The sequence below is a fragment of the Gandjariella thermophila genome (assembly GCF_005405885.1).
In the GTDB taxonomy this organism is placed as follows: domain Bacteria; phylum Actinomycetota; class Actinomycetes; order Mycobacteriales; family Pseudonocardiaceae; genus Gandjariella; species Gandjariella thermophila.
Genome location: NZ_BJFL01000004.1, coordinates 1 through 55909 on the forward strand (window position 1 = coordinate 1; position 55909 = coordinate 55909).

Here is a 55909-nt window from a genome sequence, read left to right on the forward strand (position 1 = left end):
CACAAGATGCACGGGATGAACCTGCAGGTGATCGCCTCGCCGGACGGCACGATCCTGTGGGTGTCCGGTGACCTGCCCGGCAGCACCCACGACACCGCCGCGGCCCGAATCTGGAACATCCTCGCCGCCCTGCACGAGACCGGGCTGATCGCCTTGGGAGACAAGGGCTACCACGGCTACGACCCGACCGGACGCCACCTGATCACGCCCTACAAGGGCCGCAACAAGCCCGAATCGCACAAGGACGCCAACCGCGCCCACGCCCGCCTGCGCGGACCCGGCGAACGCGCCAACGCCCAGCTCAAGACCTGGCACATCCTGCGCAAACTCCGCTGCTGCCCCCGCCGCGCCGGCCGACTGGCCAAAGCCATCCACGTCCTACAGAACTACGAGATCACCGCAGGATGAAAAAGGCTCAATGTAACCGCGACGAGCGGCCGACAAGCCGCCAAATGCAGCAAATCCATCACAGCTTTCAGACTAATGCAATCCTAGCCGTTACTGTCAGTTATCAAACGAGAAGGCGGTTTCATCCATTTGGCGAGCACGAACCAATGGTACTTGGCTATAATAAGACAGTACATCGCCTGCCATCAATAGGCGGCAGAATGAAACGATTTTAAGATCCTAGGGAAGAAATGGGTTTGTTGCGACATCGACTCGCGCGTTGGGTGACCGTGGCTGTCGCGGTGGCGACGCTCGTTGGTATCAACGTCACCATCAATAAGCACTCTTCGAAAAACGGATATACGGCCTTAGCCGGTCAGACAGCAGTGCGGCTGACAGCCTTCGGCTGGTGCGACGGAATGGACCCGAATCGATTCTCCGATCCGGAAACCATCGATAGCGAACCTTTGCCCGATGGGGCCACCATCCAGCTCCGGTACAGCCGCAGCGCGCAGTGCGCGTGGGGCAAAATTATTAATGGAAGGGCTCCGGACAAGGTCGGCATACACCGCCTTTCAGACGGAAAAGAGCTGTGGGCAAGCACGGGTGCTTATCCAACGACGAACTACACCTACGCCCTCGATGACGCTGGCGTTCAATCGAAGGTTATCGGCTGCGATTCCTCAGGATGTACAGCCACACCACCATTCTGACGCGTCCCTAGCCCTGTGTTATCCCGTGCACTGAGCGCCGCCGCTCGCGCTAGCACCGGTGCGGCGCTCAGTGCGCGTCAGAGTCGATCATCAGCTGACCGCCCACACGGGTCACTCGCACTTCGCGATGCGTGGTTTGCGACGAACCGGAAGTGGAGATGTAGGTGACGTCCAGCGGCACCTGCAGGGAGCCGTCGGGATTAGTCGTCACGCCTTGTGCGTGCTGAGCGTATGTCTGCTTGTACTGGCCCCAGTAAGCCTGGAACTGCTGCTGACTGCCGAATGCCGCCTGCGCATGCGGGGTCAACATTTGCCACTTGGCCTGGGTGTCCGCACTACTGTAATAGTTGATGACGAAGATACCCGCCGTGGTGTAGTCGATGGGTCCGCCCGGGCTTGGCGGGGTCAACTCACCCTGGTTCGTAGCAGGCGCGGACGTGGCAGGCGGCTGGGCCGGGGCGCTGGTGTGCTGGCTGGCACTCGGCGAGCCGGGGCCCTTGTGGCCGTTGCCGTTGATCAGGTTGGCGGCGAGGATGCCGAGGCCGGCCATGACGACGATGGCGACGGCCGCGATGATCGCGCGGCGCGGGCCGCGGCCATCGGAGGCGCCGCCGAGCCGCGGCTCCCTGGGCGGCCGCCGCGGGGGCGCCTGCTGGGCGGCGGGGGCGGCCACCAGGGTGCCCGGGCGGTCCTCCACGGGTTGCGTGTTCAGCCGCGTCGGGTCCGGCCGCCGCTGGGCCGGAGCCGGGACGACCGGGGTACGCGGGGCGCCGGCCGGCGGCGTGCGCATCGGCGGCAGCGGCGCGCCGGCCGCGATCGCGCGGAGCGCCTCGCTGGCCTCCTTCATGTCCGGGCGCTCTCCCGGCTCCATCCGCATCAGCCGCATGAGCAGGGCGGTCATCGGGCCGGCCTGGCGGGGCGGCTCGAACTCGCCGGCGGCGACCCGGTAGAGCAGCGCCAGCGCGTTCTGCGAGTCACCGAACGGCATCCGTCCCTCGACCACGTGGTAGAGCGTCGCGCCGAGGGAGAACACGTCCGAGGCGGGCGAGGGGTCCTGGCCGCGAGCGACCTCGGGGGCCAGGTAGGCGGGCGTACCGGCGAGCATGCCGCTCTTGGTGACCGTGGAGTCGCCGACGGCCCGGGAGATGCCGAAGTCGGTGATCTTGGCGATACCGCTGTCGTTGACCAAGATGTTCGCCGGTTTGATGTCCCGGTGCACGATTCCGGCGGCGTGCGCGGCGGCCAGCGCGGAGGCCACCTGGCGGCCGATCGCGGCCGCCTCCTGCACGGGCAGCGCGCCGCGCTCGTGCAGCAGCCTGGACAGGCTGCGGGACTCGAGGTACTCCATCACCAGGCACGGGTCACCGTCGTGCTCGGCGACGTCGAAGACGGCGATCGCGTTGGGGTGCTGCAGCCGGGCGGCGATGCGGGCCTCGCGCATCGCGCGCCGCCGGGCGTCCTCGGTCTCGTCGGCGCCCAGGCCGGGCTGCAGCAGGAGCTGCTTGATGGCGACCATGCGTTCGAGGCGTTCGTCCTGCGCCTGCCAGACGACGCCCATCGACCCGCTGCCGATGCGCTCGACTAACCGGTAGTGCCCGGCAATGACGTGACCCTTGTCGATGACCGGTCACTCCCTCTACGCACCCGGCTCCGCCACGGAGCCGACCTGACACGAACCCGCGTACAGGCTATCCGGTGCCGCTGGTCGCGCTGCGCGCACCGCAGGGGTGCGTCCCGGCCGTGCCGCCCTCCTGCGGCGCCACGCAGCGCTGGTACGACGCCGGTGACGCTGTTACGCTCCCCGCGTCACGCCCGGCCTGGGGGGTGGTGCGTACGACGGTGCCGAGCACACGCGGCACTGGCCCGACCGGCTGGTGCCCGGTTGGTGGACGGATCCGGCGGCCATGACGATCGCCGCCCCGCGCACCGTACCCACGGTTCCCACCGCTGGGCGGGACCGCTGGCGTGCGCGGGTCGGGCTGCTGCGCAGCACGCCCGGCCTGCTGGGCCTGGCCGCCGCGGCGCTGGCCGGGTTGATCCTGGCCTTCGGCGTGTCGGCGGCCATGGCGGGACAGGATCAGCGCGCCTCGCTGGACGGGCTGGCCTCCAGCAGCCAGTCACTCGGCGCGGCCGCCCAGCAGATCTACCGTTCGCTTTCCGACGCCGACGCGGCCGCGGCCAGCGCGTTCCTCGCCGGCGGTCTGGAGCCCGCCCCGGTGCGCGACCGCTACCGGGCCGACATCGCCGCCGCCGAGGTGGCGCTCGCCACCGCCAACCAGCGGTCGGCCGGCGAGGCGGCGCTGACCAGCCCGCTGCGCACGCTGTACACCGAACTTCCGGTCTACACCGGGCTGGTGGAGCGGGCCCGCGTGGACAACCGGCAGGGCCTGCCGGTGGGCGCGGCGTACCTGCGGGAGGCGTCCGGGCTGCTGCGCACCCGGCTGCTGCCGGCCGCCCAGGACGTCTACTCCGCCGAGTCGGCGCGGGTCGCCGTGATGGAGCGGCGGGCGGCCGCGTTCCCCATGCCGGCCGCGCTGGTCGGCCTGCTGACGCTGGTCGCCCTGGTCGTCGCCCAGGTGTACCTGGCGCGGCGCACCAACCGGGTGCTCAGCCTCGGCCTGCTGGCCGCGTCCTGCGCGGTGGTCGCCTCGCTGGCCTGGACGGCGTTCGCCGCGACCACGGTGTCCGGGCACGTGGCGGCCAGCCGGGGCGGTGGCTCCGCGCTGGTCGACACGCTCGCGCGGGCCAGGATCGCGGCGCTGGAGGCGCGCGGCGACGAGACCCTGGCCCTGGTCGCGCACGGCGAGGCGCAGAGCTACGAGCAGCACTTCGCCGGGATCGTCGGCACGCTGGTCGGCGCCGAAGGGGCGGGTGGGGTGCTGGACCAGGTGCGTACCCAGGTTGACGACCCACGGGTCCGCGCCCCGGCGGGCGAGGCGTTCGGAGACAGCAAGGTGTGGGTGTCCGCGCATGAGCGGGTGCGCGCGCTGTACGCCGCGGGCCGGTACAACGACGCCGTGCAGGCGGCGATCGGCCCGGACGAGACCAGCAGCGGCACCGCGTTCGGGCGGGTGGACGGCGACCTGGACCGCGCGATCCGGGCCGCCGCCGCCGGCTTCGACCGGGAGGTGACCACGGCGAAGCGGGTGCTGGACCCGGTGCCGGCCGGGTTGGCGCTGCTCACCGTGCTCGCCGTGGGCGGAACGGCGTTCGCCGGATGGCAGCGGATGCGGGAGTACTGGTGAACCGGCGGGCACGGCTTGCGCTGGCCGCGGCGGCGCTGGCCGCGATGGCGGTGTCCGGGTGTGCCGGGCAGCCACCGGCGGACGGTGGTGGCGGCGGCGCCGACGTGCCGGTGTCCGCGGCTGAACCGGCGCCGCTGGGCGTGACCACCGTGCCCGCGGAACCGCCCGAGCCCCCCACCCAGGCGGCGGCCTGCGATCCCACCGCGAGCCTGCGGCCGACCGGTCCACTCCCGCCATCGGGTCAGATGCCGCCCGGGTCCACCATGGAGCGCATCCTGCAGCGCGGCCGGCTGATCGTCGGGGTGGACCAGAGCAGCTACCTCTTCGGCTTCCGCGACCCCTTCACCGGCGCCATCCAGGGCTTCGACATCGACGTGATACGGCAGGTCGCCCAGGCCATCTTCGGGGACCCGAACCGGGTGCAGTACGTGGTGGTCAGCTCCGCCGACCGGGTGCCGGTGCTGCAACGCGGCGACGTGGACCTGGTGGCCAGCACGTTGACCATCACCTGCGACCGGGCGCGCGCGGTCGACTTCTCCACCGTCTACTACGACGCCGGCCAGCGGATCCTGGTGCGCCGCGACTCCGGGTTCCGCGGCCTCGACGACCTGCACGGCCGGCCGGTGTGCGCGGCCAAGGGCTCGACGTCGATCCACCACGTGGCCCAGGCTGCGTCCCATCCGGTCGTGGTGGGGGTGGACGACTGGGGAGACTGCCTGGTCATGCTCCAGCAGGGCCAGGTGGACGCCATCTCCACCGACGACGCCGTGCTGGCCGGCATGGTGGCGCAGGATCCGTATACCGTGGTGGTTGGCCCGCGGTTCACCGACGAGCCGTACGGGGTCGGCGTTCCGAAGGGCGCCGAAGACATGGTCCGCTTCGTCAACGCCGTGCTGGACCGGATGCGCGCCGACGGCGGGTGGCAGGCCAGTTACCAGCACTGGCTCGGCGCCGCCCTGGGCCCCGCGCAACCGCCACCGGCGAGGTACCGGGACTAGCCGTGAAGTCCCCCAGACGTCCGCCCGCGACGCCGCCGCAGACCCAGGCGGCAGCGGCCCGCGTGCCCGCCGAGGACACGGCGGCGGCCGAACACACCGCGGCCGCGCCCGAGCCGACCGCCTCGGCCGAGGATTCCTGGCGAGCCGCGCCGCCGGATTCCGGCCGGCCGCGTTACTCCTCGGGCCGCACGTCCCGGCGCACCCGGATGGGTGCCGGCCTGGTCGAGGTGCCCCGGGTGCCCTACCGCGACCCGGCCACCGCGGTGCTGGCCGATCCGCGGGTGCCGGAATCGAAGCGGGTCTGCGGCCGGTGCCACGAGCCGGTCGGGCGCAGCGCGAGCGGCCGGGAGGGCGAACCCGAGGGTGTCTGCCCGCGCTGCGGGTCGGCGTTCTCGTTCCGGCCCCGGCTGGCCCCCGGCGAACTGGTGGCCGGGCAGTACGAGGTGCTGGGCTGCCTCGCGCACGGCGGCTACGGGTGGATCTACCTGGCCAGGGACCACAACGTCAGCGACCGGTGGGTGGTGCTCAAGGGGTTGCTGGACGCCAACGACCCGGACGCGATGACCGCGGCGCTGGCCGAGCGGCGGTTCCTCGCCGAGGTCGAGCACCCGAACATCGTGCGCATCTACAACTTTGTGCAGCACGCCGACCAGGCCAGCGGCACCACCACCGGCTACATCGTGATGGAGTACGTCGGCGGCGAGTCCATCCGCGACCTGCGCTGCCCGCCCGACGGGCGGGGCGCGCCGCTGCCCCTGGAACAGGCCATCGCCTACGTGCTGGAGGTGCTGCCCGCCCTGGGCTACCTGCACGACCTGGGCCTGCTGTACTGCGACTTCAAGCCGGACAACGTGATCCAGACCGACGAGGCGGTGAAGCTGATCGACATGGGCGCGGTGCGGCGGATGGACGACCACCACAGCCCGGTGTACGGCACGATCGGCTACCAGGCGCCCGAGGTGCCCCGCAAGGGTCCGTCGGTCAGCTCGGACCTCTACACCGTCGGGCGCACCCTCGCCGTGCTGACCTTCGACTTCGACGGCTACACCGGCCGGTTCGCCGACCGGCTGCCGGCCCGGTCCGACGTGCCGGTGCTCACCCGCTTCGAGTCGTTCGACCGGCTGCTGCGCCGCGCCACGCATGCCGACCCGGCGCGGCGGTTCCACTCCGCGGAGGAGATGGCCGACCAGCTCACCGGGGTGCTGCGCGAGGTGCTGGCGATCGAGGACGGCCAGCCCCGGCCGGCTCCGTCCACCGCGTTCAGCCCGGAGCGGCGGGTTTTCGGCGTGGACGCCGAGGCAGCCGCGGACGCCGGTCCCGACCCGGCCGTGGTGGCCGCCGCCCTGCCGGTGCCGCAGGTCGACCCTGCCGACCCGGCGGCCGGCTGGCTGGCCACCGCGGCCACCGCGGACTCCGCCGAGCTGGTCGAGGCGCTGCGCACCGCTCCCCTGGTCACCGTCGAGGTGCGGCTGCGCCTGGTGCGGGCGCTGATCGAACGCGGCGAGGCGCCCACGGCGCTGGTCGAACTGGACGACATGGCGGTCACCGAGCCGGCGGACTGGCGGCTCGCGTGGTACCGCGGAGTGGCCGAGCTTGCCGCCGGCCGGCCCGCCGCGGCGAGGGACTGCTTCGAGAGGGTGTACGACCTGCGGCCGGGCGAGCCCGCGGTGAAACTCGCACTTGCCGCCTCCGCCGAGTGCGCGGGTGACAACACCACCGCGTGCACCTACTTCGACCGGGTCTGGCGGACCGACCACAACTACGTCAGCGCGGCGTTCGGGCTGGCCAGGTCGCTGCGCCGGGTCGAGGACCGGGCGGGCGCCGTGGAGGTGCTGCGCGGCGTGCCGGACACCTCACGGCACCACGTGGCCGCCCAGGTCGCGGCCATCCGGGCGAGGACGGTGGGCCGCGACCCGGCCGAGCTGTCCGCGGACGAACTGGCGGAGACCTGCGGGTGGCTGCAGCAACTCGACCTCGACCACGGGCAGCAGGCGCGGCTGGCCGTGGAGGTGCTCACCGCGGCGCTGAACTGGGTGCACGCCGGCCGCCCCGGCGACGTCGACGGGGAATCCGAAGCGCTGCTCGGCTGCCGGCTCACCGAGCGCGACCTGCGCCTCGGGCTGGAACGCGGCTACCGCGCCCTGGCCCGGCACGCGGAAACCCCCGAGGAGCGAATCGCCCTGGTCGACCGGGCCAACGCGGTCCGCCCGCGTACCTGGTTCTGAACCGCACCGGCCACCGTGTGCCGCCGGGCGGCAACGCCGCGTCCGGCGGGGGAATCGGGCCGGCTGCTGCCGCGCCGGGCCGAACGGCCCAGCCCGGCGAGGCCGTTCGTCGGCACTCCGTGCATGCCTTCGGCCCTGAATCGGCCGCTGCGGGCCGAGGTCTCCTACAGGCGCAGGTCTGCTACGTGCACGCGGCGGGGCAGCCCGTGGCTGACTTCACGGCGCGTGGCTGTCCGCGGGGGGAGGGCGTGGACGATGCCGTTGACAAGTCGGCGAAACGCTCGGCGTATCTGGCCGCGGCTGCTCTGCGCGGCGGGACTGGCCGCGGGCCTCGCGCTGACGCCCGTGACGGCGTCTCCGGCGGCGACCACCAGCCTGCGGCTGCAGCCGGAGTTCGGGCCGCCGACCACGCAGGTGGATCTCTTCGGCCGTGGCTTCTGGGCCCACGAGGACATCGAGGTGACCGTCGGCATGTCCATCCGGGCGAGGGCGTGGACCGACGACCGCGGCGAGTTCTTCACCACGCTCAATGTGCCGGGTGACACCAGCGCCGGCAGGGCCAGGGTCACCGCCACCGGCCAGAGCAGCAGGCTTACCGCCACCGCGACGTTCACCGTCCGAAACCCGTGAGGTCGCCGGGCGGTCCGCGGCGGGCGGTCAACCGTCGCCCGGCGCCTGCCTTTGCTGGGCCGCGAGCCAGGCCGCTCGCCGTGCGCGGGAAGCTCGGGAGAGCCAGGCGTCCTCGATGACTTCAACCAGTTCCTGACAGCTGAGGTCGCCGATCCGGCTGGCCCGCACCAGCACCGAGGGGTGACCGTTGAAGTGCGGGGTGGTGAAGAACGGCGATTCGGGATCCTGAACCAGTGCCTGTTTGTCCGCTTCGGACGGTACCCAGATCACGATGACGTCCCGGTAGCGCTCCCCCGTCTCGGGATCGACCGCGTCCGGGCGCGGGTTCCGAAAGAACACGAACGACCTGCCGCCGACCTGGTAGATCGGGTTGCCACCGGTCCCGCGTTCGACCGTGACGTGGGGCATCCGCAACGCGAGTTCGTGCACGTCCTCGACCCGCGCCCGGCGCGGCGGAGCGGCCATGGCCAGGCAGCCTACGTGCCCTGGCCGCCGGCCGGTAGCGCCCGGCTCAGCCCAGCCGCTCGGTCAGGTGGACGGTGACGCGGTCGCCCGGCTTCTTGCCGATCGCGGCGAGCACGGCCGGAAAGGTTCTCGGGACGTCCCGCGTCGTCACGGTCGGCGACCGGTGACGGTGTGCAGGAAGGCGTGCCAGGACGGGGTGGCGAAGCAAAGGGTGGGGCCGTCCGGGTTCTTGGAGTCCCGCACCAGCACCCCGGCCGCCGCCGGCGCGACCTCCACGCAGGCGCCGTTGCCGACGCTGTAGCTGCTCGTCCGCCAGCCGACTTCCACGCAGTCGCCGTTGCCCATGCTGTAGCTGCTCGTGCGCCAGGCAACCTCCACACAGTTGCCGTTGCCGTAGCTGCGGCTGCTCTTGCGCCAGACGATGCGGTCCGGCTCAGGCATGGCCATCGTTGTCCCCTCGATCCGCATAGAGCTCGGTTGCCAGGGTGGCAATCAGCTCCCGCGATTGTTCCGCGTTCAGCGCGGAATCTGCCAGGGCCGCCAGGATGTTGCGGTAGGCGGCGATCTCCTGCGGCTGCTCCAGGAACAGGCACGACGTCTCGCTCTCCACGTAGACCACCGGCTTGTACTGGGCGAACTCCATCAACCGGAAGGCTCCGGTCATGGCAGGGTGCGCGCCGAGCGCCGCGGGCAGCACGCGCAGGGTGAGCGAGGGCCGGACGGACATCCGGAGCAGGTGGTGCAACTGGTCGGACATCACCGCCGGGCCGCCGACCGGCAGCCGCAGCGCGAACTCGTGCACGAAGAACGCGAACCGTGCTGGCCGCTCCCGGCTGAACAGGCTCTGCCGGGCCAGCCGGGCGGCCACCCGGTCCTCGACCTCGTCCGCCGGCACGTTGACGACGCGACTGAGCACCGCGCGGGCGTAGTCGCCGGTCTGCAGCAGACCGGGTATGCCGGCCAACTCGAAGTCGCTGATCGCGGTGGCCTTGTTCTCGTGGTCGATCAGGGTGCGGAGCTGCTTGGGCAGGCTAGAACCGTGCTGTTGCAACCATCCTGGGGTGTTCTGCTCGTGGCAGAGGGCGAGCAGGCGGTCGCGTTCCCGGCCGGTGACGCGGCAGACGGCGAGGAAGGACGCCGCGTCGACCTCGCTGCCGCCGCGCTTGCCGGATAACAGCCGGGAGACGCGGCTGGTGGACCAGCCGAGCTGCTGGGCGGCCTGGGTACCGTTGAGCCCGGCCTTCCGCATGGCCCGGCGCAACCCCTCCCCCAGTTCCCGGCTGCGAATCGTCGGTTCGCGGTCGCGCATGCGGCGCACATTAGGACAATGGCGAGGGCGTCCACATCGGCTTCGAAGAAGTGTCCCCGAACGGGTGCATTGTCTGTCCCGGGGACAAGCCGATTTCCTCATGCTCGGCCACATCCGGCGAATAGGGAAAGGACGTCGATGGACAGCATCCCACCGATCACGGAGGACGCGTTCGCCTTGCTGCGCAACGACATCTACGAGCACATCGACGAGGCGGAAGCGCTGTCCGCCCGCTTCGGGGCGTGGACGAACGAGGACATCAGGACGGCGCGAATCCTCATTCCGGACCTGGTGACCGTGATCCGCGGCCTGCTTGTCGAGCATCCGGTGCGCGCGTCGGGAAACTGCCCGACGTGCACCGCTCCGTGCCCCTGTCCCGTGGTGGTGAGCATTCACAAACTCGTCAAGGATCCGGAACGGCATTTCGTCACTCTGGTCGAGAAGGCGCACGACGAGCTGTACCGTCCGGCGGCGCGATGATCTCCCGCAACGCCGCGACGGCGTGGTCGCGGTGGACGGCGAGCAGGCGCACCAGGTCGTCGGCGTCGCGGCGGCGCACGGCGGCCAGGATCGCCCGGTGCTCGCGCTCGACGCGGGCGCGGTTGGCCGTCGTGTTGTAGTAGACGGACCGGTAGGCGTCGGTGGAGTCCCACAGGTTGCGGATGATGCGCAGCAGCCGGGGCATCCCGCAGCCGCCCAGGATGGCGAAGTGGAACCGCCGGTTCGCCTCGGTCATGGCGAGCAGGTCGCCACGTGTGGCGGCCTGCTCGACGTCCCGCTGGGCCTCGGCCACGCGTTCCAGGTCGGCGTCGGTGAGCCGGCCGACCGCCGCCCTGGCGGCCTCGGACTCCAGCAGGTCGCGGATGCGGTAGACCTCGACCAGGTCCTCCAGGGAGAGTTCGGCGACGATGTAGCCGCGGCGGGGCAGGTACACCACCTGCCCCTCCCCCTCCAGGATCTTCAACGCCTCGCGCAGTGGCACCCGGCTGACGCCGAGTCGCTCGGCGACCGTGTCCTGCCGGATCGGCGCGCCGGGCGCGAGTTCGCCGGTGGTGATGGCGGCGCGCAGGCTCTCCAGCACGTACTGCTGGACGGTCGGCGGCCGGGCGCTTCGCAAGCCGGTCATGGCGCGGCCTCTCCACGGTCGGGCATGGTTATATTGGATCCAATATTAGCCGCACGGAGGGTGTCCGATGAGTGCCGAGCTGCCGCTGTCCGGGCTGCTGGTGGCGGACTTCAGCCGGGTGCTGGCCGGGCCGTTCGCCACCATGGCCCTGGCCGACCTCGGCGCCACGGTGGTCAAGGTGGAGCGGCCGGGCACCGGCGACGACACCCGCGCCTGGGGTCCGCCGTGGACGCCGCACTCCTCCGCGTACTTCGCCTGCCTCAACCGGGGCAAGCGGAGCGTCGCGCTGGACCTCGCCGACCCGGGCGACCGGGAGGTGGCCGTGAAGCTGGTGCGGCGTGCCGACGTGCTGGTGGAGAACTTCCGGCCCGGCGCGCTGGCCCGCTACGGCCTGGACTACGCCACCGCCCGGGAACTGAACCCGCGCCTGGTGTACACGTCGATCTCCGGCTTCGGCAGCGGCACGGGTGCCCACCTCCCCGGGTACGACTTCGTGGTGCAGGCTGCCGGCGGGCTGATGAGCATCACCGGCAGCCCGGAGGGGGAACCAACCAAGGTCGGCGTGGCCCTGGTGGACGTGCTCACCGGCAAGGACGCGCTGACCGGCATCCTCGCCGCGCTGCGCCACCGGGACCGCACCGGGCGGGGCCAGCACGTCGAGGTGAACCTGATGTCCAGCCTGCTCGGCGCGCTGGTCAACCAGGTGGCCGGCTACCTGGCCACCGGCGAGAGCCCGGCACGCGACGGCAACCGGCACCCGAGCATCGCCCCGTACGAGGCGCTGCGCTGCGCGGACGGCCACCTCGTCCTGGCCGTGGGCAACGACCAGCAGTTCCGGGTACTCGCCGCCGCGCTCGGCCGGCCGGAGTGGGCCGACGACCCGCGATTCGCCACCAACCCCGCCCGGGTGGCGCACCACGACGAGCTGGTCGGGCTGCTCGAACCTGTCCTCGCCGAACGCGGCGCGGCCGACTGGGAGCGCGACCTGCGGGACGCCGGGGTCGCCTGCGCCCAGGTGAACGACGTCGGCGCCGCCGTGGACTACGCCGCCGCCCTCGGCCTCGACCCGCTGCTTGATCTGGGCGACGGCCACCCGCCGCAGATCCGGCTGCCCATCACGTTCTCCGAGTCGGCGGTGGCCACGCCGACACCGCCGCCCGCGCTCGGCCAGCACGACGCCGAGGTGCGCGCCTGGCTGGCGACCCCCGCAACGTCCGAGGAGAAGGTATGACCCCGCGCTTCGATCCGCACGACCCGCTCGACCTCGACTCCCAACTGTCGGCGGAGGAGATCGCCATCCGGGACACGGTGCGCGCGTTCTGCGCCGACCGGATCACCCCGCACATCGGGGAGTGGTTCGAGCGGGGCGAGCTGCCCACCGCCCGGGAACTGGCCAAGGAGATGGGCCGGCTCGGGCTGCTCGGCATGCACCTGGAGGGCTACGGCTGCGCCGGGGCCAGCGCGGTGCACTACGGGCTGGCCTGCCTGGAACTGGAGGCCTGCGACTCCGGCATCCGCTCACTGGTCTCTGTGCAAGGCTCGCTGGCGATGTTCGCGATCTGGCGGTTCGGCTCGGAGGAACAGAAGCGCCGGTGGCTGCCCGGGATGGCCGCCGGGGACACCATCGGCTGCTTCGGGCTCACCGAGCCGGACCACGGCTCCGATCCCGGCTCGATGCGTACCTCGGCCCGCCGGGACGGCGACGACTGGGTGCTCAACGGCCGCAAGATGTGGATCACCAACGGCTCGATCGCGGACGTCGCCGTGGTGTGGGCACGCACCGACGACGGCATCCGCGGGTTTCTGGTGCCCGCCGGCACCCCTGGCTTCGCGGCGCCGCTGATGCACCGCAAGCTGTCCCTGCGGGCGTCGGTGACCAGCGAGTTGGTGCTCGACGACGTGCGCCTGCCCGCCGACGCGATGCTGCCCGAGGCGACCGGGCTGGGCGCGCCGCTGCGCTGCCTCAACGAGGCGCGGTACGGCATCGTGTGGGGTTCGGTGGGCGCCGGCCGGACGGCGCTGGAGACCGCGCTGGAGTACGCCGGGTCGCGCCGGCAGTTCGACCGCCCACTGGCCGCGTTCCAGCTCACCCAGGCCAAGCTCGCGGACATGACCCTGCGGGTGCACAACGCATCCCTGCTCGCCCTGCACCTCGGGCGGCTCAAGGACGCCGGGCGGCTGCGCCCGGAGCAGGTCAGCTACGGCAAGCTGAACAACGTCCGGGAGGCCCTGGACGTGTGTCGCACCGCCCGCACCATCCTCGGCGCCAACGGCATCTCGCTGGAGTACCCGGTTATTCGACACATGACGAACCTTGAGTCGGTACTCACCTACGAGGGCACCGTCGAAATGCACACGCTGGTGCTTGGCCAGGCGCTCACCGGCATACCGGCGTTCCGTGGCTGATTTCTCCCGCGGCCGGCACGTCCGGGCGGGAGGGGCGAGGAATGCGTTTCGCACGTTTCGCACCTGGCGCCTCGACCAGCAAAAGGCAAAGAGTGCGTATGCGTGCTTAGCTTACGGCTATAACGCATGATCGTCCACGTCAACCCCCGTCCCACATAGTGAGAGGGCGCGGAATCCGGTCCGGTCCGGCCGCACCGCGCTGATCAGCGATTTTCCTTGCCACGATGGCATCTTCGGGATGTCCGCCACACCCCGGCCGACACGCGCCACGGCGTGGATCACCGCCTTATCGGCCGCATTTGATTGTGCTAGGCTGCCCGGCGCGTGACGGACGGAACGGCTGCGTATCACGGAGTCGAAGTCAATACGGACGCCGCCGGTGTCGTAGGTGAGCCGCCCGGCAGGTCGGCGGACGGGTCGGAGGTCCTCGCGGTGCTATTCGGCGGCCTCGCCGACTCGTGGTGCAGGTTGTGTGATAAGGAGATTTGTCGTGGCACAGCCACCCTCTTCCAGTTCACGCGCTGCTCGCTCCGCGCCGTACCCGGATGACCGAGGTACCCCGCAGGCGGCCCGGTCACCGCTGGGCGGGCGCGGCGGCCTGAGCAACGAGTTACTGAACGAGCTGGTCGACCGCGGCTCGCGGCTGGTCTCCGCGCTGCGCCGGGCCTGGCAAGGCGAGTACCCGCCGCCCCGGCGGCGGCCGGTGCCGACCTCGCTCGCCTACCACCGGCCGCCGTCCCGCGACCTGCTTCCCGACGTGCTGGCCAGCCTCGCGCTGCGCGACCTGACGCTGGTCGAGTCGCTGCTGAAGCTGATCGAGCAGGCCGAGGCCCGCGAGGAGGACCCGGAGCAACTGTCCTTCCTCTACCAGATCGACCACCTGGCCACCCGCATGCGCCGGCACAGCGAGAACCTGCTGGTCCTCGCCGGCCACGACAGCAACAGCGCCCAGTTCGAGCCCGTCTCGCTGCTCGACGTGGTCCGCGCGGCGATCTCCGAGGCCACCGACTACAGCCGGGTGCAGCTCGGCACCATGCCCAACGTGCGGGTGGTCGGGCTGGCCGCCGACGACGTCAGCCACCTGCTCGCCGAACTGCTGGACAACGCCGCGACCAAGTCGCCCCGGCACGCCCCGATCCAGGTCAGCGGCCACCCCGGGGAGGCGAGCACGGTGCTGGTCGTGGAGGACGGCGGCATCGGCGTGGCCGCCGACCGGCTGGCCGACCTGAACGCGCGGCTGGACGGTGCCCCGGTGCTGGACGCCAGCGTCACCCGGCACATGGGCCTGTACGTGGTCAGCCGGTTGGCGCACCGGCACGGCATCCGAGTGCGCATGGAGGCACGGGCCGGCGGCGGCACGGTGGTCTACGTCACCCTGCCGGACCGGATCATCCAGGCCAACCCGCCCGCGCCGGCGGCGCGCCCGCCGCAGGCCCCGGCCCGGCCGCGGACCGTGACCATCGCGCAGGACAACACCCTTCCGCCGCTACCGCCGCGGCAGACGCCGCCGCGGACGTCGACCCCCGACGGCCAGCCGGCCACCACCCCGGGCGGACTTCCCCGGCGGATCCCACGCAGCACCATGCCCTACCGCGGCGCGGCCGCCGGCACACCGCCGCCCACCTCCGCCCCGGCCGGCACGCCGCTGGAGAGCGGCCGGAGCGCGGCGCCCGAACCGGCCGACGGCAAGCCGGTCGCGCCCACCGGCAGCGCCGCCCAGCGCATCCACGACGAGTTGGACGCCTTCCAAGCCGGGCAGAGCGCCGCGCTGCGCGACGCCGCCGCCGGCCGGCCCGACGACTCCCACGCGCACGCCGCCGAGCAGCGCGGCGCCGGGAGTCGCGACGAGGGGGGCGGCTCAGAACAGTGATCAGCAGCGGAAGGGAACGGAGCAGGCAGACGTGAGTCGACCGTTGAGCAACGAAGCACAGACCCTGACGTGGTTGGTGAACAACTTCGTCGCGGAGGTGCCCGGGGTCAACCACGCCGTCGTCGTCTCCGTCGACGGGCTGCTGCTCACCCGTTCCGACGGTCTGCCGCTGGAGCACGCGGAACAACTCGCCGCGCTGGCCAGCGGCCTGCTGAGCCTGGCGCAGGGCAGCTCCCGCCTGTTCGGGCAGGGCACCTGCGAGCAGACCATCGTGAAGATGGAGCGCGGCTACCTGTTCCTCGTGTCGATCAGTGACGGCTCCTGCCTGACCGTGCTCGCTTCCTCCGAGTGCGACATGAAGGTCGTCGCTTACCAGATGACGCTGCTGGTGGAGAACGCGGGCCACGTGCTCACCCCGGAACTTCGCATGGAGCTCCGCGAAGCGCTTGCCCAATGACGACGCCGGAGGAGACGGCGGGAGCGCAGCCCACGAAGAGAGACGGCCATGGTGATCCCCAACCAGAGCAGAAGTGCCCGAGTCCGCCCCTACGCCATCACCGGGGGCCGTACTCGGTCACGCCATCCGCTACTGCTGGAAACATTGATCTCCGTTCCCGACTTCGACCAGGACGTCCGCGACAAGCTGATCCCCGAGGCGCGGGATATCTACGTCCTGTGCCAGGTGAAACAGTCGATCGCCGAGATCTCGACGCGTTTGGCCATGCCGCTGGGAGTTGTGCGGGTGCTGGTGAGCGACCTGGCCGACCACGGTCAGGTCCAGGTTCATCCCACCGGCCACGTGGCCGGACAGCCGGATCGTGGATTGCTGGAGAGGGTGCTTCGTGGACTACAAACCATCTCCTGACGGTTCCGAGCCGCTCACCATCTCGACCAAGATCGTCGTCTCCGGCGGGTTCGGCGTAGGCAAGACGACGCTGGTCGGGAGCGTGTCGGAGATTCCTCCGCTGACCACCGAGGCGTTGATGACGGAGGCCAGCGAGGCGACGGACGACCTGGCCGCGACACCGGAGAAGAGCACCACGACCGTCGCCATGGACTTCGGCAAGCTCACCCTGGACGAGGGCCTGGTCCTGTACGTGTTCGGCACGCCGGGCCAGTCCCGGTTCTGGTTCATGTGGGACGACCTGGTCCGCGGCGCGCTCGGCGCGGTGATCCTGGTGGACACCCGGCGTATCACTGACTGCTTCCCCGCGGTGAACTACTTCGAGAACGACACCGATCTGCCGTTCATCGTGGCGGTCAACTGCTTCGACGGCATGTTGACGCACCCCGTGGAGGAGGTCCGGGAGGCGCTCGCGCTCTCCCCTGACGTGCCCATCGTGCTGTGCGACGCGCGCAAGCCCGAATCCGCCCGGGACGTCCTGAAGGAACTGATCCGTCACGCGCTGACGGTCGTCGCCTAGGATCCCGTCGCCAGTGGCCCCGTCGACATGTTCACGCCCCGGTCCGACGCTCCGGGCGGAAGGAAGTAGATACGTATGCGGAAGATCCTCGTCGTCGGTAGCGGTCAGTCAGGTCTGCAGCTCGCGCTCGGCCTGCAGAGCCACGGGTACGACGTCACCGTCCTGTCGGCGCGCACGCCCGAGGAGGTGTACAGCGGTCGGGTCATGTCGACCCAGTGCATGTTCGACACGGCGCTGGGGCACGAGCGCGATCTGGGCGTCAACTTCTGGGACAACGACGCGCCGCGCATCGAGGGTCTGAACGTCGCGGTCGCCGGCGAGGGAAAGCCGATGATCGAGTGGGTGGGCTGGCTGGACGGTCCCGCGCAGTCGGTGGACCAGCGGGTGAAGATGGCCGGCTGGATGGAGGCGTTCGAGAACCGCGGCGGAAACCTGGTCATCCACGGCGTCACGGTGTCCGATTTGGACCGTTTCGTGAACCTGTACGACCTGGTCGTCGTCGCCGCGGGCCGCGGTGAGCTGGTCGAGCTGTTCGGCCGGGACGCGTCCCGCTCGCCGTACACCGAGCCGCAGCGGTCACTGGCCGTGTCCTACGTGCGGGGCATGGGACCGCGCCCGGAGCACCTGCGCGCGGACGCGGTGCGGATCACGCTGATCCCCGGCGTGGGTGAGCTGTTCATCATCCCGGCACTGACCACCAGCGGCCCGTGCGACATCCTCTTCTTCGAGGGCATTCCGGGCGGCCCGCTGGACAGCTTCGCCGACCTGCGGGACCCCGGTGAGCACCTGCACCGCACTCTGGAACTGATCCGCGAGTTCGTCCCGTGGGAGTACGACCGCTACCGCGACGCCGAACTCACCGACGCGCACGGCACGCTGCAGGGCCGGTTCGCGCCGACGGTTCGCCACCCGGTCGGCACGCTGCCCTCGGGCGGCACCGTGCTGGGCATGGCGGACGTCGTGGTGGCCAACGACCCGATCGTCGGCCAGGGTTCCAACAACGCCAGCAAGTGCGCGTCCATCTACCTGAACCGCATTCTCGAGCACGGCGACCGCCCGTTCGACACCGAGTTCATGCAGCGCACCTTCGACGCGTTCTGGGAGGACGTGCAGTACTCCACGAACTGGTCGAACGCCATGCTGCAGCCGCCGCCCCCGCACGTGCTGGAGTTGATCGGCGCGGGCATGAAGCACCAGGCGCTCTGCGACCGGTTCGCCAACGGCTTCAACAACCCCAAGGATCTTTTCGACTGGTTCATGGACCCGGAGAAGGCCAAGGCGTACCTCGCCGAGTTGGAGGCGAACCCGACTGCGGTCTGACCGGTCGAGGCTTAGACCGTTCCCGCGCGGGTGACACCAGCGGTCGGCGTGGCGGCGCGGTGCCGTGGCCCTAGTGCACCAGGTTGCTGAACCGCGTCTCCGCGGCCTCGTCGTGGAACTTCTCGATCTCCAGCAGCTTCTCCGCGGCCTGCGCGGGAGCCTTGCTGCCCGACCGGTTCCGCAGTTTCGCCTCGACCGTGCTGGAGAGCGTCATGGCGGCGGTGCCGATCAGACCGGCCAGCACGCCCGTGCCGATGCCGCGTGCCAGCCGCGCCAGCAGCATCGCTCCCACCTCCCGACGTGGATGGCATCCAACGAGTCCACGGTATGCGGCGCGGTGGGCGCTCGCCCGTTCGCCGCGCCCGGCTACCCGGGCACTCGGCGCGAACTCGGAGCCGTGCTGCCCTGAGCGTGGCGGGTATGGCCACCGTCTTCGCTGGGTAGGGTGCTTGCCGAGGGGCGTGCGCGGGGCGCACGCGGCGGGATGTCCAGGCGACGGCGAGGCGACGAGTACCGGTGTTGGCGCTGCACGGGTTGGCCACGGCCGACGGTGGCCTGGCGCTGTGGGCGGAGGACTCCCGGCTGCCGCAGCGCGGGACCGGCCGCCGGCCGCGCGAGTCGACGCCGCCGGGCCGGGAGCCCGCGGCGCGGCGGGGGCCAGACGGGCACCCGTTCGCCGCGCCCGCCGAGGCGCTGCTCGACCTGCTGCCGGTGGACCGGGGCACGGCGCAGCCGGACGGGCTGCCCGTGCTGCTCCCCTCCCGCGGCGCCACCCCCATCGCGTCGCCGGAACTGGTCCGCGACCCGCTCGCCGCCGGCCCACCGCCCCGGGGCAGGCCGCGGCTGCGGCCGTGGCTGGTGCCGGTGGTACGGCTCGCTCCGGCCACGGCGCTGGCCGTACTGGCCGACGGACTCACCGGTGCCGAGGACTGCCGCGCCGGCGCGTCCGTGCGCTACCTGGCCCGGGTGGCCGCGCTGGCCCGGGAGCTGGTGGCCGCCGGGAAGGTGCTGCCCGACGTGGTGGCCGGGCCAGCCGCCCGCTGGCGGGCCGCCCTGTACGGGCCGGACGCGGGCCGGTTCGCCGCGCTGCGCGACGCGATGCCGCCCGCCTGCCGCGCCGAGCGGGTCGAGCCCGGCTCGCTGGACGGGCGGGGGCCGGAGGACGTGCTGCGCACCGCGCTGGACGCGCTGGTCGACGCGGACGTGCGGGCACGGCTGGCGGAGCGGCGGGTGCGGCTGGCCCCGTCCCGCCGCGGCCGGGCCACCGCGGCGGACGCCACCGTGACGGCCTGGCTGGCCGCGCTGGTCGGCGAACCCCGTTTCGCGGGGAATCCGGAACAGGTCCGGCGGCTGGCCGAACGGCTCGCCGACTGGCGGGCCAGCGGGGTGCGGGAGGCCCCGGTGCGCACCTGCTTCCGGCTGGAGACCCCGGAGCAGGTGGACGCCGAGGACGGCGGCTGGCGGCTGCGGTTCCTGCTGCAGGCGGTGGACGAGCCGAGCGTGCTGGTGCCGGCCGCGCAGGTGTGGCGGGAAACCGACGGCGTGCTCTACCGGTGGGTCGGCGACCCGCAGGAGCTGCTGCTCGCCGACCTGGGCCGGGCCAGCCGGCTGTTTCCCGATCTGGACGCCGCGCTGCGCGAGCGGCACCCGGTGGAACTGGCCCTGGACACCGAGGGCGCGTACCGGTTCCTCACCCACGCCGCCGCGTTGGACCAGGCCGGCTTCGGCGTGCTGCTGCCCTCCGGCTGGCGGCCGTCCGCCGACCTGGGCCTGCGGCTCACCACCAGCACCCGGGGCGCGGCCGGCGTGGTGAGCCGCGCCGACGGCGCCGGTCTTTCCGCGGTGGTGGACTACCGGTGGGACCTCGCGGTCGGCGACGAGCCGCTGACCGAGGCGGAACTCGCCGAACTCGCCGCGGCCAAGGTGCCGCTGGTGCGGCTGCGCGGCCGGTGGGTGCAGGTCGACCAGCGGCGGCTGGCCGCGGGCCTGGCGTTCCTGAAACGCGCCCGGTCCGGGCAGATGACCGCCGGCGATGTGCTGCTGCGCGCGGTCCACCCGGACGGTGACGACCTGCCCATGCCGGTCACCGAGGTCGCCGGCGACGGCTGGCTGGGTGACCTGCTGTCCGGCCGGGTGGATCGCCACCTGGAGCCGGTGGAGCCGCCCGCCACGTTCGCCGCGCAGTTGCGCCCGTACCAGCGCCGCGGCCTGGCCTGGCTGGCCTTCCTGGACGGCCTCGGCCTGGGCGCCTGCCTGGCCGACGACATGGGCCTGGGCAAGACCGTGCAACTGCTCGCGCTGGAGGCGCTGGCCCGCTCCGACGGCAGGCGCCCGCCCACGCTGCTGGTCTGCCCGATGTCGGTGGTGGGCAACTGGCAGCGGGAGGCGGAACGGTTCACGCCGACCCTGTCCGTGCACGTGCACCACGGCAGCGACCGGCTCACCGGCGAGGAACTGGCCGCCACCGCCGGGCGGCACGACCTGGTGATCACCACGTACGCCCTGGCCGCGCGGGACGCCGCCGCGCTCGCCGCGGTGCACTGGGACCGGGTGGTGCTGGACGAGGCGCAGAACATCAAGAACGCGGCGGCCAAGCAGTCGCAGGTGGTGCGCCGGTTGACCGCGCGGCACCGGGTGGCGCTGACCGGGACGCCGGTGGAGAACCGGCTCGCCGAGCTGTGGTCCATTATGGACTTCGTCAACCCCGGGATGCTGGGCTCGGTGAGCACCTTCCGCGCCCGCTACGCCGTCCCGGTGGAGCGCTACGGCGACGAGGACGCCGCCGCCCGGCTCCGCCGGGTGACCGGCCCGTTCGTGCTGCGCCGGCTGAAGACCGACCCGGCCATCATCGACGATCTGCCCGACAAGATCGAGATGAAGCAGTTGTGCAACCTCACCGCCGAGCAGGCGTCGCTGTACCGGGCGGTGGTGGACGACATGCTGGCCCGGATCGAACGCAGCGAGGGCATCGAGCGCCGCGGCCTGGTGCTGGCCACCATGTCCAAGCTCAAGCAGGTGTGCAACCACCCGGCGCAGTTCCTCGGCGACGGCTCCCGGGTCGCCGGCCGGTCCGGCAAGCTGGCCCGGCTGGAGGAGATCGTCGAGGAGGCGCTCGCCGACGGCGACAAGGTGCTGTGCTTCAGCCAGTTCGCCGAGTTCGCCGGCATGCTCGTGCCGCACCTGTCCGCCCGGTTCGACACCGAGGTGTTGTTCCTGCACGGCGGCACGCCGAAGAAGGCGCGGGACGAGGCGGTGCGCCGGTTCCAGTCCGCCGAGGGCCCGTCGATCTTCCTGCTGTCGCTGAAGGCCGGCGGCACCGGCCTCACCCTCACCGCCGCCAACCAGGTGGTGCACCTGGACCGGTGGTGGAACCCGGCGGTCGAGGACCAGGCCACCGACCGGGCGTTCCGCATCGGCCAGCGGCGCGACGTGCAGGTGCGCAAGTTCCTCTGCATCGGCACGCTGGAGGAGAAGATCGACCGGATGATCGAGGAGAAGAAGGCGCTGGCCCAGATGGTCGTCGGCGCCGGAGAGTCGTGGCTGACCGAACTGTCCACCCGGGAGCTGCGTGACCTGGTCATGCTGTCGGAGGAGGCGGTTGGTGAATAGGCCGTGGTGGTACGAGGATCCGCCGGGCCCGCCACGCAAAGTGGCCGGCGGGATCCGGGCGCGCAGCCGCCGCGGCGAGATCGCCCAGACCTGGTGGTCGCGGCGGTTCATCGAGGTGCTGGAGTCGTTCGGCATGGGCGGCCGGTTGGCCCGCGGCCGCCGGTACGCCCGCGCCGGCCAGGTACTCGGCATGACGCTGTCCACCAGCGTGGTGGTCGCCCGGGTGCAGGGTTCCCGGCCGGAGCCCTACCAGGTGCGGATCGCGGTGCGGGCGTTCCGCGAGGCGGAGTGGCGGCGCGTCGAGGACGCGCTGGCCGGCCAGGCCTGGTACGCGGCCAAGCTGCTGGCCGGCCAGATGCCGCAGGACATCGAGGACGTCTTCGACCGGCTGGGCCTGAAACTGTTCCCGGACAGCCAGCGCGAGCTGTCCATGGACTGCTCCTGCCCGGACTGGGAGGTGCCGTGCAAGCACCTCGCCGCCACCTGCTACCTGCTAGCCGAGTCGTTCGACTCCGACCCGTTCCAGATCCTCGCCTGGCGCGGCCGCACCCGCACCGAACTACTGGACCACCTGCGCGAACTGCGCGGCCGGGGCGGCGGCGAAACGGCCGCCGGGGAAGCCGGCGAGGCCCCCGCGCTCGCCGACTGCCTGGACACCTTCTGGACCGCGCCGCATCCGCCGCCCTCCCCCGCGCCCGGCGCGGTCGCCGCGCCCGGCGCGCTGCTGGACCAACTCGACCCGTTGCCGCTGACCGTGCGCGGCCGCCCGGTGGTGGACCTGCTGCGGCCCGGCTACGCCGCGCTGGCCGGCACCGACTCCGACGCGGCGGGCACCGACCGTGCGGACCGGTAGTCCGGCGCCCCACCGCGAGGACCGCGGCCAGCATGCCGGCGAATCGGACCGGTACGCGACATCCGCCGTTCACCCACGTCCGTTGTGGACGGTCAGGACGCGGCGGCCGCCGTGGCCTCCTCTTCCTCGATCCGGCGGTTCCACTCGGCCTTGCCGGACTGCCAGCCGTCCTCGTCGGTGCCCAGCCGCCAGTACCCGGAGATGGACAGCCACTCGCGCGGCAGCCCGCGCTCGATTCGTAGGAACCGCCGCAGGTCCCTGACGAAGTTGGCCTCGCCGTGCACGAACGCGTGCCCCTGGCCGGCCGGGAATGCCAGCCCGCGCAGCGCCTCCACCAGTAGCTTGCCCACCGGCGCGGCACCGCGGTGCAGCCAGACGATCTCCGCGTCGCCGGGGGTGGCCAGCGGCTGCTCCTCCTCCGGGCCGGCGACCTCGACGAACGCCCGGGTCGGCGCGCCGGCCGGGACGCGTTCCAGCGAGGCGGCGATCGCCGGCAGCGCGCTCTCGTCACCGGCCAGCAGGTGCCAGTCGGCGTCACCGCTCGGCGCGTAGCCGCCGCCGGGGCCGAAGAAGAGCAGTTCGTCACCGGGCCGGGCGGCCGCCGCCCACGGTCCGGCCACGCCCCGGTCACCGTGGTAGACGAAGTCGATCGTCAGCTCGCCCGCCTCGCGATCCCAGGCGCGCACGGTGTAGGTGCGGCTGTACGGCCACTGCTCGCGGGGCAGGTCGCGGCGAGCCGCCTCCGGGTCGAACGGCTCCGGGTAGTCCACGCCCGGCCGCGGGAACTGCAGCTTCACGTAGTGGTCGGTGAACTGCCCCGCGGTGAACTCGGCCAGGCCGTCGCCGCCGAGCACCACCCGGATCATGTGCGGAGTGATCCGTTCGGTGCGGCGCACCCGCGCACGGTGGAGCTTTCGCCGCTTCCGCTCCGGACGCTCGGCCATCGGCTGTCTCCCTGCTCTCGACCCGCTGTCGACACGACTTAGGCGAGCCTAACCCGCGGCGCCGCGGCGCCGCCGGGGGTGGGGCGACCGGAGCGCACCGCGCGCGGGCGGCCAGGACGGCGCATGTGACAACGCGCGTGACGACCGTCAAAGAATCTCGCGGACATGCCGTGACTCGTCGGGTGCGCGACTGATAGGAACATGCATATCGGCTGATCGGACGCGAGTCGCGTCGTGAGCGGGCGGAGGAACCTCGATGACCGCGTTGAGCCGCGGCACCCGGAACGACCACGGCGCGCGCCCGCGCGAATCCGCGGAGCCCTAAGGAGGATCATGCCGGACCGAACAGTGCCCCCCTTCCGCGCCGATCACGTGGGCAGCCTGCTGCGGCCGCCGCAGGTGATGGAGGCCCGCGACAAGTTCGCGGCGGGCAGCATCACCGCCGAGCAGCTGCGCGAGATCGAGGACGAGGCCATTCGCGACGTGGTGGGTATGCAGGAGGAGGTCGGCCTGCGGTCGGCGACAGACGGCGAGTTCCGCCGGGCCTCCTGGCACATGGATTTCATCTACCAGTTGGGCGGCATCGGCAAGGCGCCGGGGAACATCACCGTCGAGTTCCGCAACGCGGACGGCACCATCGAGTTCACCCCGGCGGCGTTGCACGTGGACGCCAGAGTGCACCTCGACCACACCATCTTCGCCGACGACTTCCGCTTCCTGTCGCAGGTCACCACCAGCGCCGTGCCGAAGCTGACCATCCCGTCACCGAGCATGGTCCACTACCGCGGCGGCAGCGCGCTGATCGACCCGCGGGTCTACCCGGACCCGGAGGAGTTCTGGGCGGACCTGGTCGCCGCCTACGGCGCCGAGGTGCGGGCGCTGGGCGAGTTGGGCTGCCGGTACCTGCAGTTCGACGACACCAGCCTGGCCTACCTCAACGACCCCAGGCAGCGGGAGTGGATCGCCACGCAGGGCGGGGACGCCGAGCACCAGCACGAGATCTACATCCGCCACCTCAACGAGGTGCTGGCGAACAAGCCCGAGGGCATGGCGGTGACCACGCACATGTGCCGGGGCAACTTCCGGTCCTCGTGGGCGGCCGAGGGCGGCTACGACTTCGTGGCGGAGGCGCTGTTCAACGGGCTGAACGTGGACGGGTTCTTCCTGGAGTACGACGACGAACGGTCCGGCGGCTTCGAGCCGCTGCGCTTCGTACCCAGGGGCAAGATGGTGGTTCTCGGACTGGTCACCACCAAGCGCGGCGAGTTGGAGGACAGGGACACGCTCAAGCGCCGTATCGAGGAGGCCAGCCGGTACGTGCCGATCGACCAGATCTGCCTGTCCCCGCAGTGCGGTTTCTCGTCCACCGTGGAGGGCAACCGGCTCACCATGGAGCAGCAGGTCGCCAAGCTGCGATTGATCGTGGAGACCGCGCAGGAGATCTGGGGCTGACCGAACCGACCCGCGCCGGGGCCCGACCATCCGCCGGGCCCCGGCCTCGGCATGTCCGCGTCCGGCGTGCGCGGTCACACGCGGGAAGACGGAAGATGCTGACCCGACACTTTTGCTATATTTGTCGCTCGGACACACCGCGAGAAAGCAACAATTCAATGTCGGTATGAGTAGATTAGCAAGAGGCAGGGGACGTTGTCAAATACTGCCCGAACGAATGAACGCGGACCGGACGGCGGCGCCCAGGTCGACGAGCTGAGCCGGGAGCAGGAGTACGTGTCCGCCCTGTACGCCAAGGTGGACCGGATCCGCAAGGAAACCTCGGCGCGGCTGGCTGAGGTGCTGCGTAACGGCGGAGGCACCCATCAGGCCCGGGTGGAACGCGACGTGGCCACCGCCATGCACACCGAGCAACTCGCCCAACTCTCCGCCGCGGAAAGCGGGCTGTGCTTCGGCCGGCTGGACTTCGACAACGGGGAGCGCACCTACATCGGCCGCATCGGGCTGTTCGACGAGGACAACGACTATGAACCGCTGCTGATGGACTGGCGGGCACCCGCCGCCCGCCCGTTCTACCTGGCCACCGCCGCCTCCCCGGACGGCGTGCACCGGCGCCGGCACATCCGCACCAGGCTGCGCCGGGTGGTCGGGGTGGACGACGAGGTTCTCGACCTGACCGCGGCCGAGCGCTCCGGCCGGCACGCCGACCTCACCGGCGAGGCCACCCTGCTCGCGGCGCTGAACGCCAGCCGCACCGGCCAGATGAGCGACATCGTGGCCACCATCCAGGCCGAGCAGGACCACGTGATCCGCGACGGCCTGAACGGCGTGCTGGTGGTGCAGGGCGGGCCGGGTACTGGTAAGACGGCCGTGGCGCTGCACCGGGCCGCGTACCTCCTCTACACGCACCGGCGGCGGCTGTCCACCAGCGGCGTGCTGGTGGTCGGCCCGAACGCCACCTTCCTCCGCTACATCAGCCAGGTGCTGCCCTCGCTGGGCGAGACCAGCGTGGTGCTGTCCACCGTCGGCGACCTCTACCCCGGGCTGTCCGCCACCGGGCGGGAACCGGTGGAGACCGCCGAACTCAAGGGCCGGCTGGTGATGGCCGACGTGGTCGCCGCGGCGGTGCGGGACCGGCAGCGGGTGCCGAACGCGAAGCACCCCATGGAGATCCCGTTCGAGCGGGAGACGCTGTTCCTGGACCGGAAGATCGCCACGCAGGCACGGACCCGGGCCCGCCGCTCCCGCCAGCCGCACAACCTGGCCCGGCGGGTGTTCGCGCGCGAGGTGATCGGCGCGCTGGCCGAGCAGTTCGCCGACCGGCTCGGCCGCAGCCTGCTCTCCGGCGCCGACCTGGACGACATCCGTGCCGAGCTACGCGCCGACGACGGCGTGCGGGCCGCGCTGGACGAGCTGTGGCCGGTGCTCACCCCGCGGCAACTGCTCGCCGACCTGTACGCGGACGAGCGGCGGCTCGCCGTGGCCGCCAAGGCGCTGACCCCCGAGGAGCGTGCGCTGCTGCGGCGCGAGCCGGGTGCGCCGTGGACCCCGGCCGACGTGCCGCTGCTGGACGAGGCCGCGGAACTGCTCGGCGAGGACGACACCGAGGAGCGGGCCCGCGCCGAGCGGCAGCGCCGGCAGGCGCTCGACTACGCCCAGGGCGTCCTGGACATCCTCGAGGTGGACGACAACACCGACCCGGACGTGCTGCTGGCCACCGACGTGGTGGCCGCCCACCAACTCGCCGAACGGCACTCCGAGCGCGGCTACGAGACCGCGGCCGAGCGGGCGGCGGCCGATCGCACCTGGACGTTCGGCCACGTCATCGTGGACGAGGCGCAGGAACTGTCGGCGATGGCGTGGCGGGCGCTGATGCGCCGCTGCCCCAGCCGCTCGATGACCGTGGTCGGCGACATCGCGCAGACCGGCGACCGCGCCGGCGCGTCGTCCTGGGCCGAGGTGCTCGAGCCGTACGTCGGCGACCGCTGGCGGCTGGCCCAGCTCACCGTGAACTACCGGACCCCGGCGGAGATCGCGGGCGTCGCCGCCGACGTGCTGGACGCCATCGACCCGGACCTGGAGCCGCCGCGGGCGGTGCGGGAAACCGGCGTGCCGCCGTGGGTGACCGGCCTGCCGGCGTCCGAACTGGTCGGCGGCCTGGCCGACCTGGTGGCCAGGGAGGTCGCCGAGATCGGGGACGGCCGGCTGGCGGTACTCGCCCCGCCCGCCCTGGTGGACGACCTCGCCGGGGTGGTGGCGCCGGCCGCGCCAGGCGAGGGCGAGCCGGTGGACCTGGTGGAGGCGCAGGTGGTGCTGCTCACCGTGGCCCAGGCCAAGGGCCTGGAGTTCGACTCGGTGATCGTGGTCGACCCGCAGGGCATCCTGGACGCCTCACCGCGCGGCGCGAACGACCTGTACGTCGCCCTCACCCGCGCCACCCAGCGGCTCGGCGTGGTGCACACCGGCCGGCTGCCCGCCGTGCTCGGCCGGCTGGCGGAGCCGGCCGACGTGGCGGCCAGCTAACCCGTCGCGTCGATATGCTCCGCGGCCAGCCGGGCGACCAGTTCGGGTTGGCTGCGCGGCAGCCAGTGTCCACCCCGGACGGTGCGCACCGTCAGGTTCGACGCCCACCGGCGGATGTCGGTCTGCATCGGCACCGAGACGAAGAGGTCGTTGGTGGGCGCGATCACCTGCACCGGCAGGTCGACGCCGCGCTGCTGCGGGCCGGACAGCCGCCGCGGAATGTTCGCCCGGTACAGCTGCAGGCCGTTGAGGTAGTCGGCCGGCGACCGCTGGCCCGGCGGCGTGGCACTGCCGTCCCCGCTCCGCTCCAGTGCGGCGAGCAGGGCCGTGCCGGCGCCGCTGCGCCAGAACAGCTCCGGCAGCAGCGGTAACTGGAAGAAGAACACGTACCAGGACTTGCCCAGTTGCCGGCCCAGTTCGGCGAGCGCCGCGGCGTCCGGGCGCAGCCGGGACCGGACGAAGTACCCGACGTGGTCGAGGCACGGGCCGGAGATCGAACTGAAGGTGGCGATCCGGTCGCGCAGCCGCTGGCCGGTGACGAAGTGCCAGCCCTGCACCGAGCCCCAGTCGTGCGCGAGCAGGTGCACGGGCTCGGTCGGACTGACCGCGTCCAGCACCGCGGCGAAGTCCCGCTCCAGCCGGTCGAGCCGGTAGGCGGCGCGGCCGCGCGGCTTGTCCGAGCCGCCGGTGCCGCGGACGTCGTAGGTCACCACGTGGAAGCGGTCGGCCAGCGCGGCCACCACACCGTCCCAGAGGCTGCTGTGGTCGGGATAGCCGTGCAGGCACACCACCGTCGGGTGGGCGCGGTCGCCGTGCTCGCGCACCAGCAACCGCACCCCGTCACCGGTCACCAGGCGCCCGCGGGTCTCGGTGTTCATCGGCCACAGTCATACCGCATCGAGCGGGCCACCATGCCGGACGTTGCGCAACCGATGCCGACGCTGCCCGCTTCGGTTGTCCGTCAGCCGCCCCGCCGCCGCCCGCCGGCGTCGATCCGTGCGGCGGCCCATTCGGCCCATTCGCGGTGCATCGCGGTGGCTCGCAGCCCCCACTCCAGGGTCAGCCGCCCGTACCGGGACAGCGGGCTGTCGTCCCACTCGATCGACTCGTCCAGCTTGCGCAGCGACTCGTGCCGCTCGGCGGCGAGCGCCGCCTCCCGGTCCAGGAACGCCCGGGCCTGCGCGGGCTCAACCAGGTCCAGCAGGAAGACCCGGAGCAGCATGTCGTTGCGGCGGTTGCGCTCCGGCTCCTCCTCGGTCAGCCAGCGCTGTAGCTCGGCGCGCCCGGTGTCGGTGATGGCGTATTCCTTGCGCCCCCGCGGCCCCTCGGCGACGACGCTGATCAACCCCGCGTCGGCGAGCCGGTTCAGCTCCCCGTAGAGCTGGCTCTGGGTCGCCGGCCACACGTTGGCCAGCGAGCCCTGAAACGTGCCGAGCAGGTCGTAGCCGCTGGCCGAGCCGTGCGCCAGCAGGCCGAGCAGGGCATGCCGAAGACTCATGGCCACATCCTACATTCCGGTATTGACATGTCATCTTAGTACCTTCTAGCTTTGATATGTCAGTAGTGACATGTGCGCGCGAGGTGTGGTCCAGCCCGATCTTCCTGCGGATCAACGTGGTGATCACCGCCGTGTGGGCGGCCAGCTTCACCGTCACCGCCGCCGCGCTGGCCGTCGCCGGCACCCTCGCGCCGCACGCGACGGTGCCGGCCGTCGCGCTCAACGTCGCCGGCATCGCGCTGCCCGCGGTGTTCACCGCCCGCTACCCGGGGATCGTCGCGGCCCGCCACGGCGTGGCCGCCTGAGTCGAGGGAGTCCCGATGTCCGAACGCACGATGTACCTGGCCGGCCACCTGGCGCCGGTGCCCGACGAGATCGACGCCACCGACCTGGAGGTCACCGGCACCCTGCCGGGCGAGCTGACCGGGCGCTACTTCCGCAACGGCCCCAACCCGTTGCCCGGCGAGGACGGCGGGCACTGGTTCGTCGGGCACGGCATGATCCACGGGGTGCGGCTGGTCGACGGCCACGCGGAGTGGTACCGCAACCGCTGGGTGCGCACCCGCGAACTGGACGGTGCGCCCGCCGTCCGCGCCGACGGCACCCGCGACCTGACCGCGAACCCGGCCAACACCCACGTCGTCCAGCACGGCGAGCGGATCCTCGCGCTGTGCGAGGCCGGCCTGCCCTACGTGCTGACCCCCGAACTGGACACGGTCGGCCCGTGCGACTTCGGCGGCCGGCTCACCACCGCGATGACCGCGCACCCCAAGGAGGACCCGGACACCGGGGAGTTGCACTTCTTCGGCTACGGCGTCACGCCGCCGTTTCTCACCTACCACCGGCTGTCCGCGTCCGGCGACCTGGTGGAGAGCCGGGAGATCACGGTGCCCGGGCCGACCATGATGCACGACTTCGCGATCACCGAGCGGCACGTGGTCTGGCTGGACCTGCCGGTGGTGTTCGACGTCGCGCTGCTCGGCCGCGGCATGCCGTTCCGCTGGGACGACGGGTACGGCGCCCGGCTCGGCGTGATGCGCCGGGACGGCCGCGCCGAGGTCACCTGGTTCGACGTCGAGCCGTGCTACGTGTTCCACGTCGGCAACGCGCACGAGGACGCGGGTGGCCGGATCATGCTGGACGCGGTCCGCTACGGCGCCGCGGACTTCGCCGGCCTGTGGGGCCGGATCGGCGGGTCGCGCAACCCGGCGGCGGCCGCGGCGGACTCCGCCGGCGGCCGGCTGCACCGCTGGACCCTGGAGCCGGCCACCGGGACGCGCCGGGAGGAGCCGCTGGACGACCGGGCGGTGGAGTTCCCCACGCTCAACGACGCGCGCACCGGTCGGGCCAACCGCTACCTGTACACCGTCACCGAGGGCGGGATCGTCAAGTACGACAGGCACACCGGCGAGGTGCGCACGCACCGTCTCAGCGAGGGCGCCGCCGCGGGCGAGGCGGTGTTCGTGCCGGCCGAGGGCGCCCGCGCGGAGGACGACGGCTGGCTGCTGTCCGTGGTAAGCGACCCCGCCGGCACCGGCTCCGAACTGCTCGTGCTGGACGCCGCGGAACTGACCGGGCAGGCCGCGGTCCGGCTGCCCCGCCGGGTGCCGGCCGGGTTCCACGGCAGCTGGATTCCGGATCCCGAGCGCGGCTGACCCGTCGCGGCGGCGTGGGCGGCGAGACATGTACCGGCTAGAACGTGTTACAGTTTCGCTCCCGCGTCACCGGAGGAGCACCGTTGGAGAGCCGATGATGTCGTCAGCTCGCGGCACCCGCAGCCATCACCCCCGCGCGCCCCGGCTGACGGTCGCGCGCACCCTCGCGGAAGGGAACGCGCCGTGATCCTCGACCGGTTCCGCGTCACGGACCGGGTCGCCGTCGTCACCGGGGCCGGGCGGGGCATCGGCGCTGCCACCGCCGTGGCGCTGGCCGAGGCGGGCGCGGACGTGGTGCTGTCGGCGCGCACCGAGACGCAGCTACACGAGGTCGCCGCCCGGGTGGCCGCGGCGGGACGCAAGGCGCGAATCGTCGCGGCCGACCTCAGCGACCTGGACGCGGCCGCCTCCCTCGCCGAGGCGGCCCGGGAGGCGTTCGGCCGGCTGGACATCGTGGTCAACAACGTCGGCGGCACCATGCCGCGCGCGTTCCTGGACACCTCGACCCGCCACCTCGAGGACGCGTTCCACTTCAACGTGGCGACCGGGCACGCACTCACCCGCGCCGCGGCGCCGATCATGCTGGAGGGCCGTGGCGGGTCGGTGGTCAACATCTCCTCGACCATGGGCCGGCTCGCCGGCCGCGGGTTCGTCGCCTACGGCACGGCGAAGGCGGCGCTCGCCCACTACACCCGGCTCGCCGCCGCTGATCTCGCGCCGAAGGTGCGGGTCAACGCGATCTCGGTGGGCTCGGTGGCCACCTCGGCGCTAGAGATCGTCACCGGCGACGACGAGTTGCGCGGCCGGATGGAGCGGGCCACCCCGCTGCGCCGGATCGGCGACCCCGAGGACATCGCCGCCGCCGTGCTCTACCTGGCCTCGCCGGCCGGCGGCTACGTCACCGGCAAGCTGCTGGAGGTCGACGGCGGGCTGCAGGCGCCCAACCTCGACCTCGGCCTGCCGGACCTGTGAGGTGGTCGGGATGACCTACCGCGTGGTGCAGTGGAGCACCGGGCACGTGGGCAGGCACGCGATCGCCGGCATCGACGCGCGGCCCGACCTGGAACTGGCCGGGGTGTGGGTGTCCGACCCCGCCAAGGTGGGCCGGGACGCCGGCCGGCTCGCCGGTCTGGACCGGGACCTCGGCGTGGCCGCCGCCTCCGACGCGGACGCGCTGCTGGCCGCCGACCCGGACTGCGTGGTCTACACCGCGATGGCCGACAACCGGCTCACCGAGGCCCTGGACGACCTGTGCCGCATCCTCCGCCGGGGGATCAACGTGGTCGCCAGCGGGCCGGTGTTCCTGCAGTTCCCGGACGGGGTGGCGCCGCCGGAACTGGTGGACCCGGTGCGCCGGGCCGCGGTCGAGGGCGGGGCGTCGCTGTGGGTCAACGGCGTCGACCCCGGCTTCGCCAACGACGCGCTTCCGCTGCTGCTCAGCGGCGTGTGCGAGCGGATCGACCAGGTGCGCTGCGCGGAGATCCTGGACTACAGCAGCTATGACAACCCGACGGTGCTGTTCGACATCATGGGCTTCGGCAAGCCGCTGGACGACATCCCGATGCTGCTGCAGCCCGGGGTGCTGTCCCTGGCATGGGGCAGCGTGGTGCGCCAACTGGCCGCGGGGCTGGACGTCGAGTTGGACGGCGTCGAGGAGCACTACGAGCGGCTGCCCGCGCCCGAGGAGCTGCGGCTGTCCTGCGGCACGGTAGGCAGCGGCACCGCGGCGGGCCTGCGCTTCGAGGTGCGCGGTATGCGCGCCGGCCGGGCGGTGTGCGTGCTGGAGCACGTCACCCGCCTGCACCCGGACATCGGCCCGGACTGGCCGCAGCCCGCCGGGCAGGGCTGCTACCGGGTGGAGATCTCCGGCGAACCGAACTACACGCTGGACCTGCGACTGCTCGGCACCGACGGCGACCACAACACCGCCGGGCTGAAGGCCACCGCGATGCGGCTGGTCAACGCGGTCCCCACGGTGGTCGAGGCGCCCAGCGGCCTGCTCACCGCGCTGGACCTGCCGCTGGTCACCGGCCGCGGCCTGGTCCGGTGCACCTGATCGGCGCGCGCCTCCCGGGCGAGACCCGGCACGCCACGGCACGGTCCAACCCCGCTAGCCTCCGGCGGCCAGCCGGCGCTCCACCAGGTCGAGGAAGTCGTCCACGTCGTCCATGCGGTACCCGCGCGCGCCCGGCGGGGCGTCACCGAACCGCACGCCGGCCACCTCCTCGGCGGTCAGCGTGTCCTCGCCGCGCAGCGTGGCCTCCACGCGGTCCAGCAGGGCGTCCACCTCCACCTCGTCGTAGCCGCGCTCGCCCGGTTCGGGCGGCCGGAACGCGACCAGTCGGACGTCCTCGGCGGTCAGCCCGGGGTGGGCCGCCGTGGCCGCCCGGCCAACCGGTCGCGCCATCGGTTGCGCAGCGGGTTGGCCGGCGGGCTGTGCTGCCGGTGACGCGGCCGGCTGGTCGGCCTGCGGTCGGACCGCCGGTGGTGGCGGTGCCTCCGGCGGCGCCGGCGGCGGGGTGGTCGGTGGCGGGCACGGCGTCGCGATCGGCTGCGGCCCGGTGGGCGACTTCCGCGCCGACCGGCGCAGGGTGACCGCGATGAGGGATAGGAAGGCGTCCACGCCGCCGCGGTCGTAGCCGCGCTCGCCGACCGGGGCCGGGCGGAACCTCACCTCGTAGACCTCGCGCGCGGTCAGCGGGTTCTCGCCGCGCAGCGCGTCGTGCACCCGGTCGATGAATGCGTCGACCTCCGCCTTGTCGTAGCCGAGTTCGCCGTTGGCGGAGTCGTCGAACGACACGTCGGCCAGCGACGCCGGCGGGCCGGCAGCGGGCGGCCCCGGTTCGGCCTCCGGCACCGGTCGTGGGCCGGTGTCCCGGCCGAGGCCACCCGCCGGCGGGTAACCCTCCCTGGGCGGGTAACCCTCCCCTGCCCCCGGCACGAAGTCCTGGCCCGGTGCGTAGCCCTCGCCCGGTGGGAAGTCCGGCACCGATCCCAGGTTGGGCACGGACGCCAGGCCGGGATCGACCGGCTCCAGCGCGTCCACGCCCGACTCGAGCGCCTCCAGCGTCTCCACGATGCGGTCGACGAACTCGTCCACCTCGGGCTTGTAGTAACCGCCCTGCGGCACCGGCGACTCACGGAAGTCGGCCTGCCGCGCCTCCCGGGCGGTGAGCACGTCGCGGCCGCGCAGCGCGGCCTCCGCCCGGCCGAGGAACAGGTCCACGTCGGGTTCGTAGTACCCGCGCTGGTTCCTCGGCGGTCGGTGGAATCCGACGTCCCGCACTTCCTCGGGGGTAAGCCCCACGCTGTCTCCCGGAACCCGCTGCCGTGACGGACTGATCGCGGGGGCGCCCGCCCTCGCCCCCGACAAGGGGCTCACCGCCGGACATCGCTGGCCCGCCAGGTCCGCCGGCTGCCCACCGCACATGGTAGAGACCCCGAACCGCAATCCACTTGTCATGTTGTTCTGTTCTATACATACTAGAACAGTGCGGCATGGGAGTGGATCGTGATCCTCAGCGTGGACCTGACCAGTGATGTCCCGATCTACCAGCAGATTCGGGACCGGGTGGTGGAGGCGATCGCCGAGGGCCGGCTCGCCGAGGGCAGCCCGCTGCCGTCCACCCGGCAGCTTGCGGTCGACCTGGGCATCAACTTCCACACCGTGAACAAGGCGTACGACCTGCTTCGGCGGCAGGGGCTGCTCCGGCTGAACCGGAAGAGCGGCGCGGTGGTGCGCCGCGACGCCGGTTCCGGGCCGCCCGAGGCGGACTTCACCGGCGACTGGCAGGCGCGGCTGCGCACGCTGCTCGCCGAGGCGGTCGCGCACGGCGTCGACGGGGACACCGTCGTGGCGGCATGCCGCGAGGTGCTGGCGTCGTTCGCCACGCCCCAGGAACAGCGTCCCTGACTTCGTTGGAGCGGAGAGCATGACCGCGCAGTGGGTGGTTCTCAACGGCAGACCTGGCAGGCCAGCGCGCACGTTTCGCTGCTTCCGGTGCTGCTTCCGGTGCTGGTCGGCGTGGTGGTCGTCCTGGCGGTGGGGTTGCGCACCGGCCAGCTCGGCAGCCGGCTGCCCGCCGGCGACGCCGACGAGGACACCGGCGTGGTGCAGCGGGACGACGACCGGTACTGGCGCGGCGGCATGGTGTACGTCAACCGGGAGGACCCGGCGGTGCTGGTGCCCAAGCGGTTCGGCTACGGCTGGACGGTGAACTTCGGCAACCCGCGCGCCCGGTGGCTGCTGCTGCCGATCGTCGCGCTGGCGGTGGTGGTGCGGGTGCTGGCGCACTGAGCCTCGCCACCGGGTTCGCCGCGCCCGGTCAGTCGTGCCGGTGCCGGTACTCCACCCGCCAGACGAACTTCAGACCCGACCAGTCTTCGCCGAGGGCGGCGACCTTCACGTCCACCAGTCCGGCGGGCAGCAGCAGTTCCCGCACCCCGTTCTCGGTGACGTCGCTGGTGTGCCCGGCCGCGCGGCGCGGCCAGGCAATCCACAGCGCGCCGTCGTGCGGTAGCTCGTGCACGAAGCTCGGCGTGTCCCGGGCCAGCGCGTCCACCGAGCGGTAGAAGGCGACCACGATGTTCGCCCGGCGCAGGTCGCCCGCGCCGACCTCCACCCCCTCCGGTAGGTCGGGAATCTCCCACCCCGGCGGGGAATGCAGCAGGATCAGGCGGTGATACGCCCGCACGCCCAGCTTCCTGGCCAGCGGCGTACCCGAATACCCTTGGTCCGCGATCATGGCCTCCGTTCCCGGGTGCGGCGCCGCCTCCTCCCGCCGGCCGCCCCGCCCTCATCGCCCGGCGATGTGGCCGTCACAGCACCGGAAACCACCCTACGACGCTGTCGATCGCGTGGCGCGCCACCAATGGTGACGCAGGGAGGCAGGGTCGGCCGTCTGGCACAATCGGCATCGCCGCCTTCCGCCTCCGCCCGGCAGACCCCACGGGAGTTTCGTGATCCGTCCACGCTCGCTGCTGGCCGTGGGCCTGCTGGCCGCGCTCATCCTGGTCGCCGTGCTGCTGCCGGTGCCCGATCCGGCCCAGTTGCGGGCCTGGGCGCTCGCCGCCGGGCCGGCCGCCCCGGCGCTGCTGTTCGCCGCCTACGCGGTGGCCACCGTCGCTCCGCTGCCGCGCACGGTGTTCACCCTGGCCGCCGGCCTGCTGCTGGGCACGGTGGCCGGCGTCACGGTGGCCGTCGGGGCCACCGCGGTGAGCGCCGCGCTCGGTTTCGGGCTGGCCCGCGCGGTCGGCCGCGACCTGGTCGCGCGGCGGCTGGACCACCGCGCGGTGCGCACCGTGGACACGCAACTGGCGGAGGGCAACTGGTTGACCGTGGCGTCGCTGCGGCTGATCCCGGTGGTGCCGTTCGCGCCGCTGAACTACTGCTGCGGCGTCTCATCGGTGCGGTTCCTGCCCTACCTGGCCGGCACCGTGGCCGGCAGCCTGCCCGGCACCACCGCCGTGGTGGTGTTCGGCGACTCGCTGACCGGCAGCACCTCCCCCGCCCTGCTGGCCGTGTCGGCGTGCTGCGCCGCCGTCGGCGCGACCGGGCTGTACCTGGCGATCCGCCGCCGGTCCCGCACCGGCGACCGGCCCGATCCCGCCGCCGCGCCGCCGGAGCCGGAGGCGCTGACCCGGCCCTGAACCGGGAACCGGACGCGTTGGTTTCGCCGGGCTGCTCGCGGGGCGGATGCTGCAGGCATCGGCCTGGGCCGGCGCCGCTGGCGATCGCCACGGCCAGGGACGCGCTGCCGGCGGAGCGCGCCGGCCGGGCCGCCGCCGGGCGTCCAAGGAGACCGCGACCAGATCGGTGCCGCGCCTCGTTGTGCGTCAGTCCAACGAGCCCGCGCCCAGCTCCCGGGCGGCGAGGGCCCATCTGACCTCCATCAGGGTGTCCACCGCTACGCGGGCAGCAGCCGCGTGATCACCTGGGAGAGCTGCCGGATGTTGCGGCATTCGTACATGGTCACCACCTCGGCGTAAGCGCGGGCCGCGGAGTCGCCGGTGTGCCACAGCGGCTCCGCCTCCGGGTTGAGCCAGTAGACGTGCCGCGCCCGGTCGGCGATGCGGCGCAGCGCGCGCAGGTTGGGGTCGCCGCCGTTGGTGCGGCCGTCGCCGAGGATGAGCACCGAGGTGCGCGGGCCCACCGCGTCCAACCACCGCTCCGCGAAGGTGGCCAGCGCGTTGCCGTAGTCGCTGTTGGTGCCCCACCAAGTGAGCGTGGCCTCCCGGAAGATTCGGCTGGCCAGGCCCTCTGGATCGTCCTCGCCGGCCTCGACGAGGTGGGTGATCTCGTCGGTGACGCCGACGAAGGCGAACACGCGTACGCGGCTGAACTGGTCCCGCAGCGCCTGCACCAGCAGCAGGGTGAACTGCGCGAACCCGGCCACCGACCCGGACATGTCGCACAGCAGCACCAGGTCTGGCCGGCCCTGCCGGCGGCGGCGGAACGCCGGGCGCACCGGCACGCCCGAGGTGGCCAGCGAGCGGCGCATGGTGCGGCGCAGGTCGATCTGGCCGCGGCGGGCCCGGCGCCGCCGCGCGGCCAGCCGGGTGGCGAGCTTGCGCGCCAGCGGCTGGATGGTGCGCCGCATCTCGGCGAGCTGTGCCCGCCCGGCGGTGGTGAAGCCGACCAGGTCGGTGGACGGTGCCACGCCGTAGCGGGACACCCGCTCCCGGCCGCGCAGCTCCGCGGTGCGCCGGCGGGCCTCCTGCTGCACCAGGTCACGGAACCGCGCGACGCGGCGGGCGGCCTCGCCGCGGTCCACTTCCTCGGCCAGCGGATCCTCCGTGCCGGCCCGGTCGCGCATCGCCGCCAGCACCCGGGCCAGCAGCGACTCCGGTCGCAACCGGTCCAGCGTCTGGTAGGCCGACCAGCCCGCCATGGGTCCGCCACCGGCGCCCGAACCGAACCGGCCGAGCATGTCCACCCCGGACGCGGCGAGCGCGCGCAACCGCTCGTCCCGACCCTCGGCGAGGGCTGCCACCAGCAGGTCCCGCCAGGCGTCCAGGTCGTCCCCGGGCGGCGGGTCGAGCGCTGTCTGCCTCACCCCGACGGCGGCGGGAAAGTACAGCTCGAACACACCGTCGAAGACGGCTCGCTCGCCGGAGCGGCGCAGCAGGGTGGCGGCGAGGGACTCGCGGAGCTGGTCGCGGTCGGCGAGCCCGACCACCCGCAGCGCCGCGGCGGCGTCCACCGTCTCGCTCGGACCGACCGGGACACCGTGCTCCCGCAGCGCGGTGACGAACTCCACCAGCCGGTCCGGCAGCCCCGTCATGCCGTCGCCTCGGTGCGGCCGGTCATCCCGGTGTCCGGTCCAGGACGGTGGCCAGCTTCAGCTCGGCGGTCGCCTTGCGGTGGTCCGCCTGGTACTTGAGCACCACGCCGAGGGTGGCCTCGACCACCGACTCGTCCAGCGTGTCCGCGCCGAGCGCGAGCAGCGTGCGGGCCCAGTCGACGGTCTCCGCGATCGACGGCGCCTTGCGCAGTTCCATGCCGCGCAGCGCGCCGACCAGCCGGACCACCGACTCGGCGAGCGTGTCGTCCAGGCCCGGCACGTGCAGCCGGACGATCTCGCGCTCCAGCTCGGCGGGTGGGAAGTCGAGGTGCAGGAACAGGCAGCGCCGCTTGAGCGCCTCGGATAGCTCCCGGGTGGCGTTCGAGGTGAGCAGCACGAACGGCCGCCGCGCGGCGGTGATGGTGCCCAGCTCCGGCACGGTCACCTGGAAGTCGCCGAGCACCTCCAGCAGCAGGCCCTCCATCTCCACGTCCGCCTTGTCGGTCTCGTCGACCAGCAGCACGGTGGGCTCGGTGTTGCGGATCGCGGTGAGCAGCGGCCGGGCGAGCAGGAACTCCTCGCTGAACACGTGCGCGCGGGCCTGCTCCCAGCCCTCGTCGCGGCCGGCGGTGATGCGCAGCAGTTGTTTGGCGTGGTTCCACTCGTACAGCGCGCGGGACTCGTCGATGCCCTCGTAGCACTGCAGCCGGATCAGCTCCGCCCCGGTGGCCCGGGCGAGCGCCCTGGCCAGCTCCGTCTTGCCGACCCCGGCCGGTCCCTCGACGAGCAGCGGCTTGCCGAGCTGGTCGGCCAGGAACACCGTGGTGGCCACGGCGGTGGAGGCCAGGTAGCCGGCCGTGGCGAGCCGGTCGCCCACCTCCTCGACCGAGGCGAACAGCGGAGTCTGCATCCGGTTATTGTGCGTGCCGAACGCCCGCGATCGGTTGTGTGCCCGATCACGCGCCGCTCACAGGCAATTCCCAGCGGGCCCCCAGCGCCGCCGCACGTGGCCTGCCGAGGATGGGCGCCATGGCAGCACCGAGCGCCCGGCCTCGCAACGACTCCCCCGGCCGAGGCCGAACGCGCCGGCCGGAGGTGGGGCGGGAGCCGATGATCCACACGATGCGGGGCGCCGGGTATGTGCTCAAGCCGGCTGGCTAGGCGGCTCTTCCGGCGGTGGTCGCTGCGTGCCAGGCTGCTCGGCGAGCAGACCGCGCTGCTCGCCGTGGTGTGCCTGATCATCGTCGTGGTCACCGAGTTCGCCCTGCACGCCTTCCTGGTCGGCCAGCTCGACCGGCAGTTGCACGACGCGAGCCAGCGCGCGCAGCTCTTCGCCGGCGGCCCGCAGCAGCCAGGTGGCGGTGGTCCGGCGCAGCGCCGGCCGCCGATCGGGGCGCCCGGCCAGGGCGCGGGCACGGTGAACGCGCGCATCGTGGACGGCGAGGTGGTGGACGCCCAGCGGCTGACCGCCCGGGGCGGCGTGGTGCCGCTGGCCGCCGACCAGGCCACCGTGCTGGCGCGACTTCCGGTGGACGGCCGGCCCTACACCCGGACGCTGCCGGACCTCGGCGACTTCCGAGCGATGGCGGTGACCGTGCCGGACGGCGACGTGGTGGTCACCGGGCTGCCGCTGGCCGACGTGGACGCGACCATGGCCGGCCTCGGCCGGGTGCTCGCCGCCGTGGCGCTCGCCGGGCTGGCGGCCACCGCCGGTGCCGGCGCGCTGATCATGCGGCACACGCTGCGGCCGCTGCGGCGGCTCGCGCGCACCGCGAGCCGGGTGGTCGAGCTGCCGCTGGACCGCGGCGAGGTGGCGCTGTCGGTGCGGGTGTCGGAGCGGGACACCGATCCGCGCACCGAGGTCGGCCAGGTGGGTGCGGCGTTGAACCGGATGCTCGGCCACGTCGGCGCCGCGCTGGCCGCCCGGCACGCCAGCGAGATGCGGGTGCGCCAGTTCGTCGCGGACGCCAGCCACGAGCTGCGCACCCCGCTGGCGGCCATCCGCGGCTACGCGGAGTTGACCCGGCGCGGCCGGCAGGTGGTGCCGCCGGACGTGGCGCACGCGATCGGGCGCATCGAGTCCGAGTCGGCGCGGATGAGCACGCTGGTGGACGACCTGTTGCTGCTGGCCCGGCTGGACGCCGGCCGCCCGCTCGCCGCCGAACCGGTCGACCTGTCCCGGCTGGTGCTGGACGCGGTCAGCGACGCGCACGCCGCCGGGCGCGACCACCACTGGCGGCTGGACGTGCCCGAGGACCCGGTCACCGTGGTCGGCGACGAGGCGCGGCTGCACCAGGTGCTGGCCAACCTGCTCGGCAACGCCCGCTTGCACACCCCGCCGGGCACCACGGTCACCACCGGGCTGACCACAGTGGACGGTCACGTCCGGCTCACCGTCGCCGACGACGGCCCGGGCATGCCACCCGAGCTGCTGCCGGAGGTGTTCGAGCGGTTCGCCAGGGGCGACAACTCCCGCTCGCATGCCGCGGGCAGCACCGGGCTCGGCCTGGCCATCGTGGCCGCGGTGGTCGGCGCGCACCACGGCCGGGTGGGCGTCACCAGCGAACCGGGCCGCACCGTGTTCACCGTCGAGTTGCCGGTCGCCCGCTGAATCCCGCGGCCTGCTCGGCGCCATGATCGCGGTGACCGCGCGGTGCGTGGGTGGGCGGGTGCTCCGCCCACCCACCGCGCGGGTTCACACCGAGACCGTCAGCGTCTCCGGGCCGCGCAGGTTGATCCGGCCGTTCCAGCGCACCCCGTGCAGCCCCAGGTCGGGGAACCGCCGCACCAGCCGGGAGATCGCGATGCGCGCCTCCATCCTGGCCAGTGCCGCACCCAGGCAGTGGTGCACGCCGGCGCCGAAGGACACGTGCTGCCGGGCGTTGTCCCGGTCCAGCCGCAGCTCGGCGGCGTCCGCGCCCCAGAACTTCGGGTCCCGGTTGGCCGACGCGAGGCAGGCGATCACGAACGAGCCGGCCGGGATCTCCCGGTCGCGCACCCGGTACGGCTCCAACGTGATCCGCCGGCTCATCTGCACCGGGCTGTCGTAGCGCAGCAGTTCCTCCACCGCGTTGCCGGCCAGGTCCGGCCGCTCGCGCAGCAGCGCCAGCGCGTCCGGGTTGCGCAGCAGCGCCAGCACGCCGCCGCCGATCAGGTTGACGGTGGTCTCGTGCCCGGCGATGTAGAGCAGCAGCACCTGGGCCACCAGCTCGTCGTCGCTGAGCACGTCGCCGCCCTCCTCGGCCGCGATCAGCGCGCTGAGCAGGTCGTCCGCCGGGTGGCCGCGCTTCCAGGTGATCATGTCCTGGGCGATCGCGCCGAGTTCGTTGTCCGCGTCGACGATCCGGTTCAGCGTCTCCGGGTCGACCACCGGCTCCAGGGAGCGCACCAGGGTGCCGGACAGCTCGCGCAGCCGCAGGTGGTCCACCTCCGGGGTGCCGAGCATCTCGGAGATGACCGCGAACGGCAGCGGGAAGGCCAGCTCGGCGACCAGGTCCACCTGCCCGGCCTCGGCGATCCGGTCCAGCACCTCGTCGACCAGCGCGGTGACCCTGGGCTCCAGCCGGTTGACGGCGCGCGGGGTGAACGCCTTGGAGACCAGCCGGCGCAGCCGGGTGTGGTCCGGCGGGTCCTTGTCCAGCATGGACAGGCCGTCCATCCGGCGTGGCCGGTCGCCGTAGGCCTCCTGGTTGATCGCGCGGAGCGGGCTGCCGGGCGCGATGTGGCGCTCCTCCACCGAGTGCCCGGACCGCAACAGCGCGGACACGTCCTCGTAGTCGGCGAGGATCCAGAAGCCCAGCGGGCTTTCGTGCACCGGGTCGGCCGCGCGAAGGTGTTCGTAGTGCGGGTAGGGGTCGTCGGTGAATCCGTCGGCGAAGGGGTCGAACACGAAGTCGGCGGCGACGTCGGAGGTCAGCGCGCTGTCAGTCATCCATCTCACCTACTCCGCGATGGAAACATACACAGTGTATGTCGGTAGGCTCAGCGTATGCCAGGCGTCAAGAGCCGACGCGAGCAGTACTCCGAGGCGACCCGGGCCGCGCTGCTGGAGACCGCGACCACGCTGTTCGCCGAGCGCGGCTTCGCCCGCACCGCGCTGGAGGACGTCGCCTCCGCCACCCAGGTCACCCGCGGCGCCGTCTACCACCACTTCGCCAGCAAGCGGGAACTGTTCGAGGCGGTGCTGGAGAGCCTGGAAACCGAGGCCACCCGGCGCATCGCCGAGGCGGCCGCGGGCACGGACGACGCCTGGGACGCCGCGATGATCGGCCTGGACGCCTTCCTCGACCAGTGCTGCGACCCGGTGTACGGCCGGCTGTGCTGGCAGGAGGGGCCGGTGGCGCTGGGCTGGGACCGCTGGAAGGAGTGCGAGGAGAAGTACGCGTACGGACTGACATCGCAGTTCGTCACGTCGCTGATGGACGCCGGATACATCGAGCAGGCGTCGCCGGAGATCACCACCCGGTTCGTGTTCGCGCTGCTCGGCGCGATCGGCAGCATGCTCGCCGACGCGGCCGAGGCGGACAAGCCACGGGTCCGCGAGGAGTGCGCCACCCTGGCCCGCCGCCTGCTGACCGGGCTTCGCCCGCGCCCCGCCTGATGGCCTCCCGGGTGACCCGCCCCACCCGCGCCGACCTGGCGGCGGCGCGCGGCCGGTCCATCGACGACGTCCTCGCCCCCGACCTGGACGTGCTGTTCTGCGGCATCAACCCGAGCCTGTGGTCGGGCGCCACCGGGCACCACTTCGCGCGCCCCGGCAACCGGTTCTGGGCGGCACTACACCGCGCCGGTTTCACGCCACGGCTGCTCCGCCCGGACGAACAGGCCGAACTGCTCGACCACCGGCTCGGCGTGACCAACCTGGTCCGCAAGGCCACCGCCCGGGCCGACGAGCTGTCCGAGGAGGAACTGCGCGCCGGCGCCCGGCGGCTGACGGACCTCGTCGGGCGGTTCCGGCCCCGGCTGGTCGCCGTGGTCGGGGTGAGCGCCTACCGGGTCGCGTTCGGCCGGCCGCGCGCCGCGGTCGGCCCGCAGGACGAGCGGATCGCCGGCCGGCCGGTGTGGGTGCTGCCCAACCCGAGCGGGCTGAACGCGCAGTGGCAGCTGCCCGCGCTGGCGGAGGAGTTCCGCCGGATGCGGGAACACGTCCCCGAGCAGTACCGCTAGAACCGGGGCGCGCGCTTCTCCAGGAAGGCGGCCACGCCCTCGGCGTACTCCGCGCTGTGCACCGCCTCGTCGTACAGCGCGCGCACCGCGTCGTCCTCCTCCTGGTGGCCGGCGGTGATCCGGTTGACGATGGTCTTCGCGCCGCGCACGCTCACCGGCGCCCGGGACGCGATCAGCTCGGCCAGTTCCTTGACCCGGGACGGCAGTTCCTCGGCCGGGTGCACCTCGTTGACCAGGCCGATGCGCTGGGCGGTGGCGGCGTCCAGTACCTCGCCGGTGTAGAGGATCTGCTTGGCCCAGGCCGGACCGACCGCGTCGACGAGTTGCTTGGTCGAGGTGAAGCTGTAGACGATGCCGAGCTTGGCGGGGGTGATGCCGAACCGCGCGCCGTCCTCGGCGATGCGCAGGTCGCAGGCCAGCGCCAGCTCGCAGCCGCCGCCGATGCAGAAGCCGGTGATCGCGGCGATGGTGGGCTTGCCCAGGGTGGCGATCGCGCGCTCCGCCCGGTGCACGGTCTCGCCGTAGCGGGCCGCGCCCTCCGCACCGCGGCGCAACGTGGCGAACTCGCCGATGTCGGCGCCCGCGGAGAAGTGCTCACCGCCGCGCAGCACCAGCACCCGGACCGCGTCGTCCTCGGCCACGCGGGCGAGCAGACCGGGCAGCGCCGACCACATCTCGAAGCTCATCGCGTTGCGCTTGGCGGGGCGGTCGATGGTCAGCGTGGCCACCGCGCCACCGGTCTCCAGCCTCAGGTACTCGCTCACCCGGCCACGGTAACCAGTCCGCAAGAACCCTCGAACGCCGCAGTGCTTCCCGCGAACCGCGGAACTCACGGTCCGGCAACGCACTGTGCCAGTCGGACGTTCGGGTTATCCGGCGGCCACTGCCCGATCCGCTATGCCCGTCACCACACCGGCCGCTCGCACGGGCCTGGCGCCCCGTGGTCGCTGGGCCGGTCCCGGATAACCCGCACAGGCGGTGGCGGCCGGCCCCGGTCCGGCCGCCACCCCATCGTGTGATTGCGATGTCCATCACATCGACTGGTGATCACTCACCGTCGCATATCCGGCCGCCGACTCCCGTGTTAGCGTCCGTGCACAAGCAAATCTTGATGCGGATGCATCCCCAGCGTGTTGTCGGGGAAAGTGGGGATCATGGCGAACGAGATCGGGACGCGGTCGGCCGCCCGGTGGCGGACCGGCGCGAGGGGCGGCGAGATCGATGGCGCCCGCGGCTGAACACGGCGCTGTCGAGGACCGGCTGCGGGACCTGATCGCCCGCGGCTTCCAGTTCCTCCACCCGCGCGACGCCGAGGGCGAGTTGGTGGCGGTGGTCGGGGTGCGCGCCCACCACAACGTGGTGGACGTGCTGCAACTGCACGCCGAGGACGACGCCACGGCGTTCCGCATTCCCGGCGACGAGCGGGACATCATGGCACCGAGCACGACCCTGTGGCGGTGCTCGGGGGCCGCGATCGAGGTGCTGAACGCCCTGCTGGCCCTCGCCGATCCGGCGCCGGCGGCGCAGACCGGGGACGCGGCGAAGGGCTGCTGGGTGCCGGTCCGGCCCGGCCGGGCGCGCTGGGTGAGGGCGACGGCCTGACACCGGGCCCATTTCCGCGCCGGCCGCGGCCGGCGCCCGGCGGCGACGGCGCGCGACCGCACGCTACTCGGACGACTGCCCACACCCGGACACTGCGACAAACCGGGGGGCCCGGATCCGCAAGCCCCACGTCACCGGGCGGATCTTCGTCTCCGGGCAGATGAAGTTCAGCGGCTACACGCGGGGCGAGACCCGCATGGTCAACCTCCGCTAGGCCGGAGCCCGGTGGCCGCGGCGTCGGCGCGCCGGACGGTCGCCATGACGTGCTCGACGAGAGTGATCAGCAGCCGCTTGTTGGACTCGCGGTAGCGCGCGTCGCACATCGACAGCGGGACGTCGCCGTCCAGGCTGAGTGCCTGCCGCACCTCCTGCGGCGAGTAGGGCTGCTCGCCGTCGAAGCAGTTGACACCGACCACGAACGGGATCCGGCGGCGTTCGAAGAAGTCCACCGCGGGAAAGCACGCGGACAGCCGCCGGGTGTCCGCCAGCACGATCGCGCCCAGCGCGCCGCGGGCAAGTTCGTCCCACATGAACCAGAAGCGGTCCTGCCCTGGCGTGCCGAACATGTACAGGATGAGCCGAGGGTTGATGGTGATCCGGCCGAAGTCCATGGCCACCGTGGTGGTCGTCTTGCCGTCGACGCCCGTCACGTCGTCCACGCCGGCGCCGAGTTCGGTGAGCAGTTCCTCGGTGCGCAGCGGAACGATCTCGCTGACCGAGCCGACCAGGGTCGTCTTGCCGACCCCAAACCCGCCCGCGACGAGCACCTTGATCGCGACCGCGTCCAGCGCCAGCCCCGCGCCATCGGTGTCCGTTCCGGAACGCGCGCCGCGACCGCGTCGCCGGGGAGCGGGGGTGGCCTGGCCCGCCCCGGTTCGGCCGGTCGGGTCGAGGTCGTCAGAGCTTCCGTATCCCATCGAGCACCTTCTGCATCGTGACGAGGTCCGGCCTGGCGGCCGGCGAGGGGCTGGCCCGGAAGATCAGGTAGCGGCGCTCGATCAGGTCGCTGATCAGCACCTTCACCACACCCAGCGGCAGGTCCACCCGGGCCGCCACCTCGGCGACCGACTGCGGGAACGCGCATGCCCGCAGGATCCGGGCGTACTCCTGCTCCACCACGGCGGCGTGCACCTCGGGATGGACGGCCACCACAAGGGTGATCAGGTCGAGTGGGTAGCGGTTGGCCCGGGTGCGGCCACGGGTGACGGCGTACGGCCGCACCAGGGGCCCGGCCGCCTCGTCGAACCACGCCTCACCCCGGCTAATCATGGGCTCATCCGGACGCCGCGGGCGCGGCGCCGGCCTCCCGGGGCGCCGTGGACAGGTACCGGCCGACCCTTGTCACCATCAGGTTCATCTGGTAAGCGATCATGCCGAGGTCGGCGTCCGCGGCGGCCAGCAGCGCCAGGCAGGCACCCTGGCCAGCGGTGGTCACCATGAGGAACGCGCGCTCCATCTCCACCACGGTCTGGTGCACCTCGCCACCGCCGAAGTGCCGCCCGGTGCCCCTGGCCAGGCTCTGGAACGCGGACGCCACCGCGGAGAGGTGCTCCGCGTCCGCTTTGGACAGGTTGGCGGATCTGCCCATGAGCAGGCCGTCCGCGGAGAGCACCACCGCGCGTTCCGCGCCGACCACCCGCTGGACCAGATCGTCCAGCAGCCAGTCCAGCTCGCTGACGCCGGACTTGACGGTCATGTTCCTCACCCACCTTCGCCTGGTCGCGGGTTGCCGGGCGCCGGTTCGGACTCGTCGCCCGCCCTGGCCCGGCGGGTGCCGTGCTGGAAGGCCGTCATCGTGTTGCGGGAACGCTCCGGCGTGCGCCGGGGCGCGCCGTCCGCCGGCTGCTCCGCCGGCCCGCCGGGTTCGTCGGCCAGCAGCTGCGGGGCCAGGCTGGCCTGCCGCTCCCGGCGGGGCAGCGGCGCCCGCCCGGTGCCGCCGGAGTCGTTGCCGGGGCCACCACCGGGGTCGCCGCCGGAGCCGTTGAGCGAACCGTTGCCCGAGCCGTTGCCCGAGCCGATGCCGGCACCGGTGATCGCGACGTGGCCGGCGCCGTTGCCGGACCCGACCGGCCGGGGCGGGCTCGGCGTCCGGGTCGGCAGCGCGGTCGGACCGTCGCCGGGCGGCATCGCCGGGCCGCGCCCGTGAGTCGGGGGCTCCGGCTCGGCCGGGGTGGCCCTGTCCGGCTCCGGTTCGGCAATCAGTGCCGAGGGCAGCAGCACGGTCGCGCGGACGCCGTCGTACACGGACTCGCGCAGGCTGACCTTGATGCCGTGCCGGGCGGCGAGCCGGGCCACCACGAACAGGCCGATCCGGGACTCCGCGGACAGCGCCATCACGTCGAAGTCCGGCGGGTCGCGCAGCATCGCGTTGAACGCCTCGAGTTCCTCCGGTTCGATGCCCAGGCCCTGGTCCTCGATCTCCACCACCACGCCGCGGCCCACGACGTTGCCCCGCACCTCCACCTGCGCCTGCGGCGGCGAGAACGATGTGGCGTTGTCGACCAGCTCGGCGAGCAGGTGGATCAGGTCGGCCACCACGGCGCCGACCATCGGAACGTCGGGCAGCCGTACGGTGGTGACCCGGGTGTAGTCCTCGGTCTCGGCGATCGCACTGCGCACCACCTCGCGCAGCGGCACCGGGTTGCGCCACTGGCGGCCGGCGTGCTCACCGCCGAGGATGATCAGGTTTTCCGCGTTCCGCCGGCCGCGGGTGGCCAGGTGGTCGAGCTGGAACAGCAGCTGGAGCTGGTCCGGGTCGTCCAGCGACCGCTCGGCCTCGTCGAGCACCTTGAGCTGGCGGTGCACGATCACCTGGCTGCGGTGTGCGATGTTGAGGAACACCGCCCGCACGCCCTGCCGGGTCTCCGCCTCCCGCACGGTCGCCGCGATCGCGGTGCGCTGCGCCTCGTTGAACGCGTCCGCCACCTGGCCGATCTCGTCGTCGCCGTGGTCCAGCCAGGGCACTTCGGCGGCCACGTCGACCACCGCGCCGGCGCGCAGCCGGGACAGCAGCGCGGGCAGCCGCTCGTCGGCCAGTTCCAGGGTCTCCTCGCGCAGCCGGGAGAGCCGCCTGATCAACCGGCCGGACATCCGCAGCGCGACCGCCAGCACCGCGAAAACCAGCAGCAGGATCGCCACGCCGGCGACCCACGAGGTGAGCAGGGTCCGCTGCGCGCTTGCCGCGCCGAGGTCCGCCGCGTAGCCGGAGTGGCTGAGGTACAGGCCCATCAGTGCCTGGGACACCTGCTGCGCGGCGCTCTCCCAGTCCGGGACGGCGAAGGGCACGGCGGCCGGTCCGGTGCCCGTGGTCGTCGGGCCGTGATACATCAGGTAGTTGTCGTCCGCCACCAGCGTCTTCCACGCGGTGGTGGTCTGCAGCGCGGCGTAGGTGTCCCGCTCCTGCCGGGTCATCCGGGGCGCCAGCGTCTGCACCTGCTCGTGGTACATGCCGAGTTGGTGGGCGAGTTCGTGGAACTGCTCGGGGGACAGCCCGCTCTGCACCGCGCGCTCGGCCATCGCGTGCGCCCGGGACATCGCCTCGGCCGACTTGAACAGGTCGTAGGCGATCATCTGCTCGAAGCCGACCGTGGCGTCCGTGGCGGACCGGGCGATGCCCTGGATGTTGGCGCCGCACAGGGCGAGCAGGTCGTCGAAGAAGGCGTAGGTGTCCTGCGCGGTGGCCAGCCCGCCGTCCACCCGCTGCCGCATTTCCGGCACCTGCGCGGCGGCCTGACCGAACGCGGTCAGCGAGGCTCGCAGGTCGGGCGGGGCGTCCTGGGCCAGCCTGCCGTCCGTGGCGGTCATCTCGGCCAACGCCGCGTCCACCTGCTGCCGCTGGTCGTCCAGCGCGGACCGGCTCTGCCCGGGCTGGCTGAGCCGGCGGATGGTCAGCCGGCGTTCCTCCTGCGCGGCGGCGACGAAACGCGCGGTGGGACCGAGCGCGGCGCGCACGTTGTCGGCGAAGGTGCGGGCCCGCAGCCCCTGGTCCACCAGGTAGCCGGACAGGCAGGCGCCGACCACGAGCATCGCCACACTGGGAATCGCCACGATCGCCAGCACGCGGGCCCGGATCGTCCCGCCCCGTCTCCGCTGTCTCCGCTGCGATATGCGCCTCACGCGTTCAGGCCCTTCCGTTCTCCGACCACACGAGCCCGGAAGCTCGGGGATGCGCTGGTCTCCGGCCGTCCCCCTCGCCCGAGTGGAAGGCGGATCGGATCGAGCCGAAAGGGCCGTACCGCTGGCCGCTCACACCGTGCGTGCGACCAGACGGTATGTGTGCGAATTGCGGCCGTCAACCGATCCGGAGAAATTCTTCCGGCGGGCGGCGGTGAACCGAGCGCCGGCGGGCGAGTCCACCCACGGCTTGCCACATACTGGTAAGTCACCGGCGTGTCACCAGGGGTTACTGCTCCGTTCGGAGTAATTATGAATACTCCATATGACGCCTGGACCGCAGCCGTCAGCCGTCCTTAACGTGGCGCCGACAACAGCGAACGGCGACCGGGAGAACCAATCCCGCGCGGGCCACCCCGACCATCTCCTACCCGGCGGCTGCGGATCACCCGGTCCCGAAAAAATCCCCGAACAACGCCGAGGGAAACGTATTCACCAGGCCGGTGAATCGATCAGCGTTGCGCGTACTTCCGCGGATCTTGCTTCCAGCGATACGCGGTTACCTTCGCCATGCCCGGGCACGAAATGTCGGGACTGGGCGCGCGAGAGGAGTCCCTATGGGTCATTTCGACCGGGCGCTCGGCCGGCGGCGCTTTCTCACCGCGCTGGTCGCCGCGCCGACCCTGACCGTGGCCGCGCGGCTGGGCGCGGACGCGCTCGCGCCGGCCGCGGCGGGCGCCGTGGTGCCGAGCCCGGCGCAGCCCGCCGACCTCACCGACTTCGGCGACCTCATGGCGGCGGCCACCGCCGCCGAGACCAGCCTGCTGGTCCTGCAGGTCACCACGGACAACCGCGTGGTGTTCCAGTTGCCGCGCGCCGAGGTCGGCCAGGGCGTGACCACGGCGCTGGCGATGATCGTCGCCGAGGAACTGGACGCCCGGCTGTCCGACGTGGACACACCGCTGTCGGACGCCCGGTCGGACATGGGGCTGGCGCAGAGCACCGGCGGGTCGACGTCCGTGCGCTCGCTGTGGGACCCGGTGCGGCAGGTCGCGGCCGCGGCGCGGGCCCGGCTGGTCACCGCGGCCGCGCAGCAGTGGAACGTCGACGCGAACACGCTCACCACGCACGACACCGCGGTGTGGTCGCCGGACGGCCGGTCCGCCTCCTACGGCTCGCTGTCCGCGGCCGCCGCCAAGGTGCTCGTCCCCGCGGTGTCCACCGCGCCGAAGTCGACGTCGGCGTACACCGTGGTCGGCCAGCCCACCACCCGGGTGGACGCGCGGGACATCGTCACCGGGAAGGCCAGGTACGCGCTCGACCAGCCGGTCGCCGGCGCGCTGCCCACCGTGGTGGCCCGGCCGCCGACCATCAACGGCACGGTGGTCTCCTACGACGCGTCCACCGCGAAGACCATGCCCGGGGTCGTGGCCGTCACCCAGATCCCGACCGGTATCGCGGTCACCGCGCAGACCTTCGGCCAGGCGATGGACGCCAAGGCCGCGCTGAACATCACCTGGGGCGCGGGCACCATCGACTCAGTGTCCGATTCGGACATCCAGGGCAACCTGGCCGCGGCGACCCCGCCGCTGGCCCCGGTGCTCACCCCGTACGTGGAGGGCACCTTCAACTTCGCCTTCGTCAGCCACGCCGCCATGGAGGTGCTCACCGCGGTGGCCGACGTGCGGTCCGGCTCCGCCGAGGTGTGGACCGCCACCAAGTCACCGACCGGCGCCCAGTCCGCGGTGGCCAGCGCGGTCGGGCTGAGTACGAACCAGGTCACCCTGCACGTGGTCCGCGGTGGAGGGTCATTCGGCCGCCGGCTGTTCTACGAACCCGCCGTGGAGGCCGCCCAGGTGTCGAAGGCGATCGGCAGGCCGGTCCGGCTGATGTGGACCCGCAACGACGACATGCGCCACGGCCGGCTGCGACCGCGTAGCTACCACCGCGTCCGCGCCGGCTACGCGCTCGGCAACGTCACCACCTACCAGCACCAGATGGCCAGCGTGACGGTGGACTTCAGCGGCAGCGACACCGGCACGCTGCTCGCCAACGACGGCTACGCCAGCCCCACCATCGGCACCGCCTTCTTCGGTATCAGCGAGGCCTGCCCGTACAACTTCGGGGTGGTCACCGAGGCGCTCACCGAGGTGACCTACAAGATGCACACCGGAAGCTGGCGCTCGGTGTACTCGGCGCTGGCCCGCACCGCCGAGGAGATCATCGTCGACGAGTTGGCCAGGGCGATGGGCCAGGACCCGGTGGCGTTCCGGTTGCAGTTCCTCAAGACCGACGCGGAGCGTGCGGTGGTCAGCAAGGTCGCCTCGGCAGGGAACTGGGGCCAGGCCATGGCCGCGGGCACCGCCCAGGGCGTCGGTTTCCACCAGGAGTACCGGTCCCGGGCCGCCTGCCTGGTCAACATCGACTGCACCACGTCCACGCCCCGGGTGACCCGGGCGGTGCTGGCGGTGGACGTCGGCCGGCCGGTGAACCCCAAGGGGCTGCAGGCGCAGGCGATGAGCGGGCTGATGGACGGCATCGCCACCGTGCTCTACGCCGGCAACCACCTGAAGAACGGCGCCGTCGTGGAGGGCAGCTACGCCGACTTCCACTACCCCCGGCAGGCCACCGCGCCGAGGCAGGTGGACGTGTACGTGCTGCCGGCCACGGGCAGCACGCCGGGCGGTGCCGGCGAGCTGTGCGTGCCGGCCGCGGCCGCCGCGGTGGCCAACGCCTACGCCCGGGCCACCGGCACCAAGCCGCGCAACTTCCCGATCAACTTCTGAAGCCTGGCAAGGAGACTCGTGCCCACCTACACGTTCACCCTCAACGGCAGGTCCGTCAGCGTGGACGCGCCGTCCACCATGCCGATGCTGTGGGTGCTCCGCGACCTGCTCGGCGTCACCGGACCCAAGTACGGCTGCGGCGTCGGCGTCTGCCGGGCCTGCACCAGCCACCTCAACGGGGCGGCGTTCACCCCGTGCACCACCGCGGTCTCCGACTGCGCCGGCAAGAAGGTCACCACCATCGAGGGACTGGCCAACGGATCCACCCTGCATCCGGTGCAGCAGGCCTGGCTGGACGAGGACGTCGCGCAGTGCGGTTACTGCCAGCCCGGCCAGATCATGGCCGCCGCCGCACTGCTGAAGAGCAACAAGAAACCCACGGACGCGGACATCGACGCCATCCAGAACGTATGCCGGTGCGGCACCTACGCGCGGATCCGCGCGGCCATCAAGCGCGCCGCCGGCGAGTGACCACGCAGGGGCAAGGCCCCTCTCCATGTCGGCCCCGGGAAGTCCCCCGACACTTCCCGGGGTCGGCGCCCGCTCGGGGCGCGGTTCGGCGCTCAGTGCCTGTTCTGCGAAAGCCCTGGCGCGTTCCCATGCTCGTCATCGCGGGCCAGCCCGTTCCGGAACAGGCTGTCAGCGGGGCATGCGGCGCCACACCGACCGCGGCAGCAGCCGCGTCACGGCGAACACCCAGCGCAGCACCGGCGGCACCCACACCACCTCGCGGCGCCGCAGCAGCGCGCCCACCGTCGCGTCGGCGACCTGCGCCGGCGTGCTGGAGAACGGCGCGGGGGCCATCCCCTCGGTCATTCGGCCGATCACGAAGCCGGGCCGGACGATCAGCAGGTGCACGCCGCTGCCGGCCAGCGCGTCGGCCAGCCCGCTGGCGAACCCGTCCAGGCCGGCCTTGGCCGAGCCGTACACGTAGTTCGCCCGGCGCACCCGCACCCCGGCCACCGAGGAGAACACCACGAGCTGGCCGTGCCCCTGCTCGCGCAGCAGGTTCGCCAGGTGGGTGAGCACGGCGACGTGCGCGACGTAGTCGGTGTGCACGACCTCGAGCGCGTGGTCGGCGTCCCGCTCGGCGCGCCGCTGGTCGCCGAGCACGCCGAAGGCGACGACCACCACGTCCAGCGGGCCGTGCTGCTGGGCGATGCCGTCCAGCACGGCGCGGTGCGCGGCCACGTCGTCGGCGTCGAACTCGACCCGGGCCACCGTGCCCGCGCCCGCCTGCCGCAGCGTGTTCTCCTCCGCGTCCAGGTCGGCGCTGCGCCGCGCGGCCAGCACGAACCTGTCGTAGCTGCGCCGGGCCAGGCGTTCCGCCACGGCCATCCCGATCTCGCTGCGCCCACCGAGTACCAGCACCGTTCCGCTCACCCCGCCGAGTGTGCCGGACGGCTGGAATGCCTAGCCGTCCAGCCCCCAGCCGTGGCCGAGATACCAGGCGGCGCAGATGTTCACGTCCAGGATGTACGGCGCCGGGCTGCCGCACTGCCGCGGCCCGGTGCCGGGGTCGATCGGCTGGCCGTGCCCCATCCCGGTGATGGTGTAGGTCTCCACCACGGGTTGGCCCGCACCGTCCCGGTACACCGCGTGCGGGTAGCCGGCCGCGGTGTCGGTGGTGTCCGCGGTGGCGTCGGTGCCGTGCACGTTGGTCCACTGCTTGACCAGCTCGCCCTCGTTGGCCGGGGCGACGGTGTAGTCGGCGGTGCCCTGCCAGATGCTCACCGTCGGCCACGGCCCGGTGTAGCTGCCGCTCGCCGCGCGCACCTTGTCGCCCCACTGCTGCGCGGTCATCGTCCTACCCGGGTACATGCAGGAGTAGGCCTCCAGCATGGACGCGGCGCAGCCGTAGGGGATGCCGGCCACGATGCCGCCGCCGTGAAAGACGTCCGGGTAGGTCGCCAGCATCACCGCGGTCATCGCGCCGCCCGCGGACAGCCCGGTCACGTACACCCGTTGCGGGTCGGCGCCGGCGTCGGCGACCGCCCGCTGGGCCATCTGCGCGATGGACGCGGCCTCGCCCTGGCCCCGGGTGATGTCGCCGCTCTGGAACCAGTTGAAGCACCTGGACGCGTTGTTCGCGGTGTCCTGCTGGGCCAGCACCAGGGTGAACCGCCACTGCTGGGCCAGCTGCACCCAGCCGGCGTTCGTGCCGTAGCCGGCGGCGTCCTGGGTGCAGCCGTGCAGGGCCACCACCACGGGGCGGCCGGTCGGCAGGTTGTCCGGGGTGTACCGGAACATCCGCAGGTTCCCCGGGTTCGAGCCGAAGCCGGTCACCTCCTGGATGCTCGCCGCGCCGGCAGCGGGCGTTGCCAGGACCGAAACGCCGGCGACCAGCGCCAGCAGCGCCAGCGCCCACCGTAACCGCATCATTCCTTGGACCTCCTTGTCCGTGCGAGACGGGTCGTCCCCCGGGACGGCGCCGTCCCGGGAAGGCGGTTGCCGGCCGGCAACGGTAGGGACGCGCCGGCGCGCCGACCATGGTCGGGAATGCCACAGCCGGCGCCCAGGGCATGTGTGCTCGGCCCATTACCCGGTTGCCGGATCGGGCCGCACGTCGCGGGTCACCGGCACCGTCGTCCCGTGGCGAGCCACAGCACCCGCACCCCGTACGGAGGAAGGTCCACGGTGGACAGCTCCGCGCCGCCGTCGAGATCCACCAGGCGACCGCCGGTGACCACCGGCCTGACGGTCACCGGCTGGTCGCTCTGGCTGGTGAGGAAGGCGAACCGGCGGCTGTCGGCGTGGTCCAGCACGTCCGCGGCCACGTGCGGTTCGTCCACCACCACCGGCCGGTCCACCCCGGCCCACTCGGCCAGCGCCGCGTACAACACCCGGGTGTCCTCCGGGTTGACCGCCGGGGTGAGCGCGGCCATGTGTTCCACCGGGTAGGTGCACAGCACCGTCCACCCGCGACCGGCGCGGCGGCGCAGCAGCGCGGGCCGGCCTTCCCCGTCGACCGCGATCACCTCCGACTCGGTGGGCCGCACCGGCAGGTAGGCGCGGCTGTTCGCGTTGCCCGCCACCGGGAACGACAGCCGGCGCCCGGCGGGCAGCCCGCCCAGCTCGGTGGTGAGGGTGAACTCCACGGTGTCCGCGACGATCGGGTCGACCAGGCCGTAGCGGAGCTGGTGCTCGACGCCGAACATCCGGTTGAGGTGTGCGTACCACGGCCCGCGCTGGAAGCCGCCGGTGCCGTGGCAGTACGACACGTACACCACCGCGCCGCCCCCGGCGAGCCGTTCCAGCCGGTACCAGGTGGGCGCGGCGAGCTGCTTGGTGGACGGCACCAGGTAGAGCCGGCAGTCCTCGGCGATGCCGTCCCGCTCCCGGGTCAGCCCCACCGGCAGGTCGGCCAGCTTGGCGCTGACGTACGCCTGGCGCAGCACGGTGAACGGGAACCGGTTGTCCTCGCCGTCGGTGCCGGGCAGCCCGCCCTCCAGGTGCTCGGGAACCACCAGCGCGGCCTGCGCCGGCGGCCGGCGGCAGCGGGCCACGTCGATGTCGGCGAGGGTGCGCGCGAACGACCGCATCTCGGCGAGCTGGGGTTTCGGTGCACCGTCCACGGTGGTCAGTCCGAAGTGGAGTTCGAACGCGCGGTGCCGGTACGGGTCCTGCCCGCGCAGGTTGTCGAAGTCGGTGTTGTTCCAGGCGATCCAGCCGGTGGCGCCGGCGAGCAGGCTGTGGTGCAGCACCTGCCGGTAGTAGTGCGCGGCGTTGGTGTCCGAGGCGAAGTCGGAGGACAGCCCGAACTCCTCCAGCACCACGGGACGGCGCAGGGTGCCGGTCAGCTCGCACAGGAACGCGGCGGTGTAGTGCTGGCGGACGACGTCGTCCTCCATCCGGTACACGTGCGGGCCGAGGAAGTCGACCAGTTCGGCCATGTCCCGCACGGAGAAGCCGTTGTCCACCCCGGTGACCTCGGCGCCCCAGGCGCCGTCGCCGATGGACACCGGCTGGTGGCCGCCGCCGGCGCGCACCGCCTGCACCATCAGCGACGCCCAGGCGGTCACCGCCTCCCGGCTGGCGGTGCCGCCGTAGATGGGCATCTCGTTGCTGATCAGCCAGCCGGCCACGGCCGGGTGGGCGGCGTAGCGGCGAGTCATCTCCCGGACGAACCACGCCTGCCTGGCCACCAGCCACACGTCGGTGTAGAGGTCACGGCCGCCGCGCCAGGCCGGGTCCCAGTTACCACCGGACATGTGACCGACGAGGAACGTGGGCACGGTGCGCATGCCGAGTTCGGCGTGCGCGTCGAGGAAGTCGGCGTACCGGGCGGCGCAGCCGTCGTCGACACG

General features: G+C 72.6%; 53 protein-coding genes (1 of these 53 cut by a window edge). 31 read left to right on the forward strand and 22 right to left on the reverse strand.

Annotation, left to right across the window (positions count from 1 at the left end; genetic code table 11):
- Both FFT21_RS05815 and FFT21_RS05820 read left to right on the forward strand, forming a co-directional pair.
- The coding region (locus FFT21_RS05815; protein ID WP_137812730.1) for a transposase family protein at positions 1 to 408 on the forward strand (408 nt) is incomplete at its 5' end.
- 263 nt (positions 409 to 671) lie between these two features.
- Positions 672 to 1100 carry a DUF2690 domain-containing protein gene (locus tag FFT21_RS05820; protein ID WP_192909405.1) on the forward strand — a complete coding sequence of 143 codons (429 nt, stop codon included), beginning with the start codon at positions 672 to 674 and terminating at the stop codon, positions 1098 to 1100.
- A gap of 67 nt (positions 1101 to 1167) precedes the next feature.
- On the opposite strand, the gene FFT21_RS05825 is transcribed toward FFT21_RS05820, so the two are convergent.
- Positions 1168 to 2658 carry a serine/threonine-protein kinase gene (locus tag FFT21_RS05825; RefSeq protein ID WP_443093356.1) on the reverse strand — a complete coding sequence of 497 codons (1491 nt, stop codon included), beginning with the start codon at positions 2656 to 2658 and terminating at the stop codon, positions 1168 to 1170.
- 346 nt (positions 2659 to 3004) lie between these two features.
- On the opposite strand from FFT21_RS05825, the gene FFT21_RS05830 reads away from it, so the two are divergent.
- The 4 genes from FFT21_RS05830 (at position 3005) to FFT21_RS05845 (ending at position 8198) form a co-directional block, all read left to right on the forward strand.
- Positions 3005 to 4345: a GlnX family signal transduction membrane protein gene (locus FFT21_RS05830; RefSeq protein ID WP_137812733.1), complete on the forward strand. Its 1341-nt coding sequence runs from the start codon at positions 3005 to 3007 to the stop codon at positions 4343 to 4345.
- Entirely contained in the window at positions 4318 to 5343 is a 1026-nt protein-coding gene (locus FFT21_RS05835) for a glutamate ABC transporter substrate-binding protein (protein ID WP_192909406.1), read from the forward strand. Before FFT21_RS05830 ends, FFT21_RS05835 begins: the two co-directional genes overlap by 28 nt.
- A 2-nt stretch (positions 5344 to 5345) precedes the next feature.
- Positions 5346 to 7568 carry a serine/threonine-protein kinase gene (locus FFT21_RS05840; protein WP_225978123.1) on the forward strand — a complete coding sequence of 741 codons (2223 nt, stop codon included), beginning with the start codon at positions 5346 to 5348 and terminating at the stop codon, positions 7566 to 7568.
- A gap of 345 nt (positions 7569 to 7913) precedes the next feature.
- A complete protein-coding gene (locus FFT21_RS05845) occupies positions 7914 to 8198 on the forward strand; it encodes a ligand-gated ion channel (RefSeq protein ID WP_137812734.1) in 285 nt (94 codons plus the stop codon).
- Positions 8199 to 8225: 27 nt separating this feature from the next.
- Here the strand turns inward: FFT21_RS05845 and FFT21_RS05850 are convergent, their stop codons facing one another.
- From FFT21_RS05850 to FFT21_RS05860, 3 genes are all read right to left on the reverse strand, one after another.
- Entirely contained in the window at positions 8226 to 8663 is a 438-nt protein-coding gene (locus FFT21_RS05850) for an MmcQ/YjbR family DNA-binding protein (protein WP_137812735.1), read from the reverse strand.
- A 147-nt stretch (positions 8664 to 8810) separates the two neighbouring features.
- Entirely contained in the window at positions 8811 to 9104 is a 294-nt protein-coding gene (locus FFT21_RS05855) for a DUF397 domain-containing protein (RefSeq protein ID WP_137812736.1), read from the reverse strand.
- Complete coding sequence (locus FFT21_RS05860) at positions 9097 to 9972, reverse strand: helix-turn-helix domain-containing protein (protein ID WP_137812737.1); 876 nt, start codon at positions 9970 to 9972, stop codon at positions 9097 to 9099. Before FFT21_RS05860 ends, FFT21_RS05855 begins: the two co-directional genes overlap by 8 nt.
- Before the next feature lie 138 nt (positions 9973 to 10110).
- On the opposite strand from FFT21_RS05860, the gene FFT21_RS05865 reads away from it, so the two are divergent.
- The gene (locus tag FFT21_RS05865) at positions 10111 to 10452 is read left to right on the forward strand and encodes a hypothetical protein (RefSeq protein ID WP_137812738.1); all 342 of its coding nucleotides are present in this window, start codon (positions 10111 to 10113) and stop codon (positions 10450 to 10452) included.
- Here the strand turns inward: FFT21_RS05865 and FFT21_RS05870 are convergent.
- Positions 10400 to 11098: a GntR family transcriptional regulator gene (locus tag FFT21_RS05870; RefSeq protein ID WP_137812739.1), complete on the reverse strand. Its 699-nt coding sequence runs from the start codon at positions 11096 to 11098 to the stop codon at positions 10400 to 10402. The two genes, FFT21_RS05865 and FFT21_RS05870, sit on opposite strands and share 53 nt — an antisense overlap.
- 67 nt (positions 11099 to 11165) lie before the next feature.
- On the opposite strand from FFT21_RS05870, the gene FFT21_RS05875 reads away from it, so the two are divergent.
- The 7 genes from FFT21_RS05875 (at position 11166) to FFT21_RS05905 (ending at position 18118) form a co-directional block, all read left to right on the forward strand.
- Positions 11166 to 12329, forward strand: coding sequence for a CaiB/BaiF CoA transferase family protein (locus FFT21_RS05875; protein ID WP_137812740.1), 1164 nt, complete (start codon positions 11166 to 11168; stop codon positions 12327 to 12329).
- Positions 12326 to 13504, forward strand: coding sequence for an acyl-CoA dehydrogenase family protein (locus FFT21_RS05880; RefSeq protein WP_137812741.1), 1179 nt, complete (start codon positions 12326 to 12328; stop codon positions 13502 to 13504). Before FFT21_RS05875 ends, FFT21_RS05880 begins: the two co-directional genes overlap by 4 nt.
- Positions 13505 to 13994: 490 nt before the next feature.
- Positions 13995 to 15374, forward strand: a complete 1380-nt coding sequence (locus tag FFT21_RS05885) for a sensor histidine kinase (RefSeq protein ID WP_137812742.1) — start codon at positions 13995 to 13997, stop codon at positions 15372 to 15374.
- A 31-nt stretch (positions 15375 to 15405) separates the two neighbouring features.
- Complete coding sequence (locus FFT21_RS05890; RefSeq protein ID WP_137812743.1) at positions 15406 to 15831, forward strand: roadblock/LC7 domain-containing protein; 426 nt, start codon at positions 15406 to 15408, stop codon at positions 15829 to 15831.
- Between the two features lie 48 nt (positions 15832 to 15879).
- Entirely contained in the window at positions 15880 to 16239 is a 360-nt protein-coding gene (locus tag FFT21_RS05895) for a DUF742 domain-containing protein (RefSeq protein WP_137812744.1), read from the forward strand.
- Entirely contained in the window at positions 16217 to 16798 is a 582-nt protein-coding gene (locus tag FFT21_RS05900) for a GTP-binding protein (protein ID WP_137812745.1), read from the forward strand. Before FFT21_RS05895 ends, FFT21_RS05900 begins: the two co-directional genes overlap by 23 nt.
- A 75-nt stretch (positions 16799 to 16873) precedes the next feature.
- Positions 16874 to 18118, forward strand: a complete 1245-nt coding sequence (locus FFT21_RS05905; protein WP_137812746.1) for a styrene monooxygenase/indole monooxygenase family protein — start codon at positions 16874 to 16876, stop codon at positions 18116 to 18118.
- Positions 18119 to 18188: 70 nt separating this feature from the next.
- Here the strand turns inward: FFT21_RS05905 and FFT21_RS05910 are convergent, their stop codons facing one another.
- Entirely contained in the window at positions 18189 to 18401 is a 213-nt protein-coding gene (locus tag FFT21_RS05910; RefSeq protein WP_137812747.1) for a hypothetical protein, read from the reverse strand.
- A 233-nt stretch (positions 18402 to 18634) separates the two neighbouring features.
- Here FFT21_RS05910 and FFT21_RS05915 point away from each other — a divergent pair, with 233 nt between their 5' ends.
- Together FFT21_RS05915 and FFT21_RS05920 are read left to right on the forward strand one after the other, a co-directional pair.
- Positions 18635 to 21727: a DEAD/DEAH box helicase gene (locus FFT21_RS05915; RefSeq protein ID WP_137812748.1), complete on the forward strand. Its 3093-nt coding sequence runs from the start codon at positions 18635 to 18637 to the stop codon at positions 21725 to 21727.
- Entirely contained in the window at positions 21720 to 22580 is an 861-nt protein-coding gene (locus tag FFT21_RS05920; protein ID WP_137812749.1) for an SWIM zinc finger family protein, read from the forward strand. Before FFT21_RS05915 ends, FFT21_RS05920 begins: the two co-directional genes overlap by 8 nt.
- A gap of 92 nt (positions 22581 to 22672) precedes the next feature.
- Here FFT21_RS05920 and FFT21_RS05925 read toward each other — a convergent pair whose 3' ends face one another.
- Positions 22673 to 23524 carry a siderophore-interacting protein gene (locus FFT21_RS05925; RefSeq protein ID WP_137812750.1) on the reverse strand — a complete coding sequence of 284 codons (852 nt, stop codon included), beginning with the start codon at positions 23522 to 23524 and terminating at the stop codon, positions 22673 to 22675.
- Between the two features lie 333 nt (positions 23525 to 23857).
- On the opposite strand from FFT21_RS05925, the gene FFT21_RS05930 reads away from it, so the two are divergent.
- On the forward strand, positions 23858 to 24976 hold the full coding sequence (locus FFT21_RS05930) for a 5-methyltetrahydropteroyltriglutamate--homocysteine S-methyltransferase (RefSeq protein WP_137812751.1): 1119 nt from the start codon (positions 23858 to 23860) through the stop codon (positions 24974 to 24976).
- Between the two features lie 195 nt (positions 24977 to 25171).
- Positions 25172 to 27499, forward strand: coding sequence for a HelD family protein (locus FFT21_RS05935; protein ID WP_137812752.1), 2328 nt, complete (start codon positions 25172 to 25174; stop codon positions 27497 to 27499).
- On the opposite strand, the gene FFT21_RS05940 is transcribed toward FFT21_RS05935, so the two are convergent.
- Together FFT21_RS05940 and FFT21_RS05945 are read right to left on the reverse strand one after the other, a co-directional pair.
- The gene (locus tag FFT21_RS05940; protein ID WP_137812753.1) at positions 27496 to 28377 is read right to left on the reverse strand and encodes an alpha/beta fold hydrolase; all 882 of its coding nucleotides are present in this window, start codon (positions 28375 to 28377) and stop codon (positions 27496 to 27498) included. The genes FFT21_RS05935 and FFT21_RS05940 overlap by 4 nt on opposite strands.
- Before the next feature lie 83 nt (positions 28378 to 28460).
- Positions 28461 to 28997 carry a PadR family transcriptional regulator gene (locus tag FFT21_RS05945; protein WP_137812754.1) on the reverse strand — a complete coding sequence of 179 codons (537 nt, stop codon included), beginning with the start codon at positions 28995 to 28997 and terminating at the stop codon, positions 28461 to 28463.
- A gap of 65 nt (positions 28998 to 29062) precedes the next feature.
- Here FFT21_RS05945 and FFT21_RS05950 point away from each other — a divergent pair, with 65 nt between their 5' ends.
- The 4 genes from FFT21_RS05950 (at position 29063) to FFT21_RS05965 (ending at position 32708) form a co-directional block, all read left to right on the forward strand.
- Positions 29063 to 29302: a hypothetical protein gene (locus FFT21_RS05950; RefSeq protein ID WP_137812755.1), complete on the forward strand. Its 240-nt coding sequence runs from the start codon at positions 29063 to 29065 to the stop codon at positions 29300 to 29302.
- Between the two features lie 15 nt (positions 29303 to 29317).
- Positions 29318 to 30652: a carotenoid oxygenase family protein gene (locus FFT21_RS05955; RefSeq protein WP_137812756.1), complete on the forward strand. Its 1335-nt coding sequence runs from the start codon at positions 29318 to 29320 to the stop codon at positions 30650 to 30652.
- 183 nt (positions 30653 to 30835) lie between these two features.
- Positions 30836 to 31624, forward strand: coding sequence for an SDR family oxidoreductase (locus FFT21_RS05960; protein WP_137812757.1), 789 nt, complete (start codon positions 30836 to 30838; stop codon positions 31622 to 31624).
- Positions 31625 to 31634: 10 nt separating this feature from the next.
- A complete protein-coding gene (locus tag FFT21_RS05965; RefSeq protein WP_137812758.1) occupies positions 31635 to 32708 on the forward strand; it encodes an NAD(P)H-dependent amine dehydrogenase family protein in 1074 nt (357 codons plus the stop codon).
- Between the two features lie 54 nt (positions 32709 to 32762).
- On the opposite strand, the gene FFT21_RS30490 is transcribed toward FFT21_RS05965, so the two are convergent.
- Positions 32763 to 33959, reverse strand: a complete 1197-nt coding sequence (locus FFT21_RS30490) for a DivIVA domain-containing protein (RefSeq protein ID WP_137812759.1) — start codon at positions 33957 to 33959, stop codon at positions 32763 to 32765.
- A 204-nt stretch (positions 33960 to 34163) separates the two neighbouring features.
- Here FFT21_RS30490 and FFT21_RS05975 point away from each other — a divergent pair, with 204 nt between their 5' ends.
- On the forward strand, positions 34164 to 34565 hold the full coding sequence (locus FFT21_RS05975; RefSeq protein WP_137812760.1) for a GntR family transcriptional regulator: 402 nt from the start codon (positions 34164 to 34166) through the stop codon (positions 34563 to 34565).
- Between the two features lie 30 nt (positions 34566 to 34595).
- The gene (locus FFT21_RS05980) at positions 34596 to 34949 is read left to right on the forward strand and encodes a DUF5808 domain-containing protein (protein WP_137812761.1); all 354 of its coding nucleotides are present in this window, start codon (positions 34596 to 34598) and stop codon (positions 34947 to 34949) included.
- Between the two features lie 28 nt (positions 34950 to 34977).
- On the opposite strand, the gene FFT21_RS05985 is transcribed toward FFT21_RS05980, so the two are convergent.
- Complete coding sequence (locus tag FFT21_RS05985; protein ID WP_137812762.1) at positions 34978 to 35397, reverse strand: DUF3052 family protein; 420 nt, start codon at positions 35395 to 35397, stop codon at positions 34978 to 34980.
- Positions 35398 to 35611: 214 nt separating this feature from the next.
- On the opposite strand from FFT21_RS05985, the gene FFT21_RS05990 reads away from it, so the two are divergent.
- Positions 35612 to 36301 carry a TVP38/TMEM64 family protein gene (locus tag FFT21_RS05990; protein WP_137812763.1) on the forward strand — a complete coding sequence of 230 codons (690 nt, stop codon included), beginning with the start codon at positions 35612 to 35614 and terminating at the stop codon, positions 36299 to 36301.
- A 257-nt stretch (positions 36302 to 36558) separates the two neighbouring features.
- Here the strand turns inward: FFT21_RS05990 and FFT21_RS05995 are convergent, their stop codons facing one another.
- Both FFT21_RS05995 and FFT21_RS06000 read right to left on the reverse strand, forming a co-directional pair.
- Positions 36559 to 37935 (reverse strand): vWA domain-containing protein, encoded by a 1377-nt coding sequence (locus FFT21_RS05995; protein ID WP_137812764.1) that lies wholly within the window; start codon positions 37933 to 37935, stop codon positions 36559 to 36561.
- Positions 37936 to 37957: 22 nt separating this feature from the next.
- Positions 37958 to 38845 carry an AAA family ATPase gene (locus FFT21_RS06000; protein ID WP_137812765.1) on the reverse strand — a complete coding sequence of 296 codons (888 nt, stop codon included), beginning with the start codon at positions 38843 to 38845 and terminating at the stop codon, positions 37958 to 37960.
- 228 nt (positions 38846 to 39073) lie between these two features.
- On the opposite strand from FFT21_RS06000, the gene FFT21_RS06010 reads away from it, so the two are divergent.
- Positions 39074 to 40546: a sensor histidine kinase gene (locus FFT21_RS06010; RefSeq protein ID WP_137812766.1), complete on the forward strand. Its 1473-nt coding sequence runs from the start codon at positions 39074 to 39076 to the stop codon at positions 40544 to 40546.
- An 84-nt stretch (positions 40547 to 40630) separates the two neighbouring features.
- Here the strand turns inward: FFT21_RS06010 and FFT21_RS06015 are convergent, their stop codons facing one another.
- Positions 40631 to 41866, reverse strand: a complete 1236-nt coding sequence (locus FFT21_RS06015; protein ID WP_137812767.1) for a cytochrome P450 — start codon at positions 41864 to 41866, stop codon at positions 40631 to 40633.
- Positions 41867 to 41923: 57 nt separating this feature from the next.
- Here FFT21_RS06015 and FFT21_RS06020 point away from each other — a divergent pair, with 57 nt between their 5' ends.
- Together FFT21_RS06020 and mug are read left to right on the forward strand one after the other, a co-directional pair.
- Positions 41924 to 42535: a TetR/AcrR family transcriptional regulator gene (locus tag FFT21_RS06020; RefSeq protein WP_137812768.1), complete on the forward strand. Its 612-nt coding sequence runs from the start codon at positions 41924 to 41926 to the stop codon at positions 42533 to 42535.
- 11 nt (positions 42536 to 42546) lie between these two features.
- Positions 42547 to 43101 carry a G/U mismatch-specific DNA glycosylase gene (gene mug, locus FFT21_RS06025; RefSeq protein WP_371856724.1) on the forward strand — a complete coding sequence of 185 codons (555 nt, stop codon included), beginning with the start codon at positions 42547 to 42549 and terminating at the stop codon, positions 43099 to 43101.
- Here the strand turns inward: mug and FFT21_RS06030 are convergent.
- Positions 43098 to 43865, reverse strand: a complete 768-nt coding sequence (locus tag FFT21_RS06030) for an enoyl-CoA hydratase/isomerase family protein (protein WP_137812770.1) — start codon at positions 43863 to 43865, stop codon at positions 43098 to 43100. The two genes, mug and FFT21_RS06030, sit on opposite strands and share 4 nt — an antisense overlap.
- A 457-nt stretch (positions 43866 to 44322) precedes the next feature.
- Between FFT21_RS06030 and FFT21_RS06035 the strand changes: the two genes are divergently transcribed.
- Positions 44323 to 44703, forward strand: coding sequence for a hypothetical protein (locus FFT21_RS06035; protein WP_137812771.1), 381 nt, complete (start codon positions 44323 to 44325; stop codon positions 44701 to 44703).
- Positions 44704 to 44903: 200 nt separating this feature from the next.
- Here the strand turns inward: FFT21_RS06035 and FFT21_RS06040 are convergent, their stop codons facing one another.
- From FFT21_RS06040 to FFT21_RS06055, 4 genes are read right to left on the reverse strand one after another with little or no spacing between them, the layout of a single operon-like run.
- Positions 44904 to 45620, reverse strand: a complete 717-nt coding sequence (locus tag FFT21_RS06040) for a GTP-binding protein (protein WP_137812772.1) — start codon at positions 45618 to 45620, stop codon at positions 44904 to 44906.
- Entirely contained in the window at positions 45601 to 45972 is a 372-nt protein-coding gene (locus FFT21_RS06045) for a DUF742 domain-containing protein (RefSeq protein ID WP_137812773.1), read from the reverse strand. The genes FFT21_RS06040 and FFT21_RS06045 overlap by 20 nt, the downstream gene beginning before the upstream one ends.
- A 4-nt stretch (positions 45973 to 45976) precedes the next feature.
- The gene (locus FFT21_RS06050; protein WP_137812774.1) at positions 45977 to 46399 is read right to left on the reverse strand and encodes a roadblock/LC7 domain-containing protein; all 423 of its coding nucleotides are present in this window, start codon (positions 46397 to 46399) and stop codon (positions 45977 to 45979) included.
- Between the two features lie 5 nt (positions 46400 to 46404).
- Positions 46405 to 48750 (reverse strand): sensor histidine kinase, encoded by a 2346-nt coding sequence (locus FFT21_RS06055; protein ID WP_225978124.1) that lies wholly within the window; start codon positions 48748 to 48750, stop codon positions 46405 to 46407.
- 683 nt (positions 48751 to 49433) lie between these two features.
- Between FFT21_RS06055 and FFT21_RS06060 the strand changes: the two genes are divergently transcribed.
- Together FFT21_RS06060 and FFT21_RS06065 are read left to right on the forward strand one after the other, a co-directional pair.
- Positions 49434 to 51602 (forward strand): xanthine dehydrogenase family protein molybdopterin-binding subunit, encoded by a 2169-nt coding sequence (locus tag FFT21_RS06060; protein WP_137812776.1) that lies wholly within the window; start codon positions 49434 to 49436, stop codon positions 51600 to 51602.
- 18 nt (positions 51603 to 51620) lie between these two features.
- Positions 51621 to 52073 (forward strand): (2Fe-2S)-binding protein, encoded by a 453-nt coding sequence (locus tag FFT21_RS06065; RefSeq protein ID WP_137812777.1) that lies wholly within the window; start codon positions 51621 to 51623, stop codon positions 52071 to 52073.
- 168 nt (positions 52074 to 52241) lie between these two features.
- Here the strand turns inward: FFT21_RS06065 and dprE2 are convergent, their stop codons facing one another.
- From dprE2 to FFT21_RS06080, 3 genes are all read right to left on the reverse strand, one after another.
- On the reverse strand, positions 52242 to 52985 hold the full coding sequence (gene dprE2 / locus FFT21_RS06070) for a decaprenylphospho-beta-D-erythro-pentofuranosid-2-ulose 2-reductase (RefSeq protein WP_137812778.1): 744 nt from the start codon (positions 52983 to 52985) through the stop codon (positions 52242 to 52244).
- A gap of 30 nt (positions 52986 to 53015) precedes the next feature.
- Positions 53016 to 53984 carry an extracellular catalytic domain type 1 short-chain-length polyhydroxyalkanoate depolymerase gene (locus FFT21_RS06075; protein ID WP_137812779.1) on the reverse strand — a complete coding sequence of 323 codons (969 nt, stop codon included), beginning with the start codon at positions 53982 to 53984 and terminating at the stop codon, positions 53016 to 53018.
- Positions 53985 to 54175: 191 nt separating this feature from the next.
- Positions 54176 to 55909, reverse strand: the 3' portion of a protein-coding gene (locus FFT21_RS06080) for a cellulase family glycosylhydrolase (RefSeq protein ID WP_137812780.1). Its footprint extends 210 nt past the window's final position; the window shows 1734 of its 1944 coding nt (coding positions 211–1944); its start codon lies beyond the right edge, outside the window; the stop codon is at positions 54176 to 54178.

Excerpts from the sequence above, each read along its gene's own strand:
- FFT21_RS06000 (WP_137812765.1), bottom strand. The coding sequence starts at position 38,845 with ATGCAGACTCCGCTGTTCGCCTCGGTCGAGGAGGTGGGCGACCGGCTC.
- FFT21_RS05905 (WP_137812746.1), top strand. The coding sequence starts at position 16,874 with ATGCGGAAGATCCTCGTCGTCGGTAGCGGTCAGTCAGGTCTGCAGCTC.
- FFT21_RS05830 (WP_137812733.1), top strand. The coding sequence starts at position 3,005 with ATGACGATCGCCGCCCCGCGCACCGTACCCACGGTTCCCACCGCTGGG.
- FFT21_RS05825 (WP_443093356.1), bottom strand. The coding sequence starts at position 2,658 with ATGGGCGTCGTCTGGCAGGCGCAGGACGAACGCCTCGAACGCATGGTC.
- FFT21_RS05930 (WP_137812751.1), top strand. The coding sequence starts at position 23,858 with ATGCCGGACCGAACAGTGCCCCCCTTCCGCGCCGATCACGTGGGCAGC.
- FFT21_RS05965 (WP_137812758.1), top strand. The coding sequence starts at position 31,635 with ATGACCTACCGCGTGGTGCAGTGGAGCACCGGGCACGTGGGCAGGCAC.
- FFT21_RS06050 (WP_137812774.1), bottom strand. The coding sequence starts at position 46,399 with ATGACCGTCAAGTCCGGCGTCAGCGAGCTGGACTGGCTGCTGGACGAT.
- FFT21_RS06020 (WP_137812768.1), top strand. The coding sequence starts at position 41,924 with ATGCCAGGCGTCAAGAGCCGACGCGAGCAGTACTCCGAGGCGACCCGG.
- FFT21_RS05940 (WP_137812753.1), bottom strand. The coding sequence starts at position 28,377 with ATGAACACCGAGACCCGCGGGCGCCTGGTGACCGGTGACGGGGTGCGG.
- FFT21_RS06045 (WP_137812773.1), bottom strand. The coding sequence starts at position 45,972 with ATGATTAGCCGGGGTGAGGCGTGGTTCGACGAGGCGGCCGGGCCCCTG.
- FFT21_RS05995 (WP_137812764.1), bottom strand. The coding sequence starts at position 37,935 with ATGACGGGGCTGCCGGACCGGCTGGTGGAGTTCGTCACCGCGCTGCGG.
- FFT21_RS06060 (WP_137812776.1), top strand. The coding sequence starts at position 49,434 with ATGGGTCATTTCGACCGGGCGCTCGGCCGGCGGCGCTTTCTCACCGCG.
- FFT21_RS05985 (WP_137812762.1), bottom strand. The coding sequence starts at position 35,397 with ATGATCGCGGACCAAGGGTATTCGGGTACGCCGCTGGCCAGGAAGCTG.
- FFT21_RS06075 (WP_137812779.1), bottom strand. The coding sequence starts at position 53,984 with ATGATGCGGTTACGGTGGGCGCTGGCGCTGCTGGCGCTGGTCGCCGGC.
- FFT21_RS05835 (WP_192909406.1), top strand. The coding sequence starts at position 4,318 with ATGGCAGCGGATGCGGGAGTACTGGTGAACCGGCGGGCACGGCTTGCG.
- FFT21_RS05955 (WP_137812756.1), top strand. The coding sequence starts at position 29,318 with ATGTCCGAACGCACGATGTACCTGGCCGGCCACCTGGCGCCGGTGCCC.
- FFT21_RS05850 (WP_137812735.1), bottom strand. The coding sequence starts at position 8,663 with ATGGCCGCTCCGCCGCGCCGGGCGCGGGTCGAGGACGTGCACGAACTC.
- FFT21_RS06015 (WP_137812767.1), bottom strand. The coding sequence starts at position 41,866 with ATGACTGACAGCGCGCTGACCTCCGACGTCGCCGCCGACTTCGTGTTC.
- FFT21_RS05855 (WP_137812736.1), bottom strand. The coding sequence starts at position 9,104 with ATGCCTGAGCCGGACCGCATCGTCTGGCGCAAGAGCAGCCGCAGCTAC.
- FFT21_RS06010 (WP_137812766.1), top strand. The coding sequence starts at position 39,074 with ATGTGCTCAAGCCGGCTGGCTAGGCGGCTCTTCCGGCGGTGGTCGCTG.
- FFT21_RS05910 (WP_137812747.1), bottom strand. The coding sequence starts at position 18,401 with ATGCTGCTGGCGCGGCTGGCACGCGGCATCGGCACGGGCGTGCTGGCC.
- FFT21_RS05870 (WP_137812739.1), bottom strand. The coding sequence starts at position 11,098 with ATGACCGGCTTGCGAAGCGCCCGGCCGCCGACCGTCCAGCAGTACGTG.
- FFT21_RS06040 (WP_137812772.1), bottom strand. The coding sequence starts at position 45,620 with ATGGGATACGGAAGCTCTGACGACCTCGACCCGACCGGCCGAACCGGG.
- FFT21_RS05895 (WP_137812744.1), top strand. The coding sequence starts at position 15,880 with ATGGTGATCCCCAACCAGAGCAGAAGTGCCCGAGTCCGCCCCTACGCC.
- FFT21_RS05860 (WP_137812737.1), bottom strand. The coding sequence starts at position 9,972 with ATGCGCGACCGCGAACCGACGATTCGCAGCCGGGAACTGGGGGAGGGG.
- FFT21_RS05875 (WP_137812740.1), top strand. The coding sequence starts at position 11,166 with ATGAGTGCCGAGCTGCCGCTGTCCGGGCTGCTGGTGGCGGACTTCAGC.
- FFT21_RS05865 (WP_137812738.1), top strand. The coding sequence starts at position 10,111 with ATGGACAGCATCCCACCGATCACGGAGGACGCGTTCGCCTTGCTGCGC.
- FFT21_RS05925 (WP_137812750.1), bottom strand. The coding sequence starts at position 23,524 with ATGGCCGAGCGTCCGGAGCGGAAGCGGCGAAAGCTCCACCGTGCGCGG.
- FFT21_RS05880 (WP_137812741.1), top strand. The coding sequence starts at position 12,326 with ATGACCCCGCGCTTCGATCCGCACGACCCGCTCGACCTCGACTCCCAA.
- FFT21_RS05945 (WP_137812754.1), bottom strand. The coding sequence starts at position 28,997 with ATGAGTCTTCGGCATGCCCTGCTCGGCCTGCTGGCGCACGGCTCGGCC.
- FFT21_RS06035 (WP_137812771.1), top strand. The coding sequence starts at position 44,323 with ATGGCGCCCGCGGCTGAACACGGCGCTGTCGAGGACCGGCTGCGGGAC.